The organism is Actinoplanes sp. NPDC026623, assembly GCF_040638275.1.
Classification (GTDB): Bacteria; Actinomycetota; Actinomycetes; order Mycobacteriales; family Micromonosporaceae; genus Actinoplanes.
In genome coordinates this window covers 1-55,775 of sequence record NZ_JBEZXZ010000016.1, presented here as the reverse complement: position 1 = coordinate 55,775, position 55,775 = coordinate 1, and the positions used below count along the sequence as shown (strand labels likewise).

Genomic DNA, 55,775 nt, shown 5'->3' with positions numbered 1-55,775 from the left:
GGCGGCTACCCGGGCGCACCGTCGTCGCGCCGGTACACGGTCGAGTTCGCCGGGGTGTCCCGCCCGCACGTGGTCACGGTCGCCGGGCGTCCGGCGGCGTTCGCGTACGACAGCGGGAGGCACCTGCTCACCGTGGAGACGCCGGCCGTCGCGGGCACCCGGGCGGTGACCGTCACGCACGACGGCGATCCGCTCACCGTGGCGCAGCGGCCGGCCGTCGAGCTGACCTTCACCGCCCCGGACGGGCTGCAATCCGGCGCGACCAGCCGCCTGGTGACGACCGCGCGCAACGCCGGCCCGGGCACGATCCGGGCGCTGTCGGCGACGGTGAACGCGCCGGCGGGCTGGGTCGTCACCCCGCGGACGCCGGCCACCGCGGCGTCGCTCGCGGCGGGCGGCACGTTCACCGTCACGTACGACGTCACGCCGGCCGGCCCGTCGCCGCGTACCGCGAACGTCGTGGCGAATCTGGCGTACCGGAATCCCGACGGCGGCGCGGTGAGCCTGCCCGCCTCGCTGAGCGTCCCGATCCGGCCGGTCGACGTCACGTTCCGGGTGCGCGCCCCGGCGGGCACGCCGGCCGGCGCGACGCTCTACCTGCCCGGCAACATCGACCAGCTGGGGCCGTGGGATCCCGGCAAGCAGGCGATGACCGACCGCGGCGACGGGATCTGGGAGGCCACCATCACCGTGCTGGACGGCACCGACATCCAGTACAAGTACACCCGCGGCACCTGGGAGACGGTCGAGGAGTGGGGCTCGATCACCGGCACCAACAACCGCGACGTCACGGTGGACGGCGGCATCACCCGGACCATGCTGGTCGACGACACCTCCACCGCCTGGGACGAGCCCGGCGTGCCGGACACCCACCTGGCGATTCAATACTGGCGTGACCCGCTGGTGGTGTCCGCCACCGCGACGGCGACTGCGGCGACCATCGTGTTCCAGCGCGACATCCAGCCCACCGGCGCCGACTACGCCGGCTCGGTGAGCGTCACCGGGCCGGGCGGCGCGGTGCCGGGCAGCACCGCCGAGACGACGCCGGGCACGCTGGTGTGGACGCCGGCGGCGGCGCTGGCGCCCGGTGCCTACACGCTCACGGTGGCGCAGGTGAGCAGCACCGGGCCGGGCGGCGTGCCGATCCGTGAGCCTTACACGTCGGGGTTCACCGTGGGGTGAGCGGCGGCGAGGGCGGCGTCGCCCGGACCGTGCGATCAGCGGGAGTCCCGCAGGGCCTCGGCCATCCGGCCGACCGCCTCGGCAAGGGTCGCCTGCGAGCACGCGTAGTTGAGCCGCACGTGTCCGGCACCGCCGGCGCCGAACACGTGCCCGGAACTGAGCGCGACGCGGGCCTGGTCCAGGAAGAACCGGGCCGGGCCGGCAAGCTCCGACACCACGCCCGGTGCGCCGTCGGCAGTCGGGTCGTGCAGGCCCAATGACCGGCAGTCGAGCCACGCGAGGTAGGTGGCCTCGGGCCGCAGATAGCCGATCTCGGGCGCCTGCTCCGCCAGCAGCCGGCCCAGCAGGTCACGGTTGGCGGCGAGCCCGCCGAGCAACCCGTCCAGCCAGGGTTCGCCGTCGTTGAGGGCGGCGGTGTGCGCGAGGATGCCGAGGTGGCTGGGGCCGTGACTGACCTCCTCCGGCAGCCGCTGCAGGTCCGCGCCGGCGGCCGGCCCGGCGATGATGACGGCGGCCTTGAGGCCGGCGAGATTCCACGCCTTCGACGCCGAGGTCACGGCGAACGCGTCCTCGGCTCCGCGCACACTCAGGTACGGGGTGAACTCCGCGCCCGGAAGCACGAGCGGCGCGTGGATCTCGTCGGCGACGACCCGCACACCGTGCTCCGCGGCAAGCGCGGCCACCGCCTCCAGCTCGGCGCGGCTATGCACGACGCCGGTCGGGTTGTGCGGGTTGCACAGCAGATAGGCCGGCCGGGCGCCCTGTTCCCGGGCCACCGCGAACGCCTCCGCCAGGCTGCCGAGGTCGAGGCGGCCCCGCTCGTCGAGGCGGGCCTGAGTCACGCGCCGGCCGTCGTGCTCCACGAACGCGAAGAACGGCGGATAGACCGGCGCGTTGACCACCACGGTGTCGCCCCGGCCGGTGATCAGCCGCAGCACCTCCACGATGCCGAGCATGACGTCGGCGGCGATCGCCGTCCGCGCGGGGTCCAGGCCCGCCCAGCCCCACCGGCGGGCGGCGAAGCCGGCGAGCGCCTGCGCGTACTCCCGGCCGAAGGGGTAGCCGGTGTCTCCTCGGGCGATCGCGCCGGTGAGGACGCGCGCGATGGGCTCGGCGAGCGGCACGTCCATCTCGGCGACCCACATCGGCAGCACGTCCCCCGGATGCGACCGCCACTTCATGCTCGTACGTTCGCGCAGCTCATCGAGCGTCAGCTGCTCCAATGGGTTCACGTCGCCCCCGTCCTTCGAGACCTTGGGGGTACATGGTCGCCCAGATCGGCCCTCCGCCGCCGAACAAGGCGGGACGGGACGCCGGAGGCCACCATTGTTCGCCGGGCACGGCTGGCGGGCTGCCGGTGGTGCGGGGAGTTCGGGCTCCACGCTGACCGGACGACCTTCGGGTGCGCCGCTCCAACGGAGCGGGAGTCGAGCGCACCCTTGTTCGCCTCTGCTCAGGAGAGGGTGCAGTTCACTGCCGGGGTGGTGTTCCTGCCGTTCCAGGACGCCAGGAAGCCGAAGGTGGCCGTGGCGCCGGCCGGTAGAGCGCCGTTCCAGCTCAGGTTCCGGGCGCTCACCGCGGTTGCCGACTGCGTGACGGTGGCGTTCCAGGACTGGGTGAGGCGCTGTCCGTCGGCGAAGCCGAAGCTCGCCGCCCACCCGGCGCTCGTCGCGGCCGAACCGTTGCGGATCGTCACCTCACCCTGGAAGCCGTCGGCCCACTGCGACACCACCTTGTACGTCGCGGTGCAGCCGCCGGCCGGCGCGGTCGTCGGCGGGGTCGTCGGCTGCGTCGTGGGCGGGGTGGTCGCAGCGGTGGTGGGGGTCGTGGTGGGGATCGTGGTGGGCGGGGTTGTGCCGCCGCCGAGGACCCTGGTTACGGCGGGATACCAGGCGTCGGCCATCTTCTGGAAGCCGGTGTCGTTCGGGTGGGTGCCGTCGACGTTGTCGGCGACCGCGTCGTAGCCGGTCCACAGGTCGGCCACGGTGATCGGCGACTGCGCCGTGGTGAGTCCGGCGGCCCAGCCCGGGATCGCCTGGTCGAGCGCCGCCACGTCGGCCGGGCAGGTGGCGCAGGCGGCCGTGCTCATCGGGATGATCTGCGCCACGATGATCTTCATGTTCGGGTTGTTGGCCCGCATCTGGCCGACCAGCTTGGTGAACGCGTTCAGCTTGTCCTGCAGCGGGATGTAGCCGCCCCACATGTCGTTGGTGCCGAGGTGCATCATCACCACGTCCGGCCTGGCCGCGGCCAGCCACGGCGGCAACTGGTCGTTGTCGGCGATGCCGGTGGCCGAGAAACCGCCGTGTCCCTCGTGGTCGAAGTCGTAGGAGTAGCCGGGGTTGCAGCCGCCGCCGTCGGACTGGCCGCCCACGAAGTCGATGTTGGTGTAGCCGCTGGTCTGCAGGCGGTGCCAGAGCTTGGCACGCCAGCAGCCGGGGCCGGCGGTGATCGAGTCGCCGAGCGGCATGATCCGCACCGGCGTGGCGGCCTGGGCGGGGAGGGCCGCGGCAAGCCCGGGCACGGCGGCGGCGACGGTGACTGCGGCGGCGAGCAGGACGGTGCGGAACCTTCGCGACATGGGTGTCGCCTCCTGATGGCTGATCGAACGGCGAGGCCGCGGCGGCGAACGGCGACGGAAGCTCGGCGGGCCGCGCGAGGTGGTCGCGCGTGGCGGGCGGGGATGGGGCTCGACCGGCCGCGCGGGGGTGGGCGCGCGAGCCGGCCGAGGCCGTACGGATGAGGGTTAGGGGTTGACGGTGAGCAGGTGTGCCTTGAAGCCGGAGCCGTAGCTGTCGGTCGGCGTGCCGGAGTAGTCCTGGATCAGCACGTTGCCGCCGCTGCAGCCCCACGGGTTCCAGGTCCAGGCGAGGTAGCCGACGTTGTGGCTGTCCGCCCACGCCATCACCTGGTCGATGAAGTCGTGCGCGCACGAGTTCTGGCCGATCTCGCCGGCCACGACCGGCACCTGCGCGGCCACCGGGGCGATCTGGCTGTTCCAGCAGGAGGTGTTGGCGCAGGAGTTGAAGTTGTAGACGTGCCAGGCCGCCACCAGATTGCCGGCGGAGTCGGTCGGCTTGTAGGTCAGCCACTGGGTCAGGTCGTTGGACCAGGCGAGGCCGCCCAGCAGGATGACGTTGGTGGCGCCGGTGCCGCGGACCGCGTTGACCAGGCTCTGCATGCCGGCGACCTGGTAGGTGATGCCGCCGCAGGTGCCGCCGTCGCGCCAGCATTTCCATTCGTTGGCGGCGCTGGCGTAGTTGTCGGCGTTGTCCGGCCACGGCTCGTTGAACAGGTCGAAGAGGACCGCGTTGTTGCCCTTGAACGCGTTGGCGACGCCGGTCCAGAACTGGGGCGCGTACTGGGCGTCCGGCATGGGCTTCTGGCAGGTGGCGTTGACGTCCGTGCAGTTGCCGTTACCCCCGCCGCTGTAGCTGCCGTAGGACCAGTGCAGGTCGATGATCGGGTTGATGCCGTTGGCCACCAGCAGGGTGACGTAGTCCTTGACCGCCTGCTGGTAGGTGGCCCCGCTCGGCGTGCCGTTGGTGCCCAGCCAGCACTGCTCGTTGACGGGGATCCGGACGACGTGGATGTTCCACGTCTTCATCGCGTCCACCGAGGCCTGGTCGGGCTGCGCGCCGTCGAAGACGCCCTTGCCCTGCACGCAGGCGAACTCGGCGCTGGCCCGGTTGACGCCCAGCAGGCGGTAAGCCGTCCCGGCGGCGGTCACGATCTTGTTGCCGGAGACCTTCAGCGTGGGCGCCGAACCGCCGGAAGGCGGGGTGGTCGGCGGGGTCGTCGGTGGGGTCGTTGGCGGGGTGGTCGGTGGCGTGGTCGGCGGTGTGGTGGTCGGCGGTGTGGTGGTCGGGCTGCCGGTGCAGGTGACGCCGTTGACCTTGAAGGACGCCGGGCTCGGGTTGCTGCTGCCCCAGCTGCCGACGAATCCCAGCGAGACGGAGCCGTTGGTGGCGACGTTGTTGTTCCAGCTCAGGTTGGTCGCGGTTACCGCCGGGCCGGACTGGGACCAGGTGGCGCTCCAGCCCTGACTGACCTTCTGGGCGGCGTCGGGGAAGGTGAACTCCAGCTTCCAGGCGGTCAGCGGATCGCCGAGGTTGGTGAACGAGACACCGCCCTGGAATCCCCCCTGCCATTGACTGACGACCGTGTAGGTCGCCGAACAGCCGGCCGTCGCGGCCGATGCGGTGGACACGGCTGCGACCGCGCCCGTGGTGAGCAGGCCGGTGGCGGCCGCCGCCACGAGGGCAACGCGGTGTTTCATTGGGAGCTCCTCCCTTATCGATGCCGCTCTATGGGAGCGCTCCCAACATGTTCGGTTGGTAACTTAAATAAGTCAAGTTAGAACTCGCGGGCTGGCGCCCGGGCTATCCGGCCGAGCAGGGCGAACCCGGCGAGAGCCGGCAGCGTGGGCACGAGGTGCTCGAGCGCGAGTCAGATCGGGCAGTCCACCTCAGGCCCCGGCGAACAGGTCGCGCTTGCGGAATCCGGCCGTGGCGAAGCGGTACGCGGCCTTGGGCCCGGTCAGCCACGCCACCCGGCCGCCGTTCTTCGTCCCGGCGAGCACCCGGTCGGCGAGCCATGGCGTGACGGTCTCGACCCGGTCGGCGAGGATGTTGAAGATCTTCTTCGCCTTGTCGAACTCGGCGGGGGAGTAGTCCCGGGTCAGCAGGTCGGTCACCACCATCCCCGGCGAGAGCAGCGCGACCTTGACGGGGGAGCCGCGCAGCTCCTTGGCCATCGCGAGCGTCGCGTAGGTCAGGCCGCGCTTGGTCGCGCCGTAGGGGGTGAGCCCCGCGACGATCTGGCCGGTCGAGCCGAGCCCCTCCATGTTCCAGAGCGCCCCGTGGCCCTGCGCCAGCATCGCGCCGAGGACGACGGCGCTGGCCTGCAGCGTGCCGCGGAGGTTCACGTCGACCACCGCATCGATCTCGGCGGCCTCCAGCTCCCAGAGCGGCTTGCGGCTGGTGGAGAGCCCGGCATTGTTGATCCAGATGTCGACCCGGCCGAACTCCGCGACCGTCGCGTCCCACAGCTTGCGCACGTCGTCGCGCGAGGTGACGTCGGCGATCACGCCCAGCGTCCCCGGCGGCCCCTGCCCGGGCGACCGCCCGCAGAACGCCACCGACGCGCCGCGGTCCGCGAACGCGCGCACCAGGCCCTGCCCGATGCCGCGGGTGCCGCCCGTGACGACCACGACCGGTCCGCTCACGACGCCCAGATCGGCGGGCAGGGTCATTTCGGCTCCTCCTCGGTGCCCATCAGCTCGGACGCGGCCACGGTCGGGTGCTCGCCGCGGGCCTTGTGCACCCAGGCGCGGGCCAGTTCGGGGTTCTCCCGGCGGGCCGGCGAGGCGATCACGGTGGCGGTCCTCCTGGGCACGTCACCGGTGATCACGTCCTCGGCGGACAGCAGCCAGCCCTTCTCGGCGAGCTCCTGGCGGCGGCGCCGGTACTGCACCGCGATGAGGTCGCTGCGGATGTGCAGTTCGGCGCCGAGGTCGAAGGGCAGCAGCTCGGGCCGGACCTTGTCGACCACCTCGGCGTCCTGGTAGAAGATCTTGAGGGTGCGCTGGATGGCGTTCCTGTCGGCCCACCCGCCGGTGAAGAACGAGCGCAGCGCGACCCACTTGACCAGCGTGTGGGTGTCGTCGATCGGGATGTTCGTGTCGTAGATGACCAGGTCGCCGATCGGCAGCCGCACGTGCAGCTTGATCAGGTTCGGCAGCATCCAGCCGGCCGTGGTGGTGACCGGCGGCCGGTTGTTGAGGTCCTGGCCGCGCAGCCGGGCGAACCGGCCCCAGATGCCGCGCGGTGCCGGCGGGTACAGGTCGACGGTGGCGAACGCCGACCACTCGTCCGGCTGCTCGAGTTCGTAGTCGGGGACCTCGGGCCGCTCCGGATTGCCGAACGACCCGGCGTGCACGAACGGCGCGTGCGCGATGTCGCAGCCGTTCTCGAGGATCCGCTCGTAGTTGGCGTTCCACAGGAACTCGCCGGTGACCGCGCGGAACCGGCCGCCGTTCTCGACCAGGTCGTCGAACTCGGGCCACACCGGCATGGGCGGCCGCTCCTCCTCGGGCAGGTCGCCGAGGTAGACCCAGATGAACCCGTACCGCTCCTGGGTGGGGTAGGAGTCGACGCGGGCCTTCGCGGGCACAGCGCGGTCGGGTTGCGCGGGGATCTTCACGCACTGGCCGTCCGGCCGGTATTCCCAGCCGTGGTAGGGGCAGACGATGCAGTCGTCCTTGAGCCGGCCGCCGGACAGTGCGGCGCCGCGGTGCACGCACAGGTCGGACAGCGCGACGATCTTCCCGGACGGCGTTCGGTACAGGGCCAGTTGCTGGCCGAGCACGGTGATCGGGGCCGGCCTGGTCGTCACCCGGTCGCTGAACTCCACCGCGTACCAGAAGTTTTTGAGCATGTGGTTCCTACCTCCGCCGGGTGTGAAGCGTCGAAGTGGCCTTCTCCGCAGTTCGCCGACGCGAGTGATGCTGCCAAGACCAAGTCGCGTTTGGAAGAACTCCCACGTCTCGTTCCGGCCATCCGCACGAGGATCGCGCCCTCGACGGGCTGTGGCCGCCGGCGAGCCGGACTCGGCAACGTAGCCGACGACCGTGCCGCCGTCGATGCCGCGCGGCGTCGATCCGCGCGCCGCCGCCCGATCCGGTGCTACCGCCGCGCCCGGCGCGGGCGGTACCGTGCCGGTATCGGCCGGCTGACCTGTGGGAATCCGGGTGGATCTCTCCAGCGGAGGCGCGACGTGCGGACACCTGACCGGAGGGCGATCAAGCGGGGCGGGCTCATCGCCGCCGTCATCGGGGCGGGCCTGGCGGCCGAGATCCTGCTCGGCAACGTGGTCCGGCCCCCGGTGACCGACGACGACGGCGTCGCCGTCGTCGTTTCCTATCTGTGTGTCCTCGCGGCGATGTTCCTGGCCGGGCTGCTCGCCGCCCGCGACGGCGCCGGCCGCGCCGGCCAGGCACTGGCGGGGCTCACCGTCGGCGTGCTGATCGGTGTCCTGATCATCGCCACCTTCGTGATCGTCGACAACGTCTGGCTCGACGTCGTCGCCCGGCAGCAGGCGAAGATCGACGGTTTCGCGCACAGCGGCGCCGCCTCGATGCGCGCCTACCTCAACCACGCCCTGATCGGGCCCGGGCTGTTCTTCACCGCCGGTTTCGGTGCCGTCGGGGCGATCCTCGGCGGCCTCGGCGGCCTCGCCGGGCAACCGCCACGCGCTACCGCCACGGTCGGTCCGTCCCGGTAGCCGGCGCGGTTTAGGCGCCGCTGTGCGTCGCCCGCGTCGCGATCCGGCGGACCATCGGTGTGCCGGCCTCCGCCCGGCCCGAGATGCGTAGTGAGGAAGGTCGAATCATGCGCCGTCTGCTCGTCCTGCTCTGTGCGTTCGCGGTGGTGTCGGCACCGACGGCCGCCCACGCGTCCTCGATGGTGCAGATCCGTTCCCTGGCGTTCAACCTCTGCGGGGTGATGTGCAACGACGGCGCGATGGCGCCGGCCGCGTACACGCTCAGGCAGATCAAGCGCCGGTCCATCGACGTCGCCTCCCTGCAGGAGGTGTGCTACTCCCAGTACCGCTACATCGCGGATCGCCTGCCCAGGGGCTACTCGACGGCCTTCAGCACCACCAGGGTCGTCGGCGCCTGCGACAACCACGACGGCCGGCACGGCAGGAGGTTCGGCGTCGCGCTGATCGTGAAGGGGTCCAGGATCGGACCCAGGCGGGTCAGGATCCTGCCCTCGGGCCGTCACGCGGTCGGCATGTACGCCGAGGTCAAGGGCCGCAGGCTCTTCGCCACCAGCGTCCACAACGCCACCAGCATCGAGCGCGGCAACGAAAAGGATCTCGAGTCGCTGTACGACTGGCTGCGCGCCAGGAGCGGGCCGGTGCTCTCGGCGGGCGACTACAACGCCTTCCTCGACCAGCCCGGCGTCGCCCGCCTCGAGACCTACTTCACGGACGCCGACCACGCCGACAACGAGATCACGTTCAACGCGTTCGGCGGCCGGAAGATCGACTACATCTTCACCTCACCGCACTTCACCGGCGAGACGGGCGACACGCTCTACACCTCGGCCAGCGACCACCGGATCTACCTCGCGACCGCGTGGCTGTAGCGCAGCGCGGATCCTCCGGCTGCTGCCCGGTGAACAGGATCAGGCTGACCGTGGGCGACCGCGGCGGTAGCCGCCTACCGCGGTGGTATACCCAGCGGTCTCGGGCATGATTGCCGCCATGGACACGAGCTTGCTTCCCGAATGGCAGCGTCTCCAGGTTCTGCGCGCCGAGGCCGACTACGCCTCCGTGAAGAAGGACGTCCGCGTCGCCTACGCCCTGTGGTGCGTGGTCGGCATCTTCGGCGGCCATCGCTTCTACCTCGGCGACACGACCCGCTCGATCATCATGTGCTTCACGCTGGGCGGCCTGGGGATCTGGACCCTGCTCGACGTCTTCTTCGTGGCCCGCCGGGTCCGCACGGTCAACCGCACCCGCCGGGCCGCCGTCATGTCCCGCCTCGGCATCATCGACGGCGCCTTTCCCGTCTGAGGCCGTGTCCGTCCGGGCCTGCCCCGAAGACTCGCGCCCGCCGCCGGTGGAGACGGCGGGCGATGCGGGTGCCGCTCAGCGGGTCGGCGGGGCGTCGTCGGTGAACTCGGCGCTGACCAGCAGGTCGTAGCTGACGAGTCGCGCCGGGTCGCCGGCGGATCCCGGCCCGCCGAGGTTCCAGGACTCCTGGGCCAGCGCCCGGCCGGTCCTCGGGTCCACGATCAGCCGGGTCTGCGACACGGCGCCGGTGTCGCCCTTGCGGGCGTACGCGACCGCCAGGCCGGGCCGGCCCCGCTGGTCGGTGACGCCGCCCAGGAACGTGACGCCGTCGATGTCGGCGAACATCCGGTACGCGGCGGCGCGCACCCGCGGCGGCACGGGCAGGTCGCGCACGAGGTGCAGGCCGTTCCAGAACAGGGAGTAGTCGCGGGGCTCCTGGCTCCCGGTGTCCTTGAGACGCTTCACGAGCCACCTCCTCAGGCCCGCCGGGTCGCCCGGCAGGGCGGCGAGCTCGGCCGCGGTGATCGGCACGCCGCCGAGCAGGAAGTTGTCGCCCCTCATCGGCCGGACGCCGCGCAGCCCGGGCGCGGAATCGTGGACGATCGCCGGGAATCCCTTCGTCGCCGGTTCCGTCCACCGGCCGGGCGAGCCGTCCGCACGCCAGGCGGCCTCGTCGGCGTCTCCGGCCGGGACCGCGCCGAGATCCTGGACGATCGCGAGGCTCCGGTCACCAGGGTCAGCAGCTCGCGGTCGTCCTCGCTCAGCCAGGTCAGTGCGGGGAGGACCGCCGCCCGCTCGGCCACGCCCTCGGCGACGTCCGCCTCCGCCTCCTCGACCCAGGCGCGCAGGCCGGCGGCGAGGCCGGCCTGCCTGACCTCCGCGCGGTACCGCTCGCGGAGGGCGTTGCGGGCGACACCCAGCAGCCACGGCAGCGGTTCCGCCGGCACCGCGGGCAGCTTGCGCCACGCCACGAGGAAGGTGTCGGCGACGATGTCGTCGGCGAGCTGACGCCCGGCCCGGCTCACCGCGTACGCGTACACCTGTGCGTGGTGCGCGTCGTAGATCGCGGTGAACCGTCTTCGGGCGTCGGGTTCGGTTGCTGTCACTGGCTTCTGCTCCTTCATGGGGAAGGTACGCGTCACCAGGAAACGTGCGGAACCGCCGGCTTCTTACCGGTCCTCCACCAGCCGGACAGCTTGAAGATCAGCTCAGGCCGGGCTCAACCGGATCGCGGTCCAGGACACGGGCGGCAGCGTCGCGCGCAGCACGCCGTCGCTGACCTCGGCGTCGTCCGCCGGGCGCACCACCACCCGATCCGGGGCCTGCTCGGTGTTCACCGCCAGCAGGTCGTCGTCGGCGAGCGTCCAGGACTCGGCCACCCGCAGGCCGGCACCGAAGCCCGTCACCGGAACGGTCAGCGCCGCCGGCTGCGACTGGTGGCGGTTGACCACGAAGACGGTCACGTCACCGCTGCCGGCGTCGTGCGTGGCGACCGCGTCCAGCGCCGGGACCGCGCCGAAGCGCGCCGTCTCGTACGTCGGGCAGCGCGTCGCCACGCGCAGCACCTCGCCCCTCGCCAGCCGGGACGTGATGGCGAACGGGTGGAAGATGGTCTGCCGCCAGGCGGGGCCGCCGGGTTCGGTGCGGATCGGTGCGATCACGTTGACGAGCTGGGCCTGGCAGGCCGCCGTCACCCGGTCGCTGTTGCGCAGCAGCGAGATCAGCAGGCCGCCGACCACCACGGCGTCGGCGACGGTGTAGCAGTCCTCGATGACCCGCGGCGCCACCTGCCAGTCGGCGGACCCGGTGTCCCGCCGGGCCTCGAAGTCGCGCAGGTACCAGACGTTCCACTCGTCGAAGGAGATGTTCAGCCGCTTCCTGCTCTTGAGCCGGGCGGCGACGCTGTCCGCGGTGGACACCACGCTGTGCACGAAGTGGTCCATGTCCACCGCGGAGGCCAGGAAGCTGGCCATGTCGCCGTCGACGGGCTCGTAGTAGGCGTGCGCGGAGATGTAGTCGACCGCGTCGTAGGTCAGCTCCAGCACCTCCGACTCCCAGGCGGCGAAGGTCGGCATCGAGGAGCCGGAACTGCCGCAGGCGACCAGCTCCAGGCCCGGCTCGGCGGACCGCAGCGCGCGCGCCGTCTCCACGGCCAGCCGGCCGTACTCCCGGGCGGTCTTGTGCCCGGTCTGCCAGGGGCCGTCCATCTCGTTGCCGAGGCAGAACATCTTCACCCCGTACGGCTTCTCGGCGCCGTTGGCCCGGCGCAGCTCGGCGAGGCGGGTGCGGTCGGGGTGGTTGAGGTACTCGTGGACGTCGAGCGCCTCCTGCACGCCGCGGGTGCCCAGGTTGACGGCGTACATCACCTCGACGCCGGCCTTGTCCGCCCAGCGCATGAACTCGTCGATGCCGACCTCGTTGGTCTCCAGGCTGTGCCAGGCCAGGTCGCGGCGCACCGGCCGGTCGGCGACCGGGCCGATCCCGTCCTCCCACCGGTAGCCGGAGACGAAGTTGCCGCCGGGATAGCGGACGACGGAGACGCCGAGCTCGCGGACCAGGTCGAGCACGTCCCGGCGGAAGCCGTCGGAGTCCGCGGTGGGATGCCCCGGCTCGTAGATGCCGGTGTAGACGCAGCGGCCCATGTGCTCGACGAAGGACCCGAAGGTGCGCCGGGAAACGGGCGCGATGGTGAAGGCCGGGTTCAGGCTGAACGAAGCGGAAAACACGGATCTCCCTGGGTTTGAGCGGGTCACTTGAGGCTGCCCACCGCCAGCCCACCCTGCCAGTACTTCTGCAGGGTGAGGAAGGCGATGATCAGCGGGATGATCGACACCAGCGAGCCGATGATGATCAGGTTCCACAGCGACTGGCCGCCACCGTTGTTGGAGCTGGCGAGCTGCGACCACAGCCCGATGCCCACGGTGAGTGGGTAGAGCTTCGAGCTGGACAGCATGGTCAGCGGAAGGAAGTAGTTGTTCCAGGTGCCGACCACCGACAGCAGCAGGACGGTGACGACACCGGGGCGCATCAGCGGCAGCGCCACCCGCACGAACGTGCGGAACTCGCCGGCGCCGTCGATGCGGGCCGCGTCCAGCAGCTCGTCCGGCACGGACGCGGCCGCGTAGACCCGCATGAGGTAGACGGCGAAGGGGCTCAGCAGCGACGGCAGGATCACCGCCCAGATCGTATCGGTGAGCCCGGCGTTGCTCATCAGCACGAAGGTCGGGATGACCAGGGCCGTCAGCGGCACCATGACCGAGCCGAGTACGAGCGCGAAGACCACGTTGCGGCCGCGGAAGTCGAACTTGGCGAACCCGTACCCGGCCAGCACCGAAATGACCGTGCAGCCGACGCCGCCGGCGAACGCGTACAGCACCGAGTTGCCCAGCCAGCGCAGGTACTCGCCGTTGTTGAAGGTGAACAGGGCGCCGAGATTGCCGAACAGGTGGAAGCCGGAGAACCACAGGGCGCCGGACCCGGAGAACAGGCCCTGCGCGTCCTTGGTGCTGGCCACCACGAGCCACCAGACCGGTACCAGGAAATAGCAGACCATGGCCAGCAGCAGGAGTTTCGCCCAGATGTGGCGGGGCCGGCGCCGCGCGTCGCTCACGTGAGGATGCTCCCCTTCTTCCGGGTGATGACCATGAAGATCGCGACCGTCACGAAGACCACGAGGCCCAGCGAGAAGGAGATCGCCGAGGCGTAGTTGAACTGGGCATAGCTGAACGCCAGATTGAACGCGTAGATGTTCGGCGTGAAGTCCGGCGTGACGGTGCCGTTGGCGATCGGGCCGAGGATCTGCGGCTCGGTGAAGAACTGCAGGGTGCCGATCAGCGAGAAGATCAGGATGAGGATGAGCGCCGAGGAGACCAGCGGCACCTTGATCCGGAACGCGATCTGGCGTGCGGTGGCGCCGTCCATCCGCGCCGCCTCGTAGATCGTGGAGTCGACGCTGCGCAGCGCCGCGTAGATGATGATCATGTAGTAGCCGGCCCACTGCCAGGTGACCACGTTGAGCAGGCCGTAGAAGATGTTGCCCCGGCTGAGCAGGAACGGCGCCTGCACATCGAACGCCGAGGCGATCTGCTCCATCGGCCCGAAGCTGGGGCTGTAGAGGAAACCCCACATCAGCGCGCCGAGCACCGCCGGGATCGCGTACGGCAGGAAGATGACCAGCCGCGAGAAGCGCGCGAGGCGACCGGTGACCTCGTCCAGCACCAGCGCCGCGACCAGCGCCACGACCATCTGCAGCGGGATCACCACGAGGCTGAACCGCACCACCAGCCACAGTCCCTTGCGGAACGACGGGTCGTTGAAGGCGCGGGTGTAGTTGTCGATGCCGGCGAACGTGGTGCCCGTCGCCAGTCCCTTGCTGTAGAGGCTGAGGTAGCCCGCGTACGCCAGGGGCGCCACCAGGAAGGCCGCGAACACCACGAGGAACGGGAGGATGAAGAGCCAGCCCAGGGCGCCGCGCCGGTGGGACCGGCGGCGGACCGGCGTCCTGCCCGGTGGATCGGATGCGCCGGCGCGTCGCGCGCGCGGCTCGGTGTCGACGGTGCCGGCCACGGCACGTCTCCCTTCAGGCGGGGTGGGAGCGGGCGGCCGCCGTCTTTTCGGCAGCGGCCGCCCCGGGCGGATCAGTGCACGGTGAAGCCCTGGGTCCTGGCGTACTTGACGATCTCGTTGTGCAGGTCGGTCGCGGCCTGCGCGCCGGTGGTCCTGCCCTCGTTGATCTTCGCGATCTGCGCCTGAAGCTGTGCGTAGTAGTAGACGGTGAAGGGGCTGTACACCGCGCCCTTGTAGGCGTTGGCGGCCGGGATGTACACGTCCTTGTTGGCCGTCTGGCCGTTGAAGAACTCGCTCTTGTTGTTGACGAACTCCTCGGAGGTCAGCACGCCGGAGTTGAGCGGGAAGATGGTCTGCGTCTTCCAGCCGTCCGTCAGCGACGGCTCGTCGGCGTACAGGCCCATCGCGACCTTGGCCGCGGCGGCCTTGTCGGTCGCCTGGCTGGTCACCGCGAAGGTGGAGCCGCCCCAGTTCACCTCGACCGGGCCGGCCGGGTCCCACTGCGGCAGCGGTGCCGTGGCGAACGTGCCCTTCTCCTTGCCGCTGCCGACGCCGGCGCCGGTCAGGTAGCCGGGCGCCCAGGCGGCCGAGACGTAGGTGGCGTACTTGCCGTTCACCATGCCGGCGATGTAGTCGGTGGTGAACTGGTCCTCCTTGCCGACCAGCCCCTTCTTGGACAGGTCGCCCCAGAAGGTGAGCACGTCCTTGGTTGCCTGGTCGTCGAGCTTGATGGTGATGTTCTGCTTGTCGGACAGGTCGTAGACGAACGGCTGGGCGCCCTTCTGGATCATCAGGGCGGTGGTCACGGCCGGCACGTTGCTGCCGAAGTCGCCGAAGACCGGGCCGCCGGCGGCCTTCACCTTGGCGGCGTCCTCGGCGAACTCCGGCCACGTCCTCGGCGGGGTCTTGATGCCGTACTTCGCGAAGACGTCGGTGCGGTAGATCAGCGCCATCGGGCCGCCGTCCACCGGTACGGCGTACACGGCGTTGCCCTGCGAGACGTCCTTCCAGGCGCCCTCGCTGAAGTTCTTCCTGACCTCGCCGGCGCCGAACGGCGCGAGGTCGACGAGGGCGTCCTGGATCTCGAACCCGACCAGCTGGTCGGACTCGAGCATGATGACGTCGGGGGCGCCCTTCTTCGCCGCGATCGCGGTCTGGAACTTCGCGTACTGCGGCTGGCCCTGCCCGGCGTTGGTCCAGCAGACCTGCAGGTCGGTGTGCGCGTTGTTGAAGTTGTCGACGACCTTGGCCATGTTCGGGTACCAGGCCCAGACCGACACGCGGTTCGCGTCCTCGTGAACGATCTTGTTGGTGCAGTTGGTGGGCTTCGCGCGGGCGGCGTCGGCCCCGTCGTCGTCACCGCCGCTGCAGGCGGACAGTCCGAGGGCGAGAACCACAGCGGTGGCGACTGCGGGCAGACGGTTGCTGATACGCATTTTTCCGGGCCTCCTGGCCGAAATCGAACACCGGGTGAGCGCCGCCTTCAGGGTCTCGGGCATGACGACATGGCCCTCCGGGCGTTATTTGCTACGGTTTGTTAAGAGAAAGGGGGGAGTGTGATGTAGGTTCCTTTGCAGCGCTGCAAAGGACTATGCACCGGGCCCCCGGCCCTGGCAAGAGGCAACGTGGCGGAAATACGATCGTCACCGCGGGAGACACTTCGCCCGCCGATGCGGGGAGGCTCCTCATGCGGGAAAGCACGTTGCGGGACGTCGCGGATCTGGCCGGCGTCTCGCCCCGCACGGTGTCCAACGTGGTGAACGGGTACGCCCGGGTCACCGAGACCACCCGGGCGAAGGTCGAGCGCGCCATCGCCGAACTCGGCTACCGCCCGAACGTGCTCGCCCGCAACCTCGCCACCGGCCGATCCGGGCAGATCGTTGTCGTCGTGCCGTACCTCGACACGCCGTACTTCGCCGAGTTGCTACAGGCGGTCATCCCCGCCGCCCGCAAGGCCGGCTACAACGTGCTGATCGACCAGACCGACGGCGACCGGGAGCACGAGGCCGAGCTGATCGGCAGGGGCTCGCGGCGCTTCCTCTTCGACGGCATGATCCTCAGCCCGCTGGGCCTGTCACAGGCCGACCTCTCGATCCGCGACCCGGCCCTGCCCCTGGTGGTGCTGGGCGAGCGCACCTCCGACGGCACGTTCGATCACGTCGGCATCGACGACGTGGCCGCCTCCACCGAGGCGGTCGGTCACCTCATCGCCATCGGCGGCCGGCGGATCGCCGCGATCGGCGACCAGCCCTACCCCACCGGCGAGGCGGCTCAACTGCGTACCAGGGGCTTCCGCGCCGCGCACGCGGCCGCCGGCCTCCCGGTCGACGAATCATTGATCATCAGCACCACCCGCTTCAACCGGGTCGACGGCGCCACCGCCATGGCCGCCCTCCTGGACCGCGCGGACCCGCCGGACGCGGTGTTCTGCTACAGCGACCTGGTCGCCTCCGGCGCCATCCACACCGCACTGCAGCGCGGGCTGCGCGTCCCCGAGGACATCGCCGTGATCGGCTACGACGACATCGAGGACGGGCGCTACGGCCGGCCCACGATCAGCACCATCTCGCCCGACAAGAAGGCCATCGCCCAGCTCGCCGTCGAGCGGCTGATCCTGCGGATCGGCAGCGCGAAGCCGGTGCCGGGAATCGAACTGCGGGCGCCGCACCGGCTCCTGCCGAGGCAGAGCACGCTGGGTGCGACCGCCGAGTAGCGTGTTCCGTCCCGCGAAGCGCGACTGATCGCCACGCCAGATGCGCCCTAGTCGTGGCGAGCGGCCTCCTTGCGGCCGCGCTTGCCCAGCGGGACCTGGGACAGGTCGACGGCCTGCGAGGTGAGGTTCTTGAAGCCGTAACCGTGCTGGTCGAGGTAGGCCGCCGCGGCGGCCTCGGCGTCGCGCACCGCGGCCGGGATGTCCTGCTCGGTCTCGGCGGTGCGCGCGAAGCGGAAGGTGAAGAACGGCCGGGTCGCGATGTCGTAGGTGAGCGAGCCCTCGGCGGTGAACGCGGCGAACGCCAGATCGTGCTGTGCCGCGCGGGCGAGCAGGTCGGCGCGCTGGTCGGCGTCGAGACCGTCGAAGGCGCCCCGGACGGTGACCCGGATGGTGCGTGTCGTCATGCGTCGACCGTATGCGCCGGCCCGCGCGCGGTTCCACCGGTTTAGGTCAACAACGCCCCGGGCCGGTGGCACGAGGCCGGCATCCGCCCGCTCGGACGGATGCCGGTGCGCTCAGATCGGCTGAGCCGGTCCAGGGTTCAGGTTGGCTGAGCCGGTCCAGGGTTCAGGTTGGCTGAGCCGGTCCAGGGTTCGGGTCGGCCGAGCCGACCCAAGGCTCAGGTCGGCCGGGCTGACCGGGACCCAGGTCAGTCGAGCTGGGCCTTGGTGAAGTGGACCGCGTCGCCGAAGAACTTTGCGTAGTCCAGGTGTGCCGCCAGGCTGGTGCCGCCCTGGCAGAACCGGTCGTTGCGGTTGCAGAAGGACTGCGTGCGTTGGGCGACCGCGTCGAGCCGGCCGTCGCCGCGGGCGAGAATTCCGGACTTCGCGCCGTCCGTCACGTTGAACGACTCGCCGGCGGTGAACGTCGGGTCCCCGAAGAGCAGCACCGTCGCGACCCGTCCGGACAGGGCGGCGGACACCGCGGGCTGCGCGGCGGCCCGGCCGCCGGCCGACCTGCCGGCGAGGGCGTCGCCGACGACGTTCGCACCCTGTGAGTAGCCCATCAGGATGAAGCGGGTGCGCGCGCACGCCGACGCCGTGCGCTTGATGTCCGCGGCCAGGGCGGTGACACCCTGGCGCACGCTCGCCTGGTAGTTGAACGAGGCGGGATAGTCGACCGCGGTCGTCCGTACGCTCTGGGTCAGGCCCCGGGTCAGCTGCTGGGCGAGCGGGCCGAGCACCACGCCGAGGCCGGGCCGCTCGGTGGTGCCGCGGGCACCGATGATCTCCACCTCGGGACAGGCCGCGCCGGGTGCCTGGGCCGCGAACGTCAGGGGCGCTACCACCAGGCCGGAGATACCGACCACCGTCATCGCGCCGATCGTGAGCGCTGTACGCATGCGCATTCCGTCATCCCTTCATCGGAGCCGGCAACTTCATGCACTTGTTACGCAGAAACCGCCGAGGGCTGACGGCCATTGAGGATTAATTCACAAACGGTGCAGAAATGATCCGCAGGTCGAAGCGGTACGTACGCCTGCGGGCGAGCACCCGGCCGCCCGCGCTGCCTACGATGGAACCCACGTTCGATTCGAGGAGGGGCGATGGCCGCCAGGGGGGCCAGCCGCACGGCGGTGCTGGTGTGCCAGGGGCGCGCGGTCGCGCACGGCCGGATCGCGCCGGACCGGTTCGCGGACCCGGCCGCGATGGAGTTGCTGCGACCGCAGGAGCGCATCGCCGTCGAGTCCGCCCGCGGCGGGGTTGCCCCACAGGGGTGGACCGATCGGATGGACTTCGAGTCGATGAACGCGATGGCGGAGGTGATAGCGCCCCGCACCGTCGCCATCGACGACGCCGTGCGGGATCGGCTGCACCCGCAGCTGGTGATCCTGGGCGCCGGACTGGACGGGCGGGCCTGGCGGATGCCCGAGCTGGCGGCGACGGACGTCTACGAGGTCGACCATCCCGCGTCGCAACAGGACAAGCGGGACCGCTGCGGCACGCTGCGCCCGCTCGCGCGTTCGGTCCGGTTCGTGCCGGTCGATCTCAGCCGGGAGCCGCTCGGGCCGGCGCTCGCCGCCGCCGGGCACGACGCCGCGCAGGCGACGACGTGGATCTGGGAGGGCGTGGTGCCGTACCTCGACCGGGCCGAGGTGCGGGCCACCGCCGCGGTCATCGCCGAGCGGTCCGCGCCCGGCAGCCGGCTGATCCTCAACTACCAGTCGCCGTCGGCGGCGGCCTGGTTCGGCCGCCTGGTGGCCCGCGCCATGGCGATTGCGGCCCGCCGGCCGGATCCGTTCGCCCGCGAGCCGCGCCGCTCGGCCTGGAAACCCGGGGCGATGCGGGCGCTGCTGGCCGCGGCCGGCCTGCCCGTGAGCAGCGACGACGACCTGTTGACCCTGGCCCGTCGGCTGCACACGCCGGCGCGGCACACGCTCAGCCTGCGCAACGGCCGTGTCGCGGTGGCCGACCGGGCGGCGACTTCCACGGCCTGAGGCCCGCCGCGGCCCACCGGATGCCGGCGTGGGAGAGGCCTCATCGGATCGTGCCTCGCTTGCTTCGGGTTTGACGGGGCCTTCATCGGCATTCACCGGCTCGCGACAGGCGGGTCACGCGCGCAGGGCGCGCAGGCCCGCGGTGAAGGCGGGCAGATCGTCGCCGAGTGCGGCGAAGAAGGCGGCGTCGCAGGCCTCGACCGCGACCACCGCCCGGTTGGCGAGGTCGCGTCCGGCCTCGGTGACGGCCACCGCCCGGGCCCGCCGGTCGGCCGGGTGGGCGGGGCGGTGCACCAGGTCGCGGCCCTCCAACGTGCGCAGCACCTGCGAGGTCATCATCGGGTCGGTGGCGGCCATGCCGGCGAGCGCCTTCTGGGTGACCGGGCCGGACGCCTGCAGGTAGGTGAGCGTGGCCAGCAGCACGAACTGCACGTGGGTGAGGTCGAACGGCTTCAGCGTCGCCCGCTGCGCGGCCTGCCACCGATTGGTGACCTGCCACAACAGCAGGCCGGGGCTGTCGTCGGCGCCGGAGTGCGCCGTCGCGAGGCTCATGCCGTCGCCTCCGCCGGCGCTCCGGCGGTGACATTCGCCGGGCGCTGCGTTGATGATGCGCTCGCAGGCTCGCTCATGGACGCATCGCCGCGTGGATGGCGGCGAAGTCGCCGTCGGTGAGCGGCAGCAGGCCGCGGCGCAGGTGGATGCCCCAGCCGGGCTGGGCGGTGAGGTCGAGGCTCAGCGACCGGATCGGCGTCTCGACCGCGTCCGGCAGGTAGTCGACGCGGCGCCGCCACGGCTGGAAGTCGCCCTCGTCCGCCTGCCAGATCTCGTCGTCGGCGACCTCGCCGAGCGCGGTGAACGCCTGCAGCGGTTCGCCGTCGCGAAGGCTCGTCCGCGGCGAGTAGTAGACGAGCCGGTCACCGGCCGCGAGGCGGGCGAGCCCGCCCCGCTTGCCGTGACCGAGCTGGGCGATGCCGAGCCGGGTGGCGCGCTGGACGTGATCACGGCAGACCACCCCGAGCCAGTGACTCATGCCGGCACTCCGGCCGCGCGGGCGGCCGCCTCGAGCCGGGCGAGATCGCCGTCGAGGCCCTTCGCGATGCCCCTGCCGAGCGCGAAGGCCCAGAAGAACGCGAGCGGGCCGGCGAGGGTGACCCGCACCGACACGGTGGTGCGGCCGCCGGGGTCCGCGCCCACCAGGTGCTGGAACGTCAGCCGCGCGCCCAGCAGCAGCGAGACGTCGGTGAACTCGCGGCCCGGGACGAGCGACGTGACGACGAACCGGGTCACCGGGCCGCCCTTCGGCTTCAGCCGGCCGGTCGCGCCGGTGCGGAACGGCCCGTCGAGGCGCACCCAGTCGGTGTCGGTGTTCCACTGCGGCCAGGTGGCCATGTCGGCCCAGCGCTCGAAGAAGGCCTGGGCGGGGACGTCGGTGGTGATCTTCGCGGTCGCGATCGTCTTCATGCAATTAGTATGCGCGCTTAGTATCTGCCGGGTCAAGACCGGTGCAGGGTGGGCCGGTAGACCAGTTCCTGGATGTGGACGTCGAGCGTGCGGTGCTCGATCAGCTCGAGGTCGAAGTCGGCCGCACCCTCGAAGACCGGCTTCATCCCGCTCTGGCCGGTGATGACCGGGAAGAGGGTCACCTGTACGCGGTCGACGAGGCCGGCGGCCATCAGTGCCCGGTTCAACGACAGGCTGCCGTGCGATCGCAGCGGCACCTCGGACTGCTCCTTGAGCCGGGCGACGATGTCGACGGCGTCACCGCTCACAACGGTGGCGTCCGGCCAGTCGAGGGGCTCCTTCAGGGTCGAGGACACCACCGTCGCCGGCATGTTGACCATCCGGGTGACCCAGGGGTCGCGCACGGATTCCTCGGCGTCCGAGGTCAGCAGGCTCACGAAGGTCCGGTACGTGTCGGCGCCGAAGACCATCCGCTGCTTCGCGTCGTACAGGGAAAGGCGGTGGTCGAGCAGCTCGGGGCCCTGCTTGCCCCAGTAGCCCGTCCAGTCACCGCCGGCGACGGCGAAGCCGTCGAGGCTGGAGAAGACGTCGAAGGTGTAGGTGGCGGTCATGTCGCACTCCTCAGGGGCGTCGTGGGTGCGCCCGTCGGGCGCCTCTCACCCCTGCTACGAACGCCGCCGCCTCGGTTCGACACGCTCCGCGGAGAATCTTGAAGAGAAAACGCCGAACGGCGGCCCACTGAATCAGTGGACCGCCGTTCGGTAAAGCGTGGATCAGAGCGGGCGAATGTTCTCCGCCTGCAGGCCCTTCTGGCCCTGGGTGATGTCGAACTCCACCTTCTGGTTCTCGTCGAGGCTACGGAAGCCGCTCGACGCGATGGCGGAGAAGTGGGCGAAGACGTCGGCGCCGCCGTCGTCCGGCGTGATGAAGCCGAAGCCCTTGTCGGCGTTGAACCACTTCACGGTACCTGTAGTCATGTCTGCTCCTTCGCAGGCTGTTCGAAACCGCACTTTACGGAATCGCAAGCCGCTGCGTTGATCACCCGCGCCGAACCGACACGACAAACGAAAAAGCGCCCGCACGGGTTCGATTAACCCCATCAGGCGCCGACAACGTCTACGGAAATCAAAACTGCAACGCGGTTACGCTAGCACAGCCGCCGCCGGCGCCGCCGGGCTTTGGGTGCGGTCTCCGTCACAGGGCGCCGTCCTGAGCGCGAATCGGCGTCGTCTGACCTTTGCCGAGCTCCTCGGCGAGGCCGACGACGATGCCCTCGGGGCCGCGGACGTAACAGAGCAGAAAGATGTCCTCGTAGCGGGCGATGTCGCCGACGAGCTCGGCGCCGTGGGTGCGCAGGCGTGCCACGACGTCCTCGATGTCATCGACGGCGAACATGACGCGGCGGATGCCCAGCGTGTTCGCCGGCGGGTTGCTCGGCTCGGTGCCGATCGCCTTCGGGCTGTGGAACCTGGCCAGCTCGATCCCGCCGTGGCCGTCGGGGGTGCGCAGCATCGCGACCTCCTGCCGGACGTCGTCGATCCCGAGGACCCGCTCCACCCACCGCCCCTCGACCGGGCCCGGCTCGCCCGCGAGCTCCATGCCGAGCTCGACGAAGAACCTGATCACGGCGTCAAGGTCGTCGACGACGATGAGCACGTTGTCCATCCGGCGGATCGCCATGCGGGCCTCCCTGGTGTCGTGCGGCCACGGTGACCGCATCCGACCCTAGAGCGGAGACGCCCGGCACGGCGGGCCGGGAGGGAGCCCCGGCCGGCCGTCGCGGGTCTACATGCTGATGCCGGCCTGAGGCCCGGCATAGGTCCTGACCAGGCCGGGAACGGATGCGGCCGGGTCGAGGGCGTACGGGTAGAAGCTGCCCGGGGTGAACGCCGAGCCGGATGTCTCCTGGCGGCCGGTGCAGCCGGTCAGGACGCTGCCCGTCTGCCTCAGCTGGGCGCCGGTGGCCGTGTCCGGGTAGTACGGGTTGTTCACGTTCTCGAAGTAGCTGTTCTCGATCACCATCTTGGTGGCGCCGCGCGAGTAGTTGCCGTACGAGGTGACGTTGGACAGGTAGTTGTTGTAGAGGTGGGCGTACAGGAGGTTGTCGGCGCTGGGGTTGCGCTGGTTGGAGTTGTAGATCCAGTTGTGGTGGATGGTCATGCGGGCGACGACGTTCTCGGTCCAGCCGATGCCGAAGGTCTTGTTGTGGTCGCCCATCCGGTTCCAGGACACGGTGACGTAGTTGGTGTCCTTGCGGCTGTCGATGTAGCCGTCGTTGATGTTGGTGAACGTGTTGTGGTCGATCCAGACGTGGTCGGCGGTGTCCATCTGGATCCCGTCGTAGTCGAAGTCCTTGTCGTCCGGGTCGTCCGAGGCCATCGCGGTGTCGCCGATGGTGAGGTTGCGGATGATCACGTTCCGGACCCCGGTGCCGAGGAAGAAGCCGCCGTTCTTGATCCGCCCGCCGGTGCCGACGCCGACGATGGTCTTGTCGGCCGCGACCGGGATCTCGTGCCCGTACGGGGTCACGGTGATCGTGCCGGACACCCGGATGACGTACGCGGCGGACGCGGTGGCGTACTTGACCAGGTCGGCGAAGGTCGACACGGTGACCGCCGTGCCGCCGGCGCCGCCGGTCGTGCCGCCGCCGGTGGAGGCGAATCCGTCCGGGGCGTTCGACCAGTTGCCGGGCCCGCCGCCGGAGAGCGAGGTGAACGTCCACTGCTGTGCGGCGTCGGCCGCGCAGGCCTGCTGGACGACCGCGGCGCCGTTGTCGGCGCCGGCGACCGCCGCGCACAGTCCGCTGGCCACGTTACGGATCTGATAGGTGCCGGTGCCCGAGGCTGGGAAGGTGAACAACTGCGCGGGCTTGGTCCCGTCGCCGCAGCCCCACTGCTGCAGCCGCAGCCCGGCGGTGGCCGCCCCGCCCGGCACGTCGACGCACCTGGTGCTGTTGACGTTGACGAGGTTGAACTGGCCGTTCGCCTGGGCCTTGACCGTGAACTGCTGCCAGGCCTGATCGGCGTGGCAGCCCCACTGCTGCAACTGGGCGCCGTTGTCGACGGAGGCGCCCGGCACGTCGACGCAGCGCCCGCTCGACCGGGCCGCGAGCAGGTAGGTCGCGCCGGCGGCCGGGGCGGCGTCGGCCGGGGACGGCGTCACCGAGACGACCGCCGTGGTCACCCCCGCGGTGAGCAGGGTTGCCGCGGCCGCGAGGGATCTGAGGGAAATCGAGGACATCGTTTACTCCTTGATCGCGGTGCGGAGGATCAGCTGACCGGGTTCCAGGTGTCGCTGCCCGCCAGGTACTTCTGCGGCGTGTAGTTCGCGGCCTGCGCGTCGCCGAGCTGCGGCCGGTTGTTGTTGACGGTGGCTCCGGCGCCGGTGTTGCGGTATTCAAGGAAGCGCGCGTTCTTCCACGAGTTGGCTGACATGTCCTGCCACGGCTGCGAGTACCTGATGCCGGCGGTCATGGTCGACTCGCGGTACAGCACCTGCGCGGCGGGGCCCCAGGGCCGGCCCAGGGCGGTGACATTGCTGCCGCCGCCGTTGTTGATCGTGCACTTGTAGAAGAGATAGCCGTAGGTCTTGGCCGCGTCGGTGTTGGCGGCCGTCATGACGCCGCCGGTCGAGCTGATCTCGTGGATCGTGCTGTTGTGGAACACCGCGATCGAGCCGCCGAAGATGAAGTCCGTGGTGCCCTCCACATAGGAGTTCACGACGTACGCGCGGCCCGAGTTGGTCAGCAGCGTGTCCTGGTTGCCGAGGACCCGGACGTTGTTGAGGATGATCTTGTCGGCGTCGAGGCTCAGGGCGACGGCCTGGCTGCCCACGCCGTAGTCGTTGGAGAACGTCAGGTTCTGCGCGATGAAGCCGGCGCCCTTGGCGAAGAACGTGGCGCTGCCGGAGGTGCCGTAGCCGCCGGCCGAGCTGTGGTTGTCGACGATGACCACGCCGGCTGCTGAGCCCGCGCCGCCCTGGAGCGTGATGTTCTGCTTGTTCGACGGGATCGTGACGATCTCGCGGTAGGTGCCGGCCTTGACGGTGATGACCCGGCGGATCGTGTTGTTCGCCGGCACCGCGTCGATCGCGGCCTGCACGGTCGTGTACTGACCGGTACCGTCCTTGGCAACGGTGCACGGGCAGGTGGCACCGCCACCGCCTGCGAGCGGGGTGAACGCCCATTGCTGGCTGATCTCGGCGGCGCAGGCCTGCTGGACCACCGCGGCGCCGTTGTCGGCGGAGGATCCGCTGATGGCCAGGCACATCCCGCTGGCCACGTTCCTGATCTGGTGGCCGCCGCCGGAGGCGGCGAAGGTGAACAACTGGGCGGGCTTGGTGCCGTCGCCGCAGCCCCACTGCTGGATCTGAATGCCGGCGGTCACGGCGCCGCCGGGTACGTCGACGCACCGGGTGCTGTTGACGTTGACCAGGTTGAACTGGTTGCTCCCGCGGGCGGTGACGGCGAACTGCTGCCAGGCCTGGTCGGCGTGGCAGCCCCACTGCTGCAACAGCGCGCCGTTGTCCAGCGAGCCGGCGGTGACGTCGATGCAGCGGCCGCTGTTGCCGGCCGCGATCGTGTAGGTGCCGCCGGCCGCGGGTGCGACCGCGGCCCGGGCGGGCGTCGTCACCGCCAGCAGGGACGCCGGCGTGAGGGTCGCTATGAGCAGCCACTTCCTGATTTTGTGGAACCTGGACACGTGGGGACCTTTCTGCGGACTGGAGATGGCCGCCGCGGGGCACGGCGGCCGGTCCTGGGGAGGTGGGCCCTCCTGGCCGAGGACGAGCCGGGAGGTCTCCAGGTCGGCGGATGTTCCAGGCGAGGCAATTGATGAAGATCAATGCATTGCGGCCGTAGGCGCCCTCGATGGCGAACGTTAGGACCGCCGGGTAGATTATGTCAAGTTAAGAAATTAATCGTTCTGAACGAAGATCGGGGACGCACTATTCTGCTGACGTACGGATCGCCGAGTGGAGGCCCACGTGACCGCTGACGCCATCGCAGTCCTGAGCCTCGCGGACCGCCCGGTCGCCGAATACGCCTGGCGCCCCGACCTCCCCGCCGCCCTGTCACCCCGGCCGTACCTGCATCCCGTGCGTACCCTGGCGGGCACGACCGTCACCGAGCTGATGCCGGCGTCGCACCAGCACCATCTCGGACTGAGCGTCGCCGTCGCCGAGGTGGATCGCGGCAACTTCTGGGGCGGCCGGACGTTCCTCGCCGGACACGGGCCGGCCTGGCTCGACAACCAGGGCACCCAGCAGCACGTGCGCTGGGTCCGGCGGACTGCCACGGAGCTGCGGCACTCCCTGCGCTGGGCCACCATCGACGGCGAGCAGTTGCTGTCGGAGCGGCGCGAGCTGTCCTGCCGCCGGCTCGGCCCGCGCGCCTGGGCACTCGGCTTCGGCTTCGCCCTGACCAACGTCACCGGCCGGGACCTGCCGATCCGGAGCCCGGCCGCGCACGGCCGCAGCGGCGCGGGGTACGGGGGCTTCTTCTGGCGGGCGCCGTCCGGCGCGGCGGAGTGCCGGATCGCCGCCGAGGCCGGTGACGGGGTCGACGCGGTGCACGGGCGCAGGTCCGCCTGGCTGTCGGTGCGCGGCGGCACGACCGACCCCTGGACCCTGGTCTTCATCCCCGCGGACGCCGAGACCCGCGACGACCGCTGGTTCGTCCGCACCCGCGACTATCTCGGCATCGGATCCGCGCTCGCCTGGGAGGAGCCCCTCATACTCGGCCCCCGGACGACCCTGAGCCGGCGAATCGTCACCGTTGTCGCGGACGGGGAGCTGCCGCCGGGGCGGGCCGCCGCGTACGCGGCTGACCTGGCCTCATGAGCCGTCCGGTGCATCGGGTCGCGCCCACCACGGACCTGCCGATCCGGCAGGACAGCCTGCGCGCGCACAACCTCGGCCTGACCTTCCAGCAGATCGTCGGCGCCCGGCGGGTGCCGATCTCCCGCAGCGAGCTGGCCGCCGCCACCGGCCTCACCCGGCCGACGATCTCCCGGATCGTCGACGACCTGCTGGCCGGCGGGCTGATCGTCGAGTCCGGCCCGTCGCGGTCCGGCAACAGCGGCCGGCCGCGGGTGGGGCTTCGCCTCGCGCACACCGGTCCGGCGGGGCTCGGCCTGGACATCCGCGGGAACTCCCTCTCGGCGTGCGTCGTCGACCTCACCGGCGCCGTGCGCCATCTCGGCTTCGCCGCGCACACCGAGGACGAGCTCGATCCCGGGCGGACCCTGGGCCGCCTCGCCGCCATGGCGCGGGACGCGATTCAGCTCGCCGCGGCGGCCGGTCTCACCGTCGTCGGCGCCACCCTCGCGGCGCCCGGCCCGGTGCAGGACGGCAGCGTCGTCCGGCTCGCGCCGAGCCTCGGCTGGCGCGACGTCGACGCCGGCGCGGCGCTGCGGTCCGGCATCGCCACCGCCGGCCTGCCCGTGCTGGTCGACAACGACGCGAGCCTCGCCGCGCTCGGCGAGAGCTACGCCGGCGGGCCCGGGCTCCGCGACTTCGTGTGCGTCTGCGGCGAGTTCGACATCGGCGCCGGCATCGTGCTCGCCGGCCTCCCGATGCGGGGCTCGCGCGGCTGGAGCGGCGAGTTGGGGCACATCATGGTGGAAAGCGATGGGAAGCGGTGCTGCTGCGGGGCCACCGGCTGCCTGCAGCGCTATGCGGGCCTGCGGGACATCCTCGACGCGGTGCCGGCCGCGCCGGCGGTGCCCCGCCAGGCGCCCGCGGTCGCGATCGACGCGCTGGTCTCGGCCGGCTCGCCGGACATCCTCGTCTCGCTGGAGAGCGCGGGTAAGGCGCTGGGGGTCGCGATCGCCGCGCTCGTCAACATCGTCGACGTCGACACGGTCCTGCTCGGCGGCAGCTACTCCCTGCTCACCTCGTGGCTCACCGACGGCATCGAGGCGGAGGTCAACCGGCGCGTCCTCACCGCCGGGTGGGCGCCGATCACGGTGCGGCCCGCGACCCTGGGCCCGGACGCCGCGGTGATCGGTGCCGCGCTGAGCGCCGTCGACAGGGTGCGGCGGGACCCGAACTCCTGGCTTGCCCGATCCGACGCCCTAGCGCAGGACGTGCAAGGTGCCGACGTCGGCGAAGCCGGTCCGGTGGTCATTCCGGCGGGTGTTCCAGGTCGAAGGCGGCGAGGGCCGTAGCGGTGGTGGCCGGTGTCGGCGGTCCGTCGGCGACGACGACGCTGATCCGCCGGGCGAAGACCTGGCCGGGCGCGATGATCAGCGGCCGGTCCCAGGCGATGGCGGAGCAGACACCGGCGTAGTCGGCGGAGCGCACGAACCACGGGTCGTCCGCGGCCGCGACGGTGTGGAAGACCAGCGTCCAGGCGGCGGTGCCGAGCGCCACCCAGGGGTCGCGGCTGCCGTGCGCCTCGCCGCCGCCGGTACGCGCGAAGGCCCGTACCGGATCCGGCCCGGCGGGCGCCCGCCAGAAGAAGCCGCCGTAGCCCGCGCCGGCCCGGCCGCGCACGGCCGGGCTGTGAATGATCAGCGGGCGACCGTCGGCGCTGCTCAGGGCGTACGCGATGGAAAGCATCCACGCGGTGTCCGCGACCGGCTCGGTGCGCAGCGTGCGTTGCTCCTGGGCGAGGACGCGCCCGTCGCGCCCGGCCCAGTGCAGCTCCTGCACCAGGTGGGCGCCGGTGCGGTGCAGCCAGCGGGAGTGCCGCTGGCGGCCGTGGTTCTCCAGGTGGACCGAGCCGCGGCCGCGCAGGTAGGTGCGTCCACCCCAGAAGTTGGCGCCGTTGACCGCCGGCACGGCGATGCTGGCGCCGAGGTGGTGCAGGTGGTCGTCCGGCATGAAGCCGGTGACGGTGGTGCCGCCGAGCGTGGTGACGGGGTGCAGGTAGGGCCGGGGCGAGACGGTGGCCGGCAGGTCGGGCTCCCAGACGTAGCGGGCGACGACCCGTCCGGCGCAGGTCAGATCGTGAGTCTGAGCCATCGGCATGGGCGGCAAGTTACCGGCGCCCCGGCAGTTACGTCAATCTCTGTAACAAACTACCCGAGCCCGGTTGACATGGACACCGCTCGATGTATAAAACACTGAAACAAACCGTTGAACAGGCGGAGGACTGCCAGTGAGCCCAGTATCCGGGTCCACCCGGGCGGAGCCGACCAGGCTCGGCCGGCGCCGGGTGCTCCATCTCGCCGCGCTCGCCGGGGTCGCCGCCGGGCTGCCCGGCTGCGGGCGCGGCTTCGGCGGCAAGGGCGTGGACGACGGCCGCACCGAGGTGACCATGGCCTGGTGGGGCGACGCGCAACGCGCCGCGCTCACCCGCGAGGCCCTCGACGGGTTCGAGGCCGCCAACCCCGGCATCCGGGTTCGCACCGAGTACCAGGACAGCAGCCCGTACAAGGACAAGCTCGCCGCCCGGATGGCCGCCGGCGACCCGCCGGACCTGATGGCCATGCGGTTCGACAGCCTCCGCGAGTACGCCGACCGCGGCTCCCTGCTCGACCTCGCCCCGCGCTCCGCCGACCTCGACCTGACCGCGCTCGCCCCGCAGTCGAGGGCCCTCGGCCAGGTCGGCGACCGGACCTTCGGGGTGCCGTCAGGGCTGAACACGATCGGCTTCATCGTCGACCAGGCGCTCACCGACGGCTACGGCGTGCCGATTCCGGACGGCGACACGTGGAGCTGGGAGCAGCTCGGCACCTTCGCCAGGGCGGTTACAAAGGCCAGCGGCGGCAAGGTCTACGGCACCAGCTTGGAGCTGTGGACCGTCGCCAACCTGCTGGTCTTCGCCCGCCAGCGCGGCGAGGACTTCTTCTCGCCGGACGGCAGGCCGGACGTCTCCGAGGCGACGGTCACCGCCTGGTTCCAGCTCGGCGAGGACCTGCGCGCACAGGGCGGCATCCCGCCGGCCGGCTTCATCGACCAGAACAACGGCACCTCGCCCGCCCAGTCCTACCTGGCCAGGAAGGCCATCGCCGCGCAGATCATCCCGACCAACAATCTGCTCGGCTACAACCAGGCCTGCGGCGGGCACCTGCAACTGCTGCGGATTCCGGGGGAGACCCAGGGTGCCCGGCGCGGCCAGTCGATCGACACCCCGGCCCTGTGGTCGATCGCGGCGACCTCGAAGCACCCCCGGGAGACGCTGAAACTGCTGAACTTCCTCACCAACGAGGCGGAGCCGGCCAGGCTGTCCGCCGCGACCCGGGGCGTCCCGCCCAACCGGGCGATCGCCGAGCGGATCGCGCCGACGCTCGAGCCGGACAACAGGCGCTCCAGCGAGTTCCTGTCCAAGCTGCAGAACGAGAAGCTGCCGCCGTCCTACCCGTACCCGGTCGGTGCCAGCAAGCTCACCAACATCCTCAAGACCATCAGTACGGAGGTGGAGTTCCGGCGCACCACCCCGGCCGAGGCCGGCCGGCAGTTCCTCGGCGAGGCGCGGAAGGCGCTCGGCGCGTGACTGCCCTGCGCAGCCGCCAGGACAACGCCGGCTACCTGTTCCTGCTGCCCTGGTTCGCCGGGATCCTCTTCACCGTCGGCCCGTTTCTCGCCTCGCTCTATCTCGCCTTCACCGACTATGACCTGCTCACGCCGCCGCGCTGGGCCGGGCTCGAAAACTTCCGGGCCATGCTCCACGACGCCACGTTGCACCAGTCGCTGCGGGTCACCCTGGTTTACACGCTGGTGTCGGTGCCGCTGTCGCTGGCGGTCGCGCTCGGCGTCGCCATGCTGCTCGACCGCCGCGTCCGGGGGCTGGCGATCTACCGGAGCATCTTCTACCTGCCGTCGCTGCTGGCCGGCAGCGTCGCTGTCGTCATGCTGTGGCGCTACATCTTCGGCTACCAGGGCATCGTCAACGACTTCCTGGCGCTGTTCGGCGTGCAGGGCCCCGGCTGGACCTCCGACCCGCGGTACTCGCTCGGCACGCTGATCCTGCTGCACGTCTGGACGTTCGGCGCCCCGATGGTCATCTTCCTGGCCGGGCTGCGGCAGATCCCCGCCGTGTACTACGAGGCCTCGGCGCTCGACGGCGCCTCCCGGTGGCGGCGGTTCCGCTCGATCACGCTGCCGCTGCTCAGCCCGATCATCTTCTTCAACCTGGTCCAGTCGCTGATCGCCTCGTTCCAGACGTTCACGCAGGGGTACGTGATCAGCAACGGCAGCGGCGGGCCGGCCGGCTCGACACTCTTCTACAACCTTTACCTCTATCAAAAGGGCTTCGCCGAGTTCCACATGGGCTACGCGTCGTCGATGGCGTGGCTACTTCTGATGATCATCGCCGGGTTCACGGCGATCAACTTCCTGGCCGCCCGCTACTGGGTGTTCTACGACAACTGATGGGCAGCCCCTCGCCGCGCCGGCGGTTCCTGCGGTACGTGCTGTTGTCCGCCGTCGGCGTCGTCATGATGTATCCGCTGCTCTGGATGATCTCCAGCTCGCTCAAGCCCAGCGGCCGGGTCTTCACCGACGAGTCGCTCTGGCCGGCCGCCTGGGACTTCGGCAACTATGCCCGCGGCTGGACATCGCTGTCCGAGCCGTTCCAGACGTACCTGATGAACTCCCTGGTCATCGTCAGCCTGAGCATCGTCGGCAACCTGCTGTCGTGCTCGCTCGCCGCGTACGCCTTCGCCCGGCTGCGGTTCCGCGGCCGCCGGCTGTTCTTCGCGCTGATGCTCGGCACCATGATGCTGCCCGGCCACGTCCTGGTGGTGCCGCAGTACGTGCTGTTCGACAGGCTCGGCTGGCTCAACACGTACTACCCGCTGCTGGTGCCGCACTTCCTGGCCACCAACGGCTTCTACATCTTCCTGATGGTCCAGTTCATGCGGTCGCTGCCGGACGAGCTCGACGACGCCGCCCGCATCGACGGCTGCGGCCCGTTCCGTACCTTCTGGAAGGTCATCATGCCGCTCTGCATGCCGGCCTTCGCCACCACCGCGATCTTCACCTTCGTCTCGGTGTGGAACGAGTTCTTCGGCCCGCTGCTGTACCTGACCGACCCGGAGCTCTACACGGTCCCGCTCGCCATTCGGCAGTTCATGGACTCCGAGGGCCAGAGCCAGTGGGGCGAGATGTTCGCGATGTCGTTCGTCTCGCTCGCCCCGGTCATCGGCTTCTTCATCGCGGGACAGAAGTACCTGGTCAAAGGCATCGCCACCAGCGGCCTGAGATAGCGGTCAGGGGCGGCGGGTCAGCACCTGGGGACCGTCGGCGGTGATGGCGACCGTGTGTTCGGAATGTGCGGTGCGGGAGCCGTCGGCGGAGCGGATCGTCCAGCCGTCGTCGTCGAACCTGATCTTGTCCGTGGAGCGGCAGAACCAGGGCTCGATGGCGATGGTGAGGCCGGGGTCGAGCCTCATGCCGCGGCGGGGCCGGCCGCTGTTGGCGACGTGCGGCGCCTCGTGCATGGTGCGGCCGATGCCGTGGCCGCCGAACTCCCCGTTGACGCCGTAGCCGTAGGAGTGCGCGACCTCGCCGATCGCGGCGGAGACGTCGCCGAGGCGGCCGCCGGGCTGTGCGGCCGCGATGCCGGCCTCCAGCGCGACCTCGGTGGCCTCGACCAGCTTGAGGTCGGCAGGGTCAGGCTCGCCGACGATGACGGAGAGCGCGGAATCGGCGACCCAGCCGTCGATGCCGAGCGCCATGTCGATGCTGAGCAGGTCGCCGTCGCGCAGCACGTAGTCGTGCGGCAGGCCGTGCAGCACCGCGTCGTTGACCGACAGGCACAGCACGTTGCGGAACGGGCCGCGGCCGAACGAGGGCGCGTAGTCCCAGTAGCAGGACTCGGCGCCGCGTTCCTTGATCCGGCGGCGGGCGTGGTGTTCGAGGTCCATCAGGTTGACGCCGACCGCGGCGACGCCGCCCAGGTCGGCGAGCAACTCGCCGACGAACCGGCCGGCCACTGCCATATGGCCGATCTCCTCGGCCGACTTGAGCTCGATCACGGTATTTTTATACCACCCCGGCCGGGGCGCTCCGGAGGGCTATCCTGCTGGCATGGTGCGCCAACCGCTTACCGCCGAACAGATCGCGGCCGGCCGGCGCCTCGGAGCCGCCCTCCGGGCCGCGCGGGCCGGCCGAAGCCTGGTCGAGGTGGCCCTGGCGGCGGGCATCTCACCCGAGACGCTGCGCAAGATCGAGGCGGGCCGCCTTCCCGCGCCGGCCTTCGGCACCGTGGTCTGCCTGAGCCACGCCCTGCGCGTCCCCCTCGGCGACCTGGCCGACGTCTGGCTGGCCGGCCCGCCCCGTCCGTCGCAGTGCCTAGCGGTCTCCGCCTCGACCTCGGCCGGATCCGTGCGGCCCGCCGGCTGATCGACCCGATGTTCCTGGACACCCCGCTGTACCGCTGCGAGTCGCTCGGCCGGGCGCTCGGCTGCACGCTGGACATCAAGCTGGAGACCGCCAACCCGGTTCGCAGCTTCAAGGGCCGTGGCGCCGAGGTCGTGGCGGGCCTGCTCGCGGACGGCGGCGGGCGGGCCCTGGTCTGCGCCAGCGCCGGCAACCTCGGGCAGGCGCTCGCCTGGTCGGGCCGTCGCCACGGCCTCGACGTGACGGTCGTGGCATCGCGCGCGGCGACCCCCGTCAAGCTCGACCGGATCCGCGGTCTCGGCGCCGAGCTCGAACTGGTCGACGGCGACATCGAGGTGGCACGCGAGCGCGCGGCGTCGATCGCGGGGCGGCGCGGCATCAGGCTGGTCGAGGACAGCCTGGACGTCGAGACCTGCGAGGGCGCGGCGACCATCGGCCTCGAACTGGCCGGCGGGCGCCCGTCCTTCGACGCCGTGCTCATCGCCCTGGGCGCGGGCGCGATGGCCACCGGCGTGGGCTACGTCGTGAAGGCCCTGCTCCCCGGCGCCGAGGTCATCTGCGTCCAGCCGCGGGGCGCGCCCGCGATGACCCGGTCCTGGCACGAGCGCCGGGTCGTCACCACGGACGCGACCGACACCATCGCCGACGGCGTCGCCGGCCGGCACCCCATCCCCGCCGTCCTGGACGACCTGCTGGCGGTGGCCGACGACGCCGTTCTGGTCTCCGAGGCGTCGATCGTCGCGGGCATGCGGCTGCTCCTGGAGCACGCGGGCCTGATCGTGGAGCCCTCGGCCGCCCTCGGGATCGCCGCGATTCTCCAGGACCCCGAACGTTTCGCCGACCGCAACATTGTGACCGTCATCTGCGGCAGCAACGTCGACCTGGACGCCTATCACCGCTGGGTCCGCGCCTGACGCCCGCGCCTCCGCTTGATCAAACAATGCAAACAATGCAAACACTGCAACTCCTTGTGATCACATCGATGGATCCCTATTCTTTGCCAGGAAAGCGCTTACCTGCCGCGGTGGTGGCGCGACGCAATCCTGACGATGAAGGTGAGACACGGATGAGACGATCAGTCGCTCTACGGTGGATAGCCGGGGGAGCCACCGCGATCATGAGCGCGGCAATCATGCTGACGCTGCCGACGCCGAACGCCCTGGCCGCCGACAACCTGAGCCTCGCCGGCGGTGCCGACGGCTCCAGCAAGGCCAGCGGCACCAGCTACGGCAACGTCAAGGACGCCAACACCGGCACCTACTGGTCACCGAACGCCGCCACCGGCTACGTATCGGTCAAGTGGGGCAGCGCCACGACGGTGTCCTCGGCCGTCATCATCCAGGCCTCGGGCGGCGGCTCGATCAATTCCTGGCGGCTGCTCAACGCCGACCAGGGCTCCGTCCTGGCCACCGGCAGCGGCAGCCCGAGCACCATCTCGTTCTCCTCGACCTCGCTGAAGAAGCTCACCTTCGAGATCCTCAGCGCGTCCAGCGCGCCGCGGATCGCCGAGTTCGAGACGTACGCCAGCGGCGGCTCGACCCCGACCACCGGCCCCACCACCAGCCCGGCGCCCAGCCCGACCGGCGGCAGCGGCACCCCGACCGGCCAGTGGCCGAGCTCGGCCGGCTCGGTGAAGATCTCCGGCACCGTCTCCGTCTCGGGGACCTTCGACGGCGGCATGAAGACCTACTGCTGCATCGGCGACGGCTCGCAGGACGAGTCACAGGACCCGATGTTCGAGATCGCCAACGGCGGCACCCTGCAGAACGTCATCCTCGGCTCGCCCGCCGGCGACGGCGTGCACTGCGAGGGCACCTGCACCATCAGGAACGTGTGGTGGAACGACATCGGCGAGGACGCCGCGACCTTCAAGGGCACCGGTGGCGGCACCAGCTATGTCATCGGCGGCGGCGCGAGGTCCGGCAGCGACAAGACGTTCCAGCACAACGGCAACGGCACGGTCAGCATCTCCGGCTTCTACCTCAGCGGCTCCGGCAAGCTGTACCGGGCCTGCGGCAACTGCTCCAGCTCGTACCAGCGCCACGTCAAGATCGACAACGTGCTGCTGAACGACATCGACATGGTCGCCGGCATCAACACCAACTGGGGCGACACCGCCACCATCACCCGCGTCACCATCAGCAACAGCTCCAGCCCGGTGGTCTGCGGCAAGTACAAGGGTGTCGCCAAGGGTAGCGAGCCGAGCTACCTGGGCGAAGGCTGGAACGACAGCAACTGCAAGGTCAACAAGAGCGACATCACGTACAAGTAAGCACGTCCTCGGAAAGGGGCGTTCACCGCGAGGTGGGCGCCCCTTCGCTCGGAAACGCCAGGAAGTGTCTCCCCCGTCGGGGCGGTCGCCGGTTGTCCAGCCATCTGCAGGTCGGCGGAGGCGGCGACCGTCGGCATCGGATCCCAATACATGATCCAGAGCCAAGCGAACCAGCGCACCGACCTGGCGGTGTTGAAGAGGCGGAGAGACGCCGCCCGCTGATGCGACGTCGCGCGAAGAGAGCGGATCGAGCAGCACCCGGTTCAGCGCGTCGTAGTCGTGCGTGTCGCTGGGCCTGGCGGCGAACACGTTGCCCGAGGCGGCTTCTGGGACAGGGCGGACGACGCGGAACGGCCGCCTCGCCTCTACGGCCCGGATCAGGACTGCAGTGGCTTCGAGGTCGCGGAAGCCGAGTTCGAAAGAAACTGGGTGCCGGAAGGCGAGTGACTGAGCGGCCGTCCATCCTCCGGCACGCCCGCAACGAGTCGGCGAACTCGTGCACCTGCTGGCCCGGAGGTTTCGTCAGACGGTCCTGTTAGCGTGCGGGCTGTGACGGGGATCGATGTTGAAAAGGCCACGCTGCATGAGTTCCTGGCCTATCAGCGGGCCAGTGTTCGGGCAATCATCTCGGGGTTGAGTGACGATGTCCTGCGGACTCCGGTGCTGCCGTCCGGGTGGACGCCGCTGGGGTTGGTGGAGCATCTGGCGCACGCCGAGGGCCACTGGTTCCAGGAGGTGACGACCGGCTTGGCGCAGGTGCTGCCATGGCCAGGCGGCGACTGTCCACCTTTGACGACGCCCCGGTCGTCGGCCGTGGTGCTCGAGTTCTATCGCGAACAATGCGCCCTGTCCGACAAGTTCATCACCGCGACCTCACTGGCCACGGAGCCGTTCGGCCGACATCACGATGAGCCGCTGGCCTCCCAGACCACCGACCTGCGCCGGATCATCCTCCACATGATCGAGGAAACCGCCCGGCACGCGGGCCATCTCGACGCCGCCCGCGAGCTGATCGACGGCCGCACCGGCCTCGGCCCACGCTGACCCGATCGTCGCTGCCGCCGATGGGTTCGGGTGGGTGGTTGGCTGGCGGTTGCCGGGGGTTTTGGGTGGGTGGGCAGCCGTGGTCGGTGAGTTGGGTTGCGACCGGCGGTGGCCGGCGTGCATTTCTTGGCGGTATATCGGCGGTCCCCGTCGTGGTGAATGGTTTTCGACTCTGCCGGATCTGTGCCGCCGGGTCATCCACTCCGACATCTTTCTCGGAGTGGCGATGGTGTGTTTGATGTTTGTCGTGCGTCGCGTGTCCTTTCAATGCCACAATATTTTGGCATGATCGACTACCGGTTGGGGGCTGCGTAATCCGCTCGATCGCGGGAGAATTTCGGAATGCGGCAGCTTCAGTTGTTTACCTCGGCGGAACTCGCCGGAATGCGTGATCGCACCGCCTCGCGTGCTTATTCTCCCGAGCGTGAAGCTTTTCGTCGCGACCATGAAACGCGGCGTGTTTGGGGCCTGATCCGGCGCCACGAAGAGCGGCTGCGGCAGCTGCGCGCCAGCTCGCGCACCGCTGGACCGGCCTTCCCGCACGAGAACGACCGGCAGCGCCACGCACACAACCCGTCCCCGCCCGCCGCGCCGAAATCCACGCCGCCCGATCCCGCACAAGCCCTCTCCACTGGGCCGACCAGCGCAGGACCAACCGGTGCTGGGCCGACCGGCCCGGGGCCGATGAGCTGGGCCGATCAGCGCTGGATCGATCTGCGCGTGGTCGATCAGCGCTGGATCGATCAGCGCAAGGCCGATCAGCGCAGGGCTGAGGAGCGCAGGGCCGATCAGCGCAGGGCCGAGGATGAGCGCAGGGCCGAGGATGAGCGCAGGGCGGAGGAGCGCAGGGCGGAGGAGCGTAGGGCCGACGAGCGCAGGGCTGAGAAGCGCAGGGCGGAGGAGCGTAGGGCCGACGAGCGCAGGGCCGAGCGGCGCGAGGCAGATCAGCGTAGAGCCGACGATCGTAAGGCTGATCAGCGGAGGCCGGAGGAGGTCAAGGCGGAGGAGCTCAGGGCAGGCACGGAGGGGGAGGGTCCTTACTCAAGGGGGGAGCGTGGGGCCGATCGGGCCGGGCTGATGGGCGTGGACCGACGAAACACCCCGATCTGCGAGCAGCCCGCACCCTGCCACGTCACGGGGCCACGCACGCGGAGCCTTGCCGGCGAGACCGGCGACTCGCATCCCGTCACGCAGCCCCACCGGGTGAACTCGTCCGCCGGTCCCGGGCGGAACGCCGTCCCGCGGAAGCCCGGAGACACCCCGCGCCTGTATGAACCGCACCCATGTCGACTGGGAGAGGCGCACCGAACGGATAAAGCGGCAACTGCCGGGTCGGGCCGAAGCGCCCATGCCATCAGGCCCAGGCGCCCCGTTCCGCGTCCGCCTTAACGCCGTTATCGGTCGCCCCTGAGTATTTCTTTTCGCATTCCGATTGATGGTCTGGGCATCTCACCTGCACTGGGCTGGGAAATATGGGGAGGTTCTCGACCCGAAACCTCAGGCTGTCCCAGATGGCGATCAGTGGTTGGCCGCGTGCTCAGCCGGTCTCTTGCTGTGCAGTTCGGAGTGGACCGCTATTTCCGCTGCGAATCTGGCCATTGGATCGGATGGAGCGGTTACAGCTCGTACCATTCGCCCAAACCGGCTGGCGAGACTGTGCGAACGAACTCCCGCATGGCCTTCCACGCTCGGTGGGCGCTTGTCGCGAAGTGGCCGGTGAACACCGCGCCCTCCGAGCCGGATCCGGGGTGCCGAGTGCATCTCTGCAGTGGAGCGGCTGGGGGAGGTATGCAGCGGTTGCGGCTGGCTGGAGATTGACTTCAGGCAGCGCGGTGGGGCCGCGCAGGAGGAGGCGGAACAAAAGGAGACTGGGAGGCGCGGCAGCTGCCGAGGTTACGCCTTGTGGACGGCGGGACGGGGGACGCTGCGTTAGGCTCCTGCGCCGTGGCTTGGGACTGGATCACGCCGGTGGGTAGTGGGGTTGTCGCGGTTGCTGGCCTCACCTTCGGGTGGGCCACCACGGTACGCAGCCAGCGGCAGACGGCCGACCTCGCGCGCGAGGGCAACCGGCATGCGCAGGCGCTGGCCGAGCTCGCCGGCGAACAGGGGCGCCGCCTCGAGGAGCTGCGGCATGAGCAGGCCGGCAGCGACCGTCGCGGGCAGCGGCTCGAGGAGTCCTACCTGGAGGTTGCCACCACGGTGGTCCGGGTCAGCTCCGCGCCGCTTCCCGATGCCGAGGATCTCGTGCGCGCCCGGGTGTTGGTGGGGCTCTTCGCTGAGGGTCCGGTCCGTGAGGCGTTCGACGCCTGGCTCGACCGGTTCGAGAAGCTTCGTTACGCGCTCGGCAAGCAGGCCGAGGCCGGCGACGAGCCCACCGGGAGCACCCGCGACCTGCACAGCCCCCGTGACATGTGGCGGCGGCAGGCCAACGATGCCCGCCTGAAGGAGGTCGACGCCCGCGAGCGGCTGATGACCGCGATGGCCGCCCATCTCGGCCGGTCCTCCTCCTGAGAGGGGTCATGGCGCCGGGCGTCCGCGTCCTATGCTGCGCGCATGACCGTCATCGATCTTGGACGGGCCGATCACGACGGTGCGGACCCGCCTGCCCCCTTCCGGCTGCGTCCGCTGCGCCGGCGCGAGCGGCGCCGGTTGCTGGTAGTGGTCGTCGCAGTGTTCTGCGTGCTCACGGCGACCGGTTCGGCGCGACCCGACCCGCGGGGACTGGTCCAGCTCTGGGACGTGCCGTTCGCCCTGGACGCCAATCAGTATCAGCTTTCCGGCGACGACGTGTTCGTGCTCGATCGTTCCGGCGACCGGCGGCTCACCGCCCGCGACGCCCGGACCGGCGCGGTGCACTGGTCGACCGTGGTCGGCGAGTCCTCCGAGCTTGCCGGCGTCGAGGCCGGCGCGCTACTGATGGCTGCGAGCCTCACCGCGATCAACCACGTGGAACCGGACGGCTCCCCGTTCACCCGGGAGTTCAGCCGGGAAACGGTGGCCGTCGACGCGGCGACCGGCCGGGAGCTTTGGCGGCAGCCCGGTGAGATCGCGGCCACCGTCGGCGACCGCGTCCTGCTGCTGGAGTGGGACGAGGTCGGCGAGCGGTCACGCCGGATCCGCATGGTGCGCCTGCGCGACGGCGGCACGGTGTGGTCGCGGGACGGCGCCGGCGCGGTCTCCTGGACGGTCGACATGACCCCCGGGGTACGGGTCGACCGCCTGTTTACCGTCAGCGCCGGCGGGCTGGCCGAGGTGATCGCGCTGACCGACGGGTCAGTCGTGACGACCGGGACGCTGGCGCCGCCCGGGGTGGGGCAGACCGAGGACCATTCGGTCGTCACCGTGCAGGGCCGTCAGCTGTACCAGGACCGGACGGGGCGGGGCCGGACCACGACCACCGCCTACGACATCGACACGCTGCGGCAACTGTGGACCATCGACGAGCCTGCGGGCGGCTCGTTCGGCTGCGGGCCGGTGTTGTGCCTCCTCGACGGCGAGTCGATCTCCGGACACGACAGGGCGACCGGCGCGCTGCTGTGGCGGCTCACCAAGACCGCGGCCGTCTACCCGCTGACCGGCGGCCGCCTGCTGTCCGAGGACGAGCACGGGGCCCGGCACACCGTCCTGGAGGGGGCCACCGGGCGGCGCCTCGCGGAGCTGGGTCGCGGCAAGCCGGTGTGGGACTCGCAGGGCCGCCTGACGTACCTGATCGCGGGAACCCTGCAGCCACCCGGGAGGACGTCGGTCAGCAGCATCGACCCGGAGTCCGCCGAGGTCGTGCTGCGCGGCACGGTCGCGCCGGCACAGACCTGCCGCAACGAGCGCGACCTGCTGATCTGCGTCACCGAGGACAACCGGCTGGCCGTCACGGACGTCGGCTGACCTCTGAACCCGAACCCGGACGCGGACCGGACCCGGACCCGGCCCCGGCCCCGAACCCGGACCCGGACGCGAACCCGGACCCGGGCCTGGGCGCGGACCCGGGCCTGGGCGCGGACCCGGGCGCGAACCCGGTTCGGACCCGCGCCCGGACCCGGACCCAAACCGGCCCGACACCTCGCGGGCCGGGTACGGCTCAGCCGAGCTCCACCGGTGTGCCAGGGGTGAGCCAGTGCAGGCGGTCCGCCAGTCCGGCGGCGGCGAAGCGGGCGGTGACGTCCGCGCGGTCCTCGGTGAAGTGCCGCCACGAGGTGTAGTGGACGGGTACGACGGTGTGGGCGTTGAGGGAGCGGGTGAGCGCGGCCGCCTGCTCGCCGTCCATGCTGATCAGCCGGCCGTTGCCGTACTCCTTGAAGCGGGCGGCGCCGAGGTGCAGCAGGGCGTGACCGATGGTGAAGCGGCGCCCGATCTCGTCGAGTTCGTCGATGTGGACGGTGTCGCCGGAGACGTAGACGGCTTCGGTCTCGCCGGGTACCTCGACGACGAAGCCGATGACGTCGCCGACGTGCTCGGCGGGTGTGCCCGTGATGCGGAGGGTCCGGCCGGCCACGGTGAGTTCGTGGGTGGCCCAGGGTGCGAGTCCGATGGCCGCGCCGCCGAGGCGGGCGGCGCCGCTGACGGTGGTGACGACGGGGCGCCCGGCGAGCAGCGTCCGGCCGGTGACGTCGAGATTGTCGGCGTGCTCGTCGTGGCTGAGCAGGATGGCGTCGATCCGCGGCAGGTCGCAGGCTTCGATCGCGGGGCCGGCCGTGCTGCGCAGGACGATCGGCCCGTACGGGTATTCGGATTGTGCGGGGTCGAAGACGGGGTCGGTGAGCAGGCGCAGGCCGCCGATCTCCAGCAGGACGGTCGCGGTGCCGATGTGGGTCACGGTGATCTTCATGGCGGTTCTCCAGTCGGGGCATGCCGAAGGTCGGCGCGGCGCACGATCGCGCCGCGTCCGGGGACAGGGACGGGGACGAGGAGGGGGAGGGTCAGGTTGTGGCGGAGGCCCGGAAGCGGTCGCGGTATTCGCCGGGCGTGGTGCCGAGGCGGTCGCGGACGACCCGGTAGAGGGTTTCGACCGAGCCGAACCCGCAGGCGCCGGCGATGTCGGTGGCCAGCCGGTCGGTGCGTTCGAGCAGCCGGCGGGCGGCCTCCAGCCGCATCTGCTCGACGAAGGCGCCGGGTGTGCTGCCGGTCTCGGCGAGGAACACCCGGCCGAAGTGCCGCTCGCTCATCGCCATCCGGGTGGCGAGCGCGGGCACCGACAGGTCGCCGTCGAGGTGCTCGCCGATCCAGCGGCGCAGGCCGCGGATGTCCTCGCGGGTGCCCGGCTGCTGGGCCAGGGGGACGCTGAACTGGCTCTGCCCGCCCGGCCGCTGCATGTACATCACCATCGCGCGGGCGACGTCGAGGGCGACCTGGTCGCCGTGGTCCTCGGCGACCAGCGCCACGGCGAGGTCGATCGAGGCGGTGATGCCGGCGCTGGTCCACATCCGCCCGGACCGTACGAAGATGGGGTCGGCGTCGACCTCGATCGCGGGGTGGTCCGCGGCGAGCCGCCCGGCGGTGGCCCAGTGTGTGGTGACCCGATGGCCGTCGAGCAGCCCGGCGGCGGCGGTGATGTGCGCGCCCGCACACACCGACGCCACCCGGGCCGCGGCCGGGCCCGCCTCGCGCAGCCAGGTCACCACCCCGGGGTCGACCCGCGGCACCGAGCCGGCCGGGCCGATGTCCACCCGGCCGGGCACCACCAGCGTCCCGATCGGCTCCCGCTGCCCGGCGAACTCGTGCTCGGCGTACAGGTGGACGCCGGAGAAGGTCGGCACCGGGCCGCGGCGCTCGGCGACCGGGCGCACCTCGTAGCTCCCGCGCCGTCCCCGCATGCGCAGCATCTGGTTCGCGATGGCGAACGCCTCGGCGGGGCCGGTCACGTCCAGCGCGTCGATGCCGGGGAACAGGGCGATCACCACGAGGTGGGGGTCACGGAGCGAGGCGTTCATGCCGCAACTCTCGCCCGCCGCGGACCTGTCTGCAATGACGCGACTCTGTAGGATTCCGCCACGAGTGTTAGCCGTCGGTCAGGCCCAGCATCCATTCCAAACCGTGGCGGGTGGCGGCGATGCCGGGTACGCGGGACTGCGCGGTGAAGATGAGCACCCGGTCGTCCTTGCGCGGGTACAGGTAGATGCCCCGCTACCACGAGAGGATCCGCACGCCCTGGCCCATCTCGCGGCGGTCGATGACCGTCTGGCCCGCGCCGACCAGCTTGTCCGGGTCGGCGACGTGCACCGGGCCCTGCACGGTTATCGACGTCTCGCCCTCGCCGGCGAGGCAGTACGGGTCGGCTGTCGACTCGATGCTGAAGCCGGACGGCCAGGCCACGTCGAAGTTGCTGGTCTCGATGACCCAGAACGGGTGGTCCGGGCCGGGCCCCACGTCGACGATGCCGGGCACGACGATCGCCCTCGCGGGGCCGTCGTCCCGCCAGCGCGTCACCGCCACCGCGTCGGACCCGGCGTCGAGGCGTTCGAAGGTGTACGGCCAGTGCGGCACCAGCGCGAGGCCGTGCCCGGTGAGGCGGGCGAAGACGTGTCCCGCGCACTCTGGATCGCCGCCGGGTAGGTCGTGCATACTGCCGTCGATGATCATCGAGCCTGACCGGGACGCCCTGCGCGCCGCCCTGGACCGCGAGACCAGCCGGCTGGTCGAGCGGGTCCGGTCCAGCGCGCATCTGGACGGCCGGGCGCCCGGCCTCGACTGGACCGCCGGCCAGGTGGCCGCGCACCTCTGCGTGGTCTACCGCGCCTTCGCGCTGGCCGTACGCGGCGAGGAGCTGAGCCAGGAGATCGTCGAGAACATGGGCGCGGGGGAGACGCTGCCTGACGTGGTCGCGTCGACGAACGCCCGGGCGCTGGCGGTGGTGTCGTTCCCGGGGCCGCGCGAGGCCGCCGCCGGGTTGCGCGAGTGCGCCGACGAACTGCTCGCCGCGCTGGACACCGGCCCGGACCTGCGGGCCGCCCGGCCCACGCCCTGGTACGGGGCCGGCGTCACCCGCACCGTCGGCACCCTCGCCGCACTCACCGTCAGCGAGAGCGTGGTGCACGGGTTCGACCTCGCGGGAGCGCTGCGGACGCGGCCGTGGCTGGACGAGCAGTCCGCCGCGGCGGCCGCACCGACCGTGATGAGCGAGATGCTGCCGCTGCTCGTCGACCCGGTCGGCGCCCGCGGGTTCACGGGCAGCTTCGAGGTGCGCGTCCGGCGGGCGCCCCGGTTCCTGCTCCGGCTGGAGAACGGGAAGGCGCGGGCGGCGCCGGTCGAGGGCCGCGAGGCCGACTGCGTCCTGTCCCTGTCGGGAGTCGACGCGCTCCTGGTCGGCTTCCGCCGGCGCCAGCTGTGGCAGTCGATCGCGTCCGGCGGCGCGTTCGCCTTCGGCCGCCAGCCGTGGCTCGGCCTGCGGTTCCACACGCTGTTCCGGCTTCCGTAACGCCTCTCGCGGCGTGAGGCCGGGCCGCGGATGAAGAGTGAACCCACACGTGGTGGACGGCTCCGCCGTATTCTTCGTGGTACAGAACCGGTTTGAGCCCGTCGAGCTCGAGCGGCCCGATCGAGGATCGCGTGCCCGGCGATCGGGTCGGGCGGCGGCGGCTCGTCGCCGATCCGGTCCATCGGGCCGACCACGACCCCGACGCGGATGAACCGTCCGAGGGTGAAGCGCGCATTCGACAGCGGCAGCGCCCAGTGCCCGCCCTCCATGCCGCGCACGGTGTCAGAAGAACAGACGGCGACGTAGACGTGAAACATCCGTCGCAAACCGCGACGCATCGATGAGTCCCTGCGACCATCTCCCGAGACTTCGAGGAGGGGCATCAGGTGAGCGGGGAACCTGCCAAAAGGAAACGGTCGCGGGCGCCGCGCTGGGCGAGCGTGTGCATCGCGGTCGGCGCGGTGCTGAGCGTGACCAGTGGGGTGACGCTGGCGGGGATGCAGATCCTGGTCAGCCGGTACGCGAACGCGGTCGCCACCGAGGATCTGCTCGGGGATTCGGCCGCGGGCGCCGCCAAGGCGAAGGTCAGCGACATCAAGGGCCCGCTGAACATCCTGCTCGTCGGCATCGATCCGCGTAAGGCCGAGACCCGGCCGCTGGCCGACTCCATCATGGTGGCGCACGTCCCGCCCGGCCTCAAGCAGGTCTTCCTGTTCTCCATGCCGCGGGACCTGCTCGTCGACATTCCGGCGTTCGACAAGAACGGATTCCGCGGCGGCCGGGACAAGCTCAACGCGGCGATGTCGTACGGCAGCGTGGTGCCCACCGGCAACCCGAACACCGCGCGCGGCTTCGAACTGCTCAGCCGTACGGTGAGCAAGCGCACCGGCATCAAGTCCTTCTCCGCCGGCGCGATCATCAACTTCGCCGGGTTCAAGGAGATCGTCGACGCCATGGGCGGCGTCACCATGACAATCGACGAGCGCACCAGGTCCGAGCACCTCAAGCCGGACGGCACCGGCCGTACGCTCGGGCCCAGCAAGCTGCACTACATCGGCCCGCAGAAGGTCTACGAGAAGGGCACCCAGCACCTCAAGGGCTGGGAGGCGCTCGACTTCGTCCGCCAGCGGTACGGCCTCAAGGGCAGCGACTACGCCCGCCAGCGCCACCAGCAGCAGTTCGTCAAGGCGATGGCGGAGCAGGCGCTGAGCAAGAACGTGGCCACCAACCCGGTGAAGCTGGACAAGGTGCTGCGCGCCGCAGGCAAGGCGCTCATCTTCGACGGCAAGGGGCACACCGTCGTCGACTGGGGGCTGGCGCTCAAGGGGATCAGCCCGGACAACATCACGATGATCAAGCTGCCCGGCGGGGCGGAGATCATCGGGGGTGACTACCGGGGCGAGGTGTTGCGGGACACCGCGGACGAGTTCTTCGCCGCGCTGCGGGCCGAGAAGCTCCCGGAGTTCGTGATCGAGCACCCGGAGTTCATCAACACCGCGCAGTGAGGTCCGGCGCCGTGGTCACCTGGGCCCGCGGACACCGGCGGCCCAGCTCAGCGCCGATCCGTGCCCCGTGCGGGTCCGCCACGATCACCCGGCGGACCCGGGACAGGTCGAGCCGGGGCAGCGCCTCCCGGCGCGCCGCCCGCCACAGCAGCCGGGCCCGCACGACCGCGTACCCGCGCAGGATGACCTTGTCGTGCACCGCGGCGCCGACCTTGACCCGGACCCGCTCGGCGGAGCCGATCAGCGCCCCGGCGAGCGGTCCCGGCGTACGCGCGGCGGACCTCAGCGTGCCGGACCGGGCCCGGCCGGACCGCGGCCGTCGAGGGCCGGCCGCCAGGTCGTGCACCCGGACCAGCGGGTCCAGCGGCCCCAGCGTCCGGGGGCCGGAGACGATGAGGTCGACGCCGATGCCGCGCCCGGCCAGGTCGCGCACGAGCGCGTGGCTGCGGTGGACCCGCCGGGGGTCGACGGCGACCACCACGACCCGGTCGGCGGGGGCGCCGGCGGCGGGCGGGCGGTCCGGCGGCGGGCGCTCCGGCGCGAAGAACGTCCGCAGCCGGGCCGCCACCGATTCGCTGCCGTAGCGCGCGATCAGCACCTCGCGGGCCGCCGGCAGGTCCAGCTCGCCGAGCCGGTCCCGCAGCCTGCGGTAGCCCTCGGCGATGACCTCCGGATCGTCGACCGGCTCGATGAGCAGCCCGGCCCGGCCGTCCAGCCCGGCCATCGTCTCCCGGGGCCCGTCGCTGCCCGCGACCAGGACCGGGGTGCCGGTGGCGATCGCCTCGACGACCGTCATGCCGAACGTCTCCTTGCGGCTGGCGTGCACCAGCAGGTCGTGCTCGTGCAGCAGCCCGGTGACCTCCTGGGGCGCCACGGGCGGGCGCCAGGTGACCCGGCCGCCGAGTCCGAGGGCGGCGATCCGGGCGTCGACCTCGTCCTGCGCCGGGCCGGCGCCGACCAGGGTCAGCGTGACCGAGGGGTCCTCGGCGGCGATCCGGGCGAAGCCGTCGACGAGGGTCAGCACGCCCTTGTGTTCCATCAGGCGACCGGCGTAGAGCCAGCGGGACAGGTCGCGTGGCGGCTGCGGGCGGACCGCGAACCGCTCGAAGTCGATCGCGTTGGGCACGATCGCCAGTTTGGCGGCGTAGTCCGGGAAGTAGCTGCTGAGCTGATCGAACAGCGAGCGGCCGACGCAGAGCAGGGCGTCGGCGCGGTCCAGCATCCGGGCGTACGCCTGCTGGGCACCCTCCTGCTCGAAGATCAGCGGCAGGAAGGTCGCGTGTTCGGTGACCACGATCCGCGCGTCCGGGCGGGCCAGCCGGGTCGCGACGATCCCGCCCAGCATGCCGATGTGCGCGTGCACCACCGGCGCTTCGATCCGGCCGGTCGGCAGGGCCGCCGCCAGCGCCCGCGCCTGCGCCTCGGCGAACGCCAGGTAGCCGCGGCCGGACGCGGTCGGCACCGCGACGCGGGTGAGTTCGCCCTCCGCGGTGTCGAGCACCACGGCCTGGCGGAACAGCTCCGCCGCCGCGCCGACGAGCTGCCCGGTGAACCGCTGCGGCGAGTAGAACCAGCTCTCCGTGTGCAGGATCGCGACCCGGTCGAAGCCGGGGCCGACCGCCGCCGCGGTGGCCTGCACGAAGGCCCCGGCGAACGCGTCGGCGGGGGAGGGGTACCAGGGCGTGAGCACGGCGAGGTCGGCGGGCGCGGTGCGCCGCGCCGGATCGTCCGACGGCTCGAGGCGTACGGGCAGGCCGGGGTGGCGGCGGCGGAGCGCCCACGCCACCGGCATCGCCTCGGGGTCGCCGGCGATCAGCAGGCCGGCGCCGGGCACCGGTGAGTCCGGGCCGAGCAGCAGCCGCCGGGCGGACCGCAGCGTTTCGCGGGTGGTGCCCGCCGGCAGCCGGTGCACGGTGGCGGCGGGCGGCAGCGGAACGCCGTCCCACTCGTCGCGGGTGGCGATGACGAGGACGACGTCGGCGCCGCCGGCGGCGAGCCGGCCCGCGTACGCCGCGGTCGCCCCCACTCGCCGGCCGCCGAGCGCGAGGCAGACGACGCGCGGCACGGTCACCCTCGCACGCGCAGGGCGACGGAGTCGTAGAGCTCCTCCAGCAGCCGCGTCTGCGTGCCGAGGTCGAAGTACGCCTCCGCGTGCCGCCGGGCCTGGCGGCCCAGCCGTTCGCGCAGCGGCTCGTCGGCCAGCAGCCGCTCGATGTTGCGGGCCAGCGCGGTCCGGTCGCCCTCGGTGCCGAGCAGACCGGTCCGGCCGTCGATGACGGCCTCCGGAATTCCACTGTGCCGGGTCGACACCGTCGGGAGGCCCACCCGGGCCGCCTCCAGGATCGTGGTCGGCAGCCCCTCGGCGTCGCCGTCCGGCGCCGTCTTCGACGGCGACACGAAAATCTTCGACGTGGCCATTATCCGGGCGACCGCGGCCGGGTCCTGTGCGCCGAGGAACGTCGCGTCCAGCCCGAGGCCGGCCGCGCGGGCCCGCATCGCGTCGTGCAGCGGGCCGGCGCCGACGAACAGGGCCCGGGGGCGGACGCCGGTGAGCAGCCCGAGGGCCTCGATGAGGTCGTCGATGCCCTTCTTGGCCACGAAGCGGCCGACGAAGAGCACGTCCCAGATCCGGGCCGGCGCCGGCGCGACCCGGGGCGCGGGCACGCCGATGTGATGCACCTTCACCTTGGCGGGGTCGGCGCCCAGGGCGATCGCCTGCTGCCGGAGGTGCCCGGAGACCGCGATCACGAGGGAGGCGCGCCGGAAGGCGGTGCGCAGGTTGCGCCGGTACCGCAGGCCGCGCGGGCCCGGTGCGTTCGGCTGGCGGGTCACGTCCTGGCCGTGCACGGTGATGACCAGCGGGATGCGCAGCTCGACGGCGGCCCGGCTGATCAGCCACCCGTCGCCGCCGAAGTGCGCGTGGACCACCGCCGGGCGCAGGGCCGCCAGGTGGGCGCGCAGCCGCGGCGACCTGCCGGTGACCCGTAACCGCAGGAATTCCAGCCGCCCGGCCGCCGAGTCGGGGAAGGCGATCACGTCGGTGGCCTCGGCCAGGCAGGACGGCTCCCTGGCCGTACCGAGGAAGGCCGGCCGCCATCGGGTCAGCGCCGCGGCCTGGTTGCGCACGAAGGTCTCCGAACCCGCCAGCAGCCGGCTGCGGAAGACCGCGACCACCGGCTCCTGCGCCCTCACAGGCGGACTTCGTCGGCGACCACGGCCGCGGTGCGCCGGCTCGCGCGGCCCCGTCCGAGCAGCGCGTCGCGCAGGGTGCGGCGCAGCTGCGGCGGGATCAGCCAGATCTGCAGATAGGTCAGGTAGTCGACGGCGCGCGGGTCGCCGTGCCGCCGGGCCTGCGCGAGGAGGCTGAAGAAGATCCGGGGACTGCGCGTGGTCGCGGCCATCGAGCAGATCACGCTCATCGTCAGCGCGGCGTACGCCCGGCGGGTGAGCAGCGGGCGGATCCGCTCCAGCCACTGGAGCTGCTGCGGAAACGGCGACTCGCCGCTGATCCGCGGCCGGTCCTCGTCGGTGTGCCAGACGACCAGCGGCTCGGGCGCGATGAGCAGCCCCGACTCGCCGCCGGCGGTGGCCCGCAGCGCCCAGTCGAGCTCCTGCATCCGGCGCAGCCCCACGGTGAACGGGACGCGGCGCAGCAACTCGGTCGGCGCCATGATCGTCGACGTCTGAATGAAGCCCTCGCCGTGGAACAGCCCCCGCCGGACGGTGAAGTACTCGGACAGCGGCTCGCCGTCGGCCGGCAGCCGGCGCGGCATGATCAGCTCGGCGCGCGGGGTGCGGTTGAGGAGCCGGCTGGCGACGACCGGCAGGGCGATCGGCGAGCGCCGGGCGAGTTCGAGCTGGACCTCCAGCTTGGTGGGCAGCCACTCGTCGTCGTCGTCGAGCAGCGCGGTCCACGGCGCCCGCGCCTCGCGGATGCCGACGTTGCGGGCGTTCGGCGCGCCACCCTTGCCGGGCAGCGAGACCAGGCGCAGGCGCCCGTCCGGGATCGCGGTGAGCGCGGCGACCGTCGCGGGATCCGGGCCGTCGATGACGACGATGACCTCGATGGCGGTGACGGTCTGCGCGAGCACGCTGTGCACGGCGCGCAGAACCAGGTCGGGCCGCTTGAAGGTCGGGATGACCACGCTCACGTCTGGGGTGAGGGACATAGGGGCGAAAGATAAGGCTCGATGGTACCGCGACGGTGAATTGACGGCGGCCGGAAGAAGTACAGAGCGAAAGCTCATGGCGCCCGGAAAAGCGCGGATGAACGGCGCGCGAACAGCGCTCACCGGCACCTTTCGGCGGGTCCGGATCGCCGTATGCTCGCCGACGTTCCGGCCGGCGGAGAAAGCGGAGTAACGGGTCCATGAGTCGTGTCGTCATGCTGGTGGACAACGGCGTCGACGGCGACTCGCGGGTGCAGAAGGCCGCGCGTTCGGCCGCCGCGGCCGGCTGGGACGTGACCCTGCTGGGCTGCTCGCCCACCGGCACCGCGCGGAGCCGCCAGCTGGGCCGGGCCGAGGTCCGGATCCTGCCGCTGGGAACCCCGGCGACGCTGCGGGCGCGGCTGGTCGCCCGCGGCGGCCCGCTGCTGCGGGCGGCCCGGCTGGCGCGGCGCCCGCTGGAACACGCCCAGGTGCTGCTCTGGCGGGCGCTGCGGGGCGACCGCTGCTGGCGGCGGCTCGAGCCGGGCCTGTGGAACTACGAGCGGACCTTCGGGCCGGTGATCGACGCCCTGGCGCCGGACCTCATCCACGCGCACGACTTCCGGATGCTGGGGGTCGGCGCCCGGGCGGCGGCCCGTGCCCGGGCCGCCGGGCGGTCGGTCGCCCTGGTCTGGGACGCGCACGAGTTCCTCCCCGGCGCCGCGCCGCGTCGCGACAACGCCCGCTGGCTGCCCGCCCACCTGGCGTACGAGCGCGAGTACGTGCCGTGCGCCGACGCGGTGGTGACCGTCTCGGAGGAGCTCGCCGACCTGCTGCGCCGCGAGCACAACCTGGCCACCCGCCCCACTGTCGTCCTGAACGCGCCGGAGGCCGCCACCCCCGGCGAGGTGCCGGACCTGCGGGGGCGCTGCGGGGTCGAGGCGTCGACGCCGCTGCTGGTGTACGGCGGCTCCGCCACCGCCCAGCGCGGCCTGGACACCGTCGTCGAGGCGCTGCCGACGCTGCCCGGCGTCCACCTGGCCCTGGTGGTGAACGACCCGTCGACGCCGTACCTGCGGTCGCTGCTGGCCACCGCCGACCGGCTCGCCGTCGCGGACCGGGTCCACCCGGTGGGCTACGTGGCGCCCGATCAGGTGCCCGCCTACCTCGCGGCGGCCGACGCCGGGGTGATCCCGATCCACCACTGGCCGAACCACGAGATCGCCCTGATCACCAAGTTCTTCGAGTACTCGCACGCCCGCCTGCCGATCGTGGTCAGCGACGTGCGGACGATGGCCGCCACCGTCCGGGCCACCGGCCAGGGCGAGGTGTTCCCCGCGCAGGACACCGCCGGCTTCGCGCGCGCGGTCCGGGCCGTGCTCGCCGACCCGGGGCGCTACCGGGCGGTCTACGACGCCCCGGACGGCCCCCTCGCGGGCTGGACCTGGGAGGCGCAGGCGGTCCGGCTGGACGCGGTCTACCGCAGCCTGCTGCGGCCGGCTGGCCGGGTGAGCACCGCATGAGCGCGCCCGACATCAGCATCGTGGTGCCGGTCTACAACACCATGCCGTACCTGACCCGGTGCCTGAACTCGCTGGCCGGGCAGAGCATCGGGCTCGACCGGATGCAGATCATCGCCGTGGACGACGGCTCGACCGACCGCAGCGGCGCGGAGCTGGACCGGTTCGCCGAGCGCCATCCGGGCGTGGTCACCGTCATCCACCAGGCCAACTCGGGCGGGCCCGCGGGACCGTGCAACCGCGCCCTCGACGTGGCGACCGGCCGGTACGTCTTCTTCGTCGGCGCCGACGACCACCTCGGCACCGAGGCCGCCGAGCGGCTGGTCACCATGGCCGACACGTACGGCTCCGACGTCGTGCTGGGCCGGGTGGTCGGCGTGCACAGCCGGCACATCTACCAGGACGTCTTCGCCCGCAACGAGGCCGACCTGGACCTCTTCGACTCGCCGCTGCCCCGGTCGCTGGCGAACACCAAGCTCTTCCGCCGCGAACTGCTCGACACGCACGGCATCCGCTACCGCGAGGACATGCCGGTCGGCAGCGACCTGCCGTTCACCCTGGCGGCCTGCTACCACGCCCGGCGGATCTCGGTGCTTGCGGACTACGACTGCTACTTTGCCGTACGCCGGTTCAGCGCCACCAACATCACCTACCTGAGCCGGCACGCGGAGCGGCTGCGCACCGCCGAGGCGATCGTGGCGTACGTCGCGGAGCTGATCGAGCCCGGCAAGCGGCGCGACGCGGTCCTGCTCCGGCGCTTCGACCACGAGATCGCCCGGCTGGTCGAGGACGACCTGCTGCGCCTCGACCGGGCCACCCAGGAACTTGTACACCGCGGCGTCGGCCGGCTGGTTGCCGAGCATCTCAGCGACGACATCGCCGCCGGGCTGAACGCCGAGACCCGGATCCGGCTGGCGCTGACCCGGGACGGCACCGTGGACGACCTGCTGGCGGCCGTCCGGCAGGACGCGTGTGCCGGCGTGCCGCCGACGGTCGTCGCCGAGGGCCGCCGCTACGCGGCCTATCCGGGGCTCTCGGTCGCGCCCGGCCCCTGCGTCGACGTGACCACGGCGCCGGACTGGGCCGCCAAGCTCGACGCGGTCGCGGCCGCCTGGGAGACCGACGAGCACGGCGAGCGGGTGCTGTCCCTGACCGCGCACACCCCCGCCACGGACCTGGGCGATCGGCTCACGGCCGGGGCCGAGGAGGTCGCCGCGCAGGTCACGGTGCTCGCCGCCGACGCCGGCGGCACCACCCTGCGGCTCCGCCTGCGCGCCGCCGAGTTGCTGGTCGGCAGCGGCCCGACCGGCCGACGGCGGATCGTCTCGGCGCAGGCCGGGCCGTACGACCCGGCCCGCGCGCCGGGTGCCGAGAACGCCACCGGCGCGGCGGGGGCGGCCGCGGTCCGCGCGCCCCGGCTGCGCCGCAAGCCCTCGGCCGTACGCCGCAGCGGCGCCCGGCTGTACGTGCTCACCCCGGTCGTGGATGTCTCCGGCCGCCTGATGATCTCCGTGGTGCCGGTGACGGCCAACCGGGTGACCGCCCGCCTGCGCCGCCCGCGCCGCACCTGACCGACCGCCCGGATACGCAGCGGATTGCTGCGGGTACCGGAGACGTTCACGTTCCGGACATCGAAGTGTGGCGTTCTGCTGGCCGACCGGGTGGAGCGTGAGGGCGACCCATTCTCCTTTCACCGAAGCGATGGTCATGATCGCAATTCCGGTCGTTCTCCTGGCAGCTTTCATCGGCGTCGTCCTGGCCGCGGTCGACGGCCCCTATCCGCACGACAAGGCGCGGATCGAGCGGCTCAGCTTTCTGCTGCTGGTCGCCGGCGCACTGACGATGACCGGGGGCGGGGTCTACGCCGCACGCGGCCTCCTGTTCGACTGAGCTATTTCAACGTGGCCCGCGGCAGTGCCCGGCGGCAGCGCCCGGGGCACCACCCGGCGGCAGCGCCCAGGGCAGTGCCCGGCGGCACCACCCGGGGCAGTGTCCGGCGGCACCACCCGGGGCAGTGTCCGGCGGCAGTGGCCGGCGGCAGTGCCCGGCGGAGGTGGACGGCCCGGTCCGCCTAAGGCCGCAATGACGCATAGAGCGTCGCCACGAAACGCGACACCGTTCGCAGGTCGGGCTCGCCGCCACGGAAGCGGCTGTCCACCGGCCTGCTCGCCGGGGCGTTCGGCTACGGCGGGGTCAACGTCGTGACCGCGTTCAAGCAGGTGCCCGTCGACGTGCGCCTGACCTTCCACGCCGCGTTGATGCACATGAACGGCCCGGTGATGCAGACGACCATGGAGGTGGCACGCTGGTGCTCGCCGCCGTCGACCGGGGACCGCGACGGCTCGCGGCGGCGGCCGCGGGCGGCTGACGTAAACGTTCGTCGTGCCGTTCGCGGCGATCCCGTATTTCTCGAAATTGTGCAGGAGATACAGGAGCACCGCGAGCCAGCCGAGTCAGGCGGGGTCCCGCCATCGCGAGACGAACAGATCCGCGCGCAGCGCGTTGGTCGCCATCAGCACGACCGTGAGCACCACCCCGGGCCCAGTCCGATCCAGGGCCACTCGAGTCCGAGCGTCGAGAACACGCGCGCCACCTTCCAGCACGGCGGTCGCCCGCCACCTGTAATTAGGTGACTGTAAAAATAAGCGGTCGGGGCGCGATCAGGTGATCTACAGCCCCGGCGAGGCGCCGCTCGCGGACCGCTGCCGCACGCTGGTCAGGGGCGCGAGCTGCACCGTCCAGGTGCGGGCCGCGCCGACGACCTGGATCGCCCGGCAGAGCAGGTCGCAGCCCAGCTGGGGCGTGCCCTCCGCGAAGCCGCGATTGATCAGGCTGATGGCTCGCGGGTGGTCACCGGTCTGCAGGGCGTCCTCGAGGCCGGCGGCCAGGACCGCGGCGAGCGCGGCGTGGAAACTGTCGGCACCCTTTTCGCGAAGCGTCTTGGCGGGCTCGCGCAACGTTCCTGCAGGGACCATGGGCGGGGCTAGCACGAGGGTCGTTCTCCTCTGGTGTCGATGAGCTCGGCCGATGACCCGGGCAGATCGGGGGATGGGGCGGGGGTTGTCCTGTGGGACTGCCGAGACCCGCGCAGCACGCCCGGTAGGCGCTGGCTCGCCGACGACGTCGGCGAGCTGATCCACCAGTAGTCTACCCGCTGTGCGGCGACGGCGACCGGTCCAGCGGGCGCGGGTCCGGCGCGCGACGCCGGGGGCGCTCGGCGAGCCAAGATCCACGTCAGCACCGGGAGAGCAACCCGCACCGTGTCCCACGCCCGGGACGCCGCGCCGGCCGGGCACGGTGCTGCTGCTCGCCGACGGGTTCGGCCCGGCCGGGGAGCAGCGCGGCGCCGGCCGGTCAAGGTCAGCGTGACGCTCACCGTGCCGACCGGTGACACCGGCGCCGACCAGGCAGCCCTGGCCGCCCCGGCGGTGCCGGGCAACCGGCCGGGCCAGGTGCTGGCCGCCCCGGCGGTGCCGGGCAACCGGCCGGGCCAGGTGCTGGCCGCCCCGCCGGTGCGGGGCAACCGGCCGGGCCAGATGCTGACCGCCCCGGCGGTGCCGGGCAACCGGCCGGGCCAGGTGCTGGCCGCCCCGGCGCCGGCGGCTTCCGCGTCGGCGGCGCCGGAGGAGGGCAGCTTCTCGGCGGACTGGCTGCCGGACTTCTCGGCCCGCTGGTTCTGGACCGCCGGCGGCGTCCTGGCCGCGGTCGCCGGCCTGATCGGCTTCTCCTGGACGCGGCGACGCCGTCCGTGAGGTGTGTGAAGTTCGGGAAGACCCGAACTCCCGGGTGGCGCCGGTCACGGTCGACCGGGATGCGGAATCCGGCGATCGGCCGTGCGGTTCGCGCTGGTATGACGACAATCGGGCACATCGGCAGCGGAAACATCGGCTCCACAGTGGCGCGGCTGGCGGTCGCCGCCGGCTACGACGTGGTGCTCAGCAACTCCCGCGGCCCCGAGACACTGCAGGATCTGGTCGCCGAGCTGGGCCCGCGGGCCCGCGCCGGCACCCCGGCCGAGGCCGCCGCGGCCGGCGACATCGTGATCGTCACCGTCCCGTTGAAGGCCTACCGCGACGTTCCGGCCGAGGCCCTGGCCGGCAAGGTGGTGATCGACACCAACAACTACTACCCCGAGCGCGACGGCGTCTTCCCCGAGCTGGAGGACGGCTCCTCCACCACCGGCGAGCTGCTGCAGCGCCACCTCGCTTACGCCCACGTGGTGAAGGGCTTCAACAACATCTACTTCAAGCACCTGGCGACGCTGGCCCGGCCGGCCGGCGCGGCGGACCGCACCGCCCTGCCGATCGCGGGCGACGACCCGGACGCCAAGCGCACGGTCACCGAGTTCCTCGACCGCATCGGGTACGACACCGTCGACGTCGGACCGCTCGCGGAGAACTGGCGGACCCAGCGGGACACCCCCGTCTACGTGACCCCGTACGGTGCCTTCGCCGAGCCGGTCGGCACCCCCGCCGACGCCCGGACCGTGCGGGAGGCGGTCGCCGCGGCCAAGCCGCAGGCGGGCTGAGCCGGAGGCGGGGGGGGGGCGCGGGGCCGCCCCCCCCGGCGGCCGGGCGGGGGTCGGTACGCCAGGCACAGCCTCTGCGCGCCCGGGAGGGGGGGGGTGGGTGTGCGTGGCGTGGGCCGG

56 protein-coding genes (1 of these 56 running past the window's edge) are annotated in these 55,775 nt (G+C 71.6%); 25 read left to right on the top strand and 31 right to left on the bottom strand.

Annotated elements, in window-relative coordinates; translation table 11 throughout:
* A protein-coding gene (locus AB0F10_RS07645) for a TIM-barrel domain-containing protein (RefSeq protein WP_360621121.1) crosses the window boundary here: on the top strand, positions 1-1,182 show its end. Its footprint begins 2,076 nt before the window's first position; the window shows 1,182 of its 3,258 coding nt (coding positions 2,077-3,258); its start codon lies beyond the left edge, outside the window; the stop codon is at positions 1,180-1,182.
* Between the two features lie 35 nt (positions 1,183-1,217).
* On the opposite strand, the gene AB0F10_RS07640 is transcribed toward AB0F10_RS07645, so the two are convergent.
* The 5 genes from AB0F10_RS07640 to AB0F10_RS07620 form a co-directional block, all read right to left on the bottom strand.
* On the bottom strand, positions 1,218-2,363 hold the full coding sequence (locus AB0F10_RS07640) for an aminotransferase class I/II-fold pyridoxal phosphate-dependent enzyme (RefSeq protein WP_360621171.1): 1,146 nt from the start codon (positions 2,361-2,363) through the stop codon (positions 1,218-1,220).
* A gap of 272 nt (positions 2,364-2,635) precedes the next feature.
* Positions 2,636-3,763, bottom strand: a complete 1,128-nt coding sequence (locus AB0F10_RS07635) for a cellulose binding domain-containing protein (protein WP_360621119.1) — start codon at positions 3,761-3,763, stop codon at positions 2,636-2,638.
* A gap of 165 nt (positions 3,764-3,928) precedes the next feature.
* Positions 3,929-5,461, bottom strand: coding sequence for a cellulase family glycosylhydrolase (locus AB0F10_RS07630; protein WP_360621117.1), 1,533 nt, complete (start codon positions 5,459-5,461; stop codon positions 3,929-3,931).
* Between the two features lie 189 nt (positions 5,462-5,650).
* Complete coding sequence (locus AB0F10_RS07625; RefSeq protein WP_360621115.1) at positions 5,651-6,436, bottom strand: SDR family oxidoreductase; 786 nt, start codon at positions 6,434-6,436, stop codon at positions 5,651-5,653.
* Positions 6,433-7,620: an aromatic ring-hydroxylating dioxygenase subunit alpha gene (locus AB0F10_RS07620; RefSeq protein ID WP_360621113.1), complete on the bottom strand. Its 1,188-nt coding sequence runs from the start codon at positions 7,618-7,620 to the stop codon at positions 6,433-6,435. Before AB0F10_RS07620 ends, AB0F10_RS07625 begins: the two co-directional genes overlap by 4 nt.
* A 339-nt stretch (positions 7,621-7,959) precedes the next feature.
* Between AB0F10_RS07620 and AB0F10_RS07615 the strand changes: the two genes are divergently transcribed.
* The 3 genes from AB0F10_RS07615 (at position 7,960) to AB0F10_RS07605 (ending at position 9,765) form a co-directional block, all read left to right on the top strand.
* On the top strand, positions 7,960-8,466 hold the full coding sequence (locus tag AB0F10_RS07615; RefSeq protein ID WP_360621111.1) for a hypothetical protein: 507 nt from the start codon (positions 7,960-7,962) through the stop codon (positions 8,464-8,466).
* 107 nt (positions 8,467-8,573) lie between these two features.
* Positions 8,574-9,335, top strand: coding sequence for an endonuclease/exonuclease/phosphatase family protein (locus AB0F10_RS07610; protein ID WP_360621109.1), 762 nt, complete (start codon positions 8,574-8,576; stop codon positions 9,333-9,335).
* A gap of 118 nt (positions 9,336-9,453) precedes the next feature.
* Entirely contained in the window at positions 9,454-9,765 is a 312-nt protein-coding gene (locus AB0F10_RS07605; RefSeq protein ID WP_360621107.1) for a TM2 domain-containing protein, read from the top strand.
* A 75-nt stretch (positions 9,766-9,840) separates the two neighbouring features.
* Here the strand turns inward: AB0F10_RS07605 and AB0F10_RS07600 are convergent, their stop codons facing one another.
* From AB0F10_RS07600 to AB0F10_RS07575, 6 genes are all read right to left on the bottom strand, one after another.
* Complete coding sequence (locus tag AB0F10_RS07600; RefSeq protein WP_360621105.1) at positions 9,841-10,326, bottom strand: hypothetical protein; 486 nt, start codon at positions 10,324-10,326, stop codon at positions 9,841-9,843.
* Positions 10,323-10,871, bottom strand: a complete 549-nt coding sequence (locus AB0F10_RS07595) for a sigma-70 family RNA polymerase sigma factor (RefSeq protein ID WP_360621103.1) — start codon at positions 10,869-10,871, stop codon at positions 10,323-10,325. The genes AB0F10_RS07600 and AB0F10_RS07595 overlap by 4 nt, the downstream gene beginning before the upstream one ends.
* A 102-nt stretch (positions 10,872-10,973) precedes the next feature.
* A complete protein-coding gene (locus tag AB0F10_RS07590; protein WP_360621101.1) occupies positions 10,974-12,491 on the bottom strand; it encodes an alpha-N-arabinofuranosidase in 1,518 nt (505 codons plus the stop codon).
* A gap of 23 nt (positions 12,492-12,514) precedes the next feature.
* The gene (locus AB0F10_RS07585; RefSeq protein ID WP_360621099.1) at positions 12,515-13,375 is read right to left on the bottom strand and encodes a carbohydrate ABC transporter permease; all 861 of its coding nucleotides are present in this window, start codon (positions 13,373-13,375) and stop codon (positions 12,515-12,517) included.
* On the bottom strand, positions 13,372-14,331 hold the full coding sequence (locus AB0F10_RS07580) for a sugar ABC transporter permease (RefSeq protein WP_360621097.1): 960 nt from the start codon (positions 14,329-14,331) through the stop codon (positions 13,372-13,374). Before AB0F10_RS07580 ends, AB0F10_RS07585 begins: the two co-directional genes overlap by 4 nt.
* Positions 14,332-14,402: 71 nt before the next feature.
* The gene (locus AB0F10_RS07575) at positions 14,403-15,767 is read right to left on the bottom strand and encodes an extracellular solute-binding protein (protein ID WP_360621095.1); all 1,365 of its coding nucleotides are present in this window, start codon (positions 15,765-15,767) and stop codon (positions 14,403-14,405) included.
* Between the two features lie 251 nt (positions 15,768-16,018).
* Here AB0F10_RS07575 and AB0F10_RS07570 point away from each other — a divergent pair, with 251 nt between their 5' ends.
* A complete protein-coding gene (locus tag AB0F10_RS07570; RefSeq protein WP_360621093.1) occupies positions 16,019-17,044 on the top strand; it encodes a LacI family DNA-binding transcriptional regulator in 1,026 nt (341 codons plus the stop codon).
* A 47-nt stretch (positions 17,045-17,091) separates the two neighbouring features.
* Here AB0F10_RS07570 and AB0F10_RS07565 read toward each other — a convergent pair whose 3' ends face one another.
* Both AB0F10_RS07565 and AB0F10_RS07560 read right to left on the bottom strand, forming a co-directional pair.
* Complete coding sequence (locus AB0F10_RS07565) at positions 17,092-17,448, bottom strand: DUF6204 family protein (protein ID WP_360621091.1); 357 nt, start codon at positions 17,446-17,448, stop codon at positions 17,092-17,094.
* Positions 17,449-17,693: 245 nt separating this feature from the next.
* Positions 17,694-18,386, bottom strand: coding sequence for a cutinase family protein (locus AB0F10_RS07560; RefSeq protein WP_360621089.1), 693 nt, complete (start codon positions 18,384-18,386; stop codon positions 17,694-17,696).
* A 204-nt stretch (positions 18,387-18,590) separates the two neighbouring features.
* Between AB0F10_RS07560 and AB0F10_RS07555 the strand changes: the two genes are divergently transcribed.
* Entirely contained in the window at positions 18,591-19,481 is an 891-nt protein-coding gene (locus AB0F10_RS07555; RefSeq protein ID WP_360621087.1) for a class I SAM-dependent methyltransferase, read from the top strand.
* 114 nt (positions 19,482-19,595) lie between these two features.
* Here AB0F10_RS07555 and AB0F10_RS07550 read toward each other — a convergent pair whose 3' ends face one another.
* The 8 genes from AB0F10_RS07550 to AB0F10_RS07515 all read right to left on the bottom strand — a co-directional run bounded on the left by AB0F10_RS07550 (position 19,596) and on the right by AB0F10_RS07515 (position 25,642).
* The gene (locus AB0F10_RS07550; protein ID WP_360621085.1) at positions 19,596-20,033 is read right to left on the bottom strand and encodes a MarR family transcriptional regulator; all 438 of its coding nucleotides are present in this window, start codon (positions 20,031-20,033) and stop codon (positions 19,596-19,598) included.
* A 73-nt stretch (positions 20,034-20,106) separates the two neighbouring features.
* Entirely contained in the window at positions 20,107-20,511 is a 405-nt protein-coding gene (locus AB0F10_RS07545) for an EVE domain-containing protein (protein ID WP_360621083.1), read from the bottom strand.
* Complete coding sequence (locus tag AB0F10_RS07540) at positions 20,508-20,942, bottom strand: SRPBCC family protein (protein WP_360621081.1); 435 nt, start codon at positions 20,940-20,942, stop codon at positions 20,508-20,510. The genes AB0F10_RS07545 and AB0F10_RS07540 overlap by 4 nt, the downstream gene beginning before the upstream one ends.
* A gap of 32 nt (positions 20,943-20,974) precedes the next feature.
* A complete protein-coding gene (locus tag AB0F10_RS07535) occupies positions 20,975-21,553 on the bottom strand; it encodes a dihydrofolate reductase family protein (RefSeq protein WP_360621079.1) in 579 nt (192 codons plus the stop codon).
* A gap of 162 nt (positions 21,554-21,715) precedes the next feature.
* A complete protein-coding gene (locus tag AB0F10_RS07530; RefSeq protein WP_360621077.1) occupies positions 21,716-21,919 on the bottom strand; it encodes a cold-shock protein in 204 nt (67 codons plus the stop codon).
* Between the two features lie 217 nt (positions 21,920-22,136).
* A complete protein-coding gene (locus AB0F10_RS07525; RefSeq protein WP_360621075.1) occupies positions 22,137-22,622 on the bottom strand; it encodes a VOC family protein in 486 nt (161 codons plus the stop codon).
* 105 nt (positions 22,623-22,727) lie between these two features.
* Positions 22,728-24,182 (bottom strand): RICIN domain-containing protein, encoded by a 1,455-nt coding sequence (locus tag AB0F10_RS07520; protein WP_360621074.1) that lies wholly within the window; start codon positions 24,180-24,182, stop codon positions 22,728-22,730.
* Positions 24,183-24,211: 29 nt separating this feature from the next.
* Positions 24,212-25,642, bottom strand: a complete 1,431-nt coding sequence (locus AB0F10_RS07515) for a pectinesterase family protein (RefSeq protein ID WP_360621072.1) — start codon at positions 25,640-25,642, stop codon at positions 24,212-24,214.
* A 283-nt stretch (positions 25,643-25,925) separates the two neighbouring features.
* Here AB0F10_RS07515 and AB0F10_RS07510 point away from each other — a divergent pair, with 283 nt between their 5' ends.
* On the top strand, positions 25,926-26,780 hold the full coding sequence (locus AB0F10_RS07510) for a PmoA family protein (protein ID WP_360621070.1): 855 nt from the start codon (positions 25,926-25,928) through the stop codon (positions 26,778-26,780).
* Positions 26,777-28,108 carry an ROK family transcriptional regulator gene (locus AB0F10_RS07505; RefSeq protein WP_360621068.1) on the top strand — a complete coding sequence of 444 codons (1,332 nt, stop codon included), beginning with the start codon at positions 26,777-26,779 and terminating at the stop codon, positions 28,106-28,108. The genes AB0F10_RS07510 and AB0F10_RS07505 overlap by 4 nt, the downstream gene beginning before the upstream one ends.
* Here the strand turns inward: AB0F10_RS07505 and AB0F10_RS07500 are convergent.
* Positions 28,065-28,913 (bottom strand): DUF6807 family protein, encoded by an 849-nt coding sequence (locus AB0F10_RS07500; RefSeq protein ID WP_360621066.1) that lies wholly within the window; start codon positions 28,911-28,913, stop codon positions 28,065-28,067. The two genes, AB0F10_RS07505 and AB0F10_RS07500, sit on opposite strands and share 44 nt — an antisense overlap.
* A 130-nt stretch (positions 28,914-29,043) precedes the next feature.
* Here AB0F10_RS07500 and AB0F10_RS07495 point away from each other — a divergent pair, with 130 nt between their 5' ends.
* From AB0F10_RS07495 to AB0F10_RS07485, 3 genes are read left to right on the top strand one after another with little or no spacing between them, the layout of a single operon-like run.
* Entirely contained in the window at positions 29,044-30,381 is a 1,338-nt protein-coding gene (locus tag AB0F10_RS07495) for an extracellular solute-binding protein (protein WP_360621064.1), read from the top strand.
* Entirely contained in the window at positions 30,378-31,259 is an 882-nt protein-coding gene (locus AB0F10_RS07490) for a sugar ABC transporter permease (protein ID WP_360621062.1), read from the top strand. Before AB0F10_RS07495 ends, AB0F10_RS07490 begins: the two co-directional genes overlap by 4 nt.
* Entirely contained in the window at positions 31,259-32,095 is an 837-nt protein-coding gene (locus AB0F10_RS07485) for a carbohydrate ABC transporter permease (protein WP_360621060.1), read from the top strand. The genes AB0F10_RS07490 and AB0F10_RS07485 overlap by 1 nt, the downstream gene beginning before the upstream one ends.
* A 3-nt stretch (positions 32,096-32,098) precedes the next feature.
* On the opposite strand, the gene map is transcribed toward AB0F10_RS07485, so the two are convergent.
* Complete coding sequence (map, locus tag AB0F10_RS07480) at positions 32,099-32,866, bottom strand: type I methionyl aminopeptidase (protein WP_360621058.1); 768 nt, start codon at positions 32,864-32,866, stop codon at positions 32,099-32,101.
* A gap of 52 nt (positions 32,867-32,918) precedes the next feature.
* Between map and AB0F10_RS07475 the strand changes: the two genes are divergently transcribed.
* The 4 genes from AB0F10_RS07475 to AB0F10_RS07460 all read left to right on the top strand — a co-directional run bounded on the left by AB0F10_RS07475 (position 32,919) and on the right by AB0F10_RS07460 (position 36,546).
* Complete coding sequence (locus AB0F10_RS07475) at positions 32,919-33,233, top strand: helix-turn-helix transcriptional regulator (protein ID WP_360621056.1); 315 nt, start codon at positions 32,919-32,921, stop codon at positions 33,231-33,233.
* Positions 33,179-34,144 carry a pyridoxal-phosphate dependent enzyme gene (locus tag AB0F10_RS07470; protein WP_360621054.1) on the top strand — a complete coding sequence of 322 codons (966 nt, stop codon included), beginning with the start codon at positions 33,179-33,181 and terminating at the stop codon, positions 34,142-34,144. The genes AB0F10_RS07475 and AB0F10_RS07470 overlap by 55 nt, the downstream gene beginning before the upstream one ends.
* Before the next feature lie 203 nt (positions 34,145-34,347).
* A complete protein-coding gene (locus tag AB0F10_RS07465) occupies positions 34,348-35,502 on the top strand; it encodes a pectate lyase (protein WP_360621052.1) in 1,155 nt (384 codons plus the stop codon).
* A gap of 549 nt (positions 35,503-36,051) precedes the next feature.
* Positions 36,052-36,546 carry a DinB family protein gene (locus AB0F10_RS07460; protein ID WP_360621050.1) on the top strand — a complete coding sequence of 165 codons (495 nt, stop codon included), beginning with the start codon at positions 36,052-36,054 and terminating at the stop codon, positions 36,544-36,546.
* Between the two features lie 264 nt (positions 36,547-36,810).
* On the opposite strand, the gene AB0F10_RS07455 is transcribed toward AB0F10_RS07460, so the two are convergent.
* The gene (locus AB0F10_RS07455) at positions 36,811-37,110 is read right to left on the bottom strand and encodes a hypothetical protein (protein WP_360621048.1); all 300 of its coding nucleotides are present in this window, start codon (positions 37,108-37,110) and stop codon (positions 36,811-36,813) included.
* Between the two features lie 1,380 nt (positions 37,111-38,490).
* Between AB0F10_RS07455 and AB0F10_RS07450 the strand changes: the two genes are divergently transcribed.
* Together AB0F10_RS07450 and AB0F10_RS07445 are read left to right on the top strand one after the other, a co-directional pair.
* A complete protein-coding gene (locus AB0F10_RS07450) occupies positions 38,491-39,057 on the top strand; it encodes a hypothetical protein (RefSeq protein WP_360621046.1) in 567 nt (188 codons plus the stop codon).
* A gap of 42 nt (positions 39,058-39,099) precedes the next feature.
* Positions 39,100-40,428 carry a PQQ-binding-like beta-propeller repeat protein gene (locus tag AB0F10_RS07445; RefSeq protein WP_360621044.1) on the top strand — a complete coding sequence of 443 codons (1,329 nt, stop codon included), beginning with the start codon at positions 39,100-39,102 and terminating at the stop codon, positions 40,426-40,428.
* Between the two features lie 193 nt (positions 40,429-40,621).
* Here the strand turns inward: AB0F10_RS07445 and AB0F10_RS07440 are convergent, their stop codons facing one another.
* The 3 genes from AB0F10_RS07440 to AB0F10_RS07430 form a co-directional block, all read right to left on the bottom strand.
* Positions 40,622-41,368 (bottom strand): MBL fold metallo-hydrolase, encoded by a 747-nt coding sequence (locus AB0F10_RS07440; RefSeq protein ID WP_360621042.1) that lies wholly within the window; start codon positions 41,366-41,368, stop codon positions 40,622-40,624.
* 91 nt (positions 41,369-41,459) lie between these two features.
* Positions 41,460-42,470: a helix-turn-helix domain-containing protein gene (locus AB0F10_RS07435; RefSeq protein WP_360621040.1), complete on the bottom strand. Its 1,011-nt coding sequence runs from the start codon at positions 42,468-42,470 to the stop codon at positions 41,460-41,462.
* A gap of 193 nt (positions 42,471-42,663) precedes the next feature.
* Entirely contained in the window at positions 42,664-43,101 is a 438-nt protein-coding gene (locus AB0F10_RS07430; RefSeq protein WP_360621038.1) for a hypothetical protein, read from the bottom strand.
* Positions 43,102-43,111: 10 nt separating this feature from the next.
* Between AB0F10_RS07430 and AB0F10_RS07425 the strand changes: the two genes are divergently transcribed.
* Both AB0F10_RS07425 and AB0F10_RS07420 read left to right on the top strand, forming a co-directional pair.
* The gene (locus AB0F10_RS07425) at positions 43,112-43,954 is read left to right on the top strand and encodes a DinB family protein (RefSeq protein ID WP_360621036.1); all 843 of its coding nucleotides are present in this window, start codon (positions 43,112-43,114) and stop codon (positions 43,952-43,954) included.
* 386 nt (positions 43,955-44,340) lie between these two features.
* Positions 44,341-45,459, top strand: coding sequence for an LCP family protein (locus tag AB0F10_RS07420; protein ID WP_360621034.1), 1,119 nt, complete (start codon positions 44,341-44,343; stop codon positions 45,457-45,459).
* Here the strand turns inward: AB0F10_RS07420 and AB0F10_RS07415 are convergent.
* From AB0F10_RS07415 to AB0F10_RS07405, 3 genes are read right to left on the bottom strand one after another with little or no spacing between them, the layout of a single operon-like run.
* Complete coding sequence (locus AB0F10_RS07415) at positions 45,443-47,530, bottom strand: glycosyltransferase family 4 protein (protein WP_360621032.1); 2,088 nt, start codon at positions 47,528-47,530, stop codon at positions 45,443-45,445. The genes AB0F10_RS07420 and AB0F10_RS07415 overlap by 17 nt on opposite strands.
* On the bottom strand, positions 47,527-48,651 hold the full coding sequence (locus AB0F10_RS07410) for a glycosyltransferase (RefSeq protein ID WP_360621030.1): 1,125 nt from the start codon (positions 48,649-48,651) through the stop codon (positions 47,527-47,529). Before AB0F10_RS07410 ends, AB0F10_RS07415 begins: the two co-directional genes overlap by 4 nt.
* Entirely contained in the window at positions 48,648-49,628 is a 981-nt protein-coding gene (locus tag AB0F10_RS07405; protein ID WP_360621028.1) for a glycosyltransferase family 2 protein, read from the bottom strand. The genes AB0F10_RS07410 and AB0F10_RS07405 overlap by 4 nt, the downstream gene beginning before the upstream one ends.
* Before the next feature lie 215 nt (positions 49,629-49,843).
* Between AB0F10_RS07405 and AB0F10_RS07400 the strand changes: the two genes are divergently transcribed.
* From AB0F10_RS07400 to AB0F10_RS07385, 4 genes are all read left to right on the top strand, one after another.
* Positions 49,844-51,130: a glycosyltransferase family 4 protein gene (locus AB0F10_RS07400; protein ID WP_360621169.1), complete on the top strand. Its 1,287-nt coding sequence runs from the start codon at positions 49,844-49,846 to the stop codon at positions 51,128-51,130.
* A complete protein-coding gene (locus tag AB0F10_RS07395; RefSeq protein ID WP_360621026.1) occupies positions 51,127-52,698 on the top strand; it encodes a glycosyltransferase in 1,572 nt (523 codons plus the stop codon). The genes AB0F10_RS07400 and AB0F10_RS07395 overlap by 4 nt, the downstream gene beginning before the upstream one ends.
* A gap of 97 nt (positions 52,699-52,795) precedes the next feature.
* Positions 52,796-53,017 carry a hypothetical protein gene (locus tag AB0F10_RS07390; protein ID WP_360621025.1) on the top strand — a complete coding sequence of 74 codons (222 nt, stop codon included), beginning with the start codon at positions 52,796-52,798 and terminating at the stop codon, positions 53,015-53,017.
* Positions 53,018-53,328: 311 nt separating this feature from the next.
* Complete coding sequence (locus AB0F10_RS07385) at positions 53,329-53,760, top strand: hypothetical protein (protein ID WP_360621023.1); 432 nt, start codon at positions 53,329-53,331, stop codon at positions 53,758-53,760.
* Between the two features lie 36 nt (positions 53,761-53,796).
* On the opposite strand, the gene AB0F10_RS07380 is transcribed toward AB0F10_RS07385, so the two are convergent.
* Positions 53,797-54,102 (bottom strand): hypothetical protein, encoded by a 306-nt coding sequence (locus AB0F10_RS07380; RefSeq protein ID WP_360621021.1) that lies wholly within the window; start codon positions 54,100-54,102, stop codon positions 53,797-53,799.
* A 390-nt stretch (positions 54,103-54,492) separates the two neighbouring features.
* Here AB0F10_RS07380 and AB0F10_RS07375 point away from each other — a divergent pair, with 390 nt between their 5' ends.
* Together AB0F10_RS07375 and AB0F10_RS07370 are read left to right on the top strand one after the other, a co-directional pair.
* The gene (locus AB0F10_RS07375) at positions 54,493-54,879 is read left to right on the top strand and encodes a hypothetical protein (protein ID WP_360621019.1); all 387 of its coding nucleotides are present in this window, start codon (positions 54,493-54,495) and stop codon (positions 54,877-54,879) included.
* A gap of 98 nt (positions 54,880-54,977) precedes the next feature.
* Positions 54,978-55,655: an NADPH-dependent F420 reductase gene (locus AB0F10_RS07370; RefSeq protein WP_360621017.1), complete on the top strand. Its 678-nt coding sequence runs from the start codon at positions 54,978-54,980 to the stop codon at positions 55,653-55,655.
* Positions 55,656-55,775 lie beyond the last annotated feature (120 nt).

Bases quoted from the DNA above. Each gene is read 5' to 3' on its own strand.
- AB0F10_RS07610 (WP_360621109.1), top strand. From the start codon at position 8,574: ATGCGCCGTCTGCTCGTCCTGCTCTGTGCGTTCGCGGTGGTGTCGGCA.
- AB0F10_RS07620 (WP_360621113.1), bottom strand. From the start codon at position 7,620: ATGCTCAAAAACTTCTGGTACGCGGTGGAGTTCAGCGACCGGGTGACG.
- AB0F10_RS07555 (WP_360621087.1), top strand. From the start codon at position 18,591: ATGGCCGCCAGGGGGGCCAGCCGCACGGCGGTGCTGGTGTGCCAGGGG.
- AB0F10_RS07570 (WP_360621093.1), top strand. From the start codon at position 16,019: ATGCGGGAAAGCACGTTGCGGGACGTCGCGGATCTGGCCGGCGTCTCG.
- AB0F10_RS07395 (WP_360621026.1), top strand. From the start codon at position 51,127: ATGAGCGCGCCCGACATCAGCATCGTGGTGCCGGTCTACAACACCATG.
- AB0F10_RS07635 (WP_360621119.1), bottom strand. From the start codon at position 3,763: ATGTCGCGAAGGTTCCGCACCGTCCTGCTCGCCGCCGCAGTCACCGTC.
- AB0F10_RS07550 (WP_360621085.1), bottom strand. From the start codon at position 20,033: ATGAGCCTCGCGACGGCGCACTCCGGCGCCGACGACAGCCCCGGCCTG.
- AB0F10_RS07540 (WP_360621081.1), bottom strand. From the start codon at position 20,942: ATGAAGACGATCGCGACCGCGAAGATCACCACCGACGTCCCCGCCCAG.
- AB0F10_RS07525 (WP_360621075.1), bottom strand. From the start codon at position 22,622: ATGGCGATCCGCCGGATGGACAACGTGCTCATCGTCGTCGACGACCTT.
- AB0F10_RS07545 (WP_360621083.1), bottom strand. From the start codon at position 20,511: ATGAGTCACTGGCTCGGGGTGGTCTGCCGTGATCACGTCCAGCGCGCC.
- AB0F10_RS07440 (WP_360621042.1), bottom strand. From the start codon at position 41,368: ATGAAGATCACCGTGACCCACATCGGCACCGCGACCGTCCTGCTGGAG.
- AB0F10_RS07565 (WP_360621091.1), bottom strand. From the start codon at position 17,448: ATGACGACACGCACCATCCGGGTCACCGTCCGGGGCGCCTTCGACGGT.
- AB0F10_RS07520 (WP_360621074.1), bottom strand. From the start codon at position 24,182: ATGTCCTCGATTTCCCTCAGATCCCTCGCGGCCGCGGCAACCCTGCTC.
- AB0F10_RS07505 (WP_360621068.1), top strand. From the start codon at position 26,777: ATGAGCCGTCCGGTGCATCGGGTCGCGCCCACCACGGACCTGCCGATC.
- AB0F10_RS07380 (WP_360621021.1), bottom strand. From the start codon at position 54,102: ATGGTCCCTGCAGGAACGTTGCGCGAGCCCGCCAAGACGCTTCGCGAA.
- AB0F10_RS07425 (WP_360621036.1), top strand. From the start codon at position 43,112: ATGATCATCGAGCCTGACCGGGACGCCCTGCGCGCCGCCCTGGACCGC.
- AB0F10_RS07500 (WP_360621066.1), bottom strand. From the start codon at position 28,913: ATGCCGATGGCTCAGACTCACGATCTGACCTGCGCCGGACGGGTCGTC.
- AB0F10_RS07435 (WP_360621040.1), bottom strand. From the start codon at position 42,470: ATGAACGCCTCGCTCCGTGACCCCCACCTCGTGGTGATCGCCCTGTTC.
- AB0F10_RS07485 (WP_360621060.1), top strand. From the start codon at position 31,259: ATGGGCAGCCCCTCGCCGCGCCGGCGGTTCCTGCGGTACGTGCTGTTG.
- AB0F10_RS07445 (WP_360621044.1), top strand. From the start codon at position 39,100: ATGACCGTCATCGATCTTGGACGGGCCGATCACGACGGTGCGGACCCG.
- AB0F10_RS07640 (WP_360621171.1), bottom strand. From the start codon at position 2,363: ATGAAGTGGCGGTCGCATCCGGGGGACGTGCTGCCGATGTGGGTCGCC.
- AB0F10_RS07560 (WP_360621089.1), bottom strand. From the start codon at position 18,386: ATGCGTACAGCGCTCACGATCGGCGCGATGACGGTGGTCGGTATCTCC.
- AB0F10_RS07630 (WP_360621117.1), bottom strand. From the start codon at position 5,461: ATGAAACACCGCGTTGCCCTCGTGGCGGCGGCCGCCACCGGCCTGCTC.
- AB0F10_RS07475 (WP_360621056.1), top strand. From the start codon at position 32,919: ATGGTGCGCCAACCGCTTACCGCCGAACAGATCGCGGCCGGCCGGCGC.
- AB0F10_RS07405 (WP_360621028.1), bottom strand. From the start codon at position 49,628: ATGTCCCTCACCCCAGACGTGAGCGTGGTCATCCCGACCTTCAAGCGG.
- AB0F10_RS07605 (WP_360621107.1), top strand. From the start codon at position 9,454: ATGGACACGAGCTTGCTTCCCGAATGGCAGCGTCTCCAGGTTCTGCGC.
- AB0F10_RS07625 (WP_360621115.1), bottom strand. From the start codon at position 6,436: ATGACCCTGCCCGCCGATCTGGGCGTCGTGAGCGGACCGGTCGTGGTC.
- AB0F10_RS07465 (WP_360621052.1), top strand. From the start codon at position 34,348: ATGAGCGCGGCAATCATGCTGACGCTGCCGACGCCGAACGCCCTGGCC.
- AB0F10_RS07530 (WP_360621077.1), bottom strand. From the start codon at position 21,919: ATGACTACAGGTACCGTGAAGTGGTTCAACGCCGACAAGGGCTTCGGC.
- AB0F10_RS07600 (WP_360621105.1), bottom strand. From the start codon at position 10,326: ATGAGGGGCGACAACTTCCTGCTCGGCGGCGTGCCGATCACCGCGGCC.
- AB0F10_RS07535 (WP_360621079.1), bottom strand. From the start codon at position 21,553: ATGACCGCCACCTACACCTTCGACGTCTTCTCCAGCCTCGACGGCTTC.
- AB0F10_RS07430 (WP_360621038.1), bottom strand. From the start codon at position 43,101: ATGCACGACCTACCCGGCGGCGATCCAGAGTGCGCGGGACACGTCTTC.
- AB0F10_RS07575 (WP_360621095.1), bottom strand. From the start codon at position 15,767: ATGCGTATCAGCAACCGTCTGCCCGCAGTCGCCACCGCTGTGGTTCTC.
- AB0F10_RS07370 (WP_360621017.1), top strand. From the start codon at position 54,978: ATGACGACAATCGGGCACATCGGCAGCGGAAACATCGGCTCCACAGTG.
- AB0F10_RS07400 (WP_360621169.1), top strand. From the start codon at position 49,844: ATGCTGGTGGACAACGGCGTCGACGGCGACTCGCGGGTGCAGAAGGCC.